Source organism: uncultured Nostoc sp., assembly GCF_964247315.1.
Lineage (GTDB): Bacteria > Cyanobacteriota > Cyanobacteriia > Cyanobacteriales > Nostocaceae > Nostoc.
In genome coordinates this window covers 1-52,816 of the sequence record NZ_CAXTTT010000048.1, presented here as the reverse complement: position 1 = coordinate 52,816, position 52,816 = coordinate 1, and the positions used below count along the sequence as shown (strand labels likewise).

Below are 52,816 nucleotides of genomic sequence, written 5' to 3'. Positions count from 1 at the left end.
ACGAACTCACCTCTATTTACCACTTTGCCAACATTTAGATGCGTTTGCCCTGGGGGGGTGTGCGGTTTGACCTGGAAATGGACTTTTGGGAAGTAGCTGGAGGTCTGAATGGGATTTGTTATTACAACACCGACTTATTTGATGCACAGACAATCATCCGCATGATCGGGCATTTTCAGACTTTGTTAACGGGAATCCTGGAGAATCCACAGCAGCCACTTACTCATTTACCTCTGCTCACTGCAATACAAACCCATGAGTTGCTATTAGCTGGGCAAGGAAAAAAGACTACTTATCCTACCTCTAAATGTATCCACCACTTGTTTGAACAACAGGTGGAAAAAACTCCAAATGCTATAGCCTTGCAATACTCAGGGCAACAAATTAGCTATCGGGAATTGAACGAACGAGCTAATCAGCTTGCCGATTACCTGCTCATATTGGGTGTGCAACCAGAAGTGCTGGTGGGTATCTATGTCGAACGTTCCATTGAGATGATAGTTGGTTGGCTAGGAATTCTCAAAGCTGGTGGAGCTTACATTCCCATAGACCCAGTTTATCCTCAAGAACGAATAGCTTATATCTTGCAAGATACTCGGTTAACAATACTACTGACGCAACAAAAATTACTTTCAAAGCTTCCAGAACTGAAGGCAAAAGCCATTTGCTTAGATACCGATTGGGAGGAAATTAGCGATCGCAGTGTCTCCAATCCAATGACTGAAGTATCTCCAACTAACTTGGCTTATGTGATTTACACCTCCGGTTCTACAGGATCGCCGAAGGGAGTGGCGATCGCTCATGAATCGTTGGTGAATTTTGCCTCAATAGCAGTTCAGGAATACCGCATCAATCAGCAAGACCGGATTCTTCAGTTTGCTTCAGTTAGTTTTGATACATCTATAGAAGAAGTTTACCCGTGTTTAATCGCAGGTGGAACACTGGTACTGCGGACAGATGCAATGTTGAGTTCTAGCGATCGTTTTTGGCAGCAGTGCCGGGATTGGCAATTAACAGTGTTAAACTTGCCAACAGCCTACTGGCATAATCTAACCGTTGAATTGACACATTCAGACCCGATTATTCCTGAATCTCTCAAACTGGTAATTATTGGTGGTGAGCAGGCAGATCCAGAGAATTTGAGGCGTTGGCAAAGGAGTGTGGCGCACCTGCCCAATCCCCCAGAATTAATCAATACTTACGGACCGACAGAAGCAACCGTCGTGACTACCCTCTGGCGAGCAGCAAACTCAGATGCTGTAACAATGGAGTTACCCGAAGTACCAATTGGAAGACCGATTGACAATACTCAAGTTTATGTTCTAGATTCACATCTGCAATTAGTACCGATTGGTGTCCCTGGAGAACTTCATATTGGTGGTGCAGGTCTGGCGCGGGGTTATCTTAACCGCCCAGACTTAACCCAAGATAAATTTATCCCCAATAATCTATTCAAGAGTCAACAGATAGAAGGAAATCGCCTTTACAAAACAGGAGACTTAGTTCGCTATCGACCTGATGGTAATTTGGAATTTCTTGGTCGGATTGATAACCAAGTGAAAATTCGGGGCTTCCGCATTGAATTGGGAGAAATCGAAGCCGCGTTGAATCAATATCCCTTGGTGCAGGAAAGTATAGTCATTGCCAGAGAAACTGCTCCTAGTGACAAACGCCTTGTGGCTTATTTAGTCGTCAATCTCAAAGGTGAAACCATATCAGGGGAAATGAACCAATGGGAAAACGAACAGATTAGTACTTGGCAAAAAGTCTACGAACAAAATGATAGTCTGTCAGCAGCATCTGATGACTTAACCTTCAATATCATTGGTTGGGACAATAGTTATACTGGCAAACCTATTCCAGCATCAGAAATGCGCGAGTGGGTAAATAACACAGTACACAGAATTCTAGCTTTTTCTCCTCAACGAGTATTGGAAATTGGTTGTGGTACAGGACTGCTGCTATGCCGCATTGCACCCCACTGCGATGAGTATTGGGGAATTGATTATTCTCAACCAGTACTCCAGCATATTGAGCAAATTAAACAAGTGGTTCCGGGTTTAGAACGGGTAAAATTGCTGTACAAGCTTGCTGATGACTTTGAGGAAATTCTCAATCACCAATTTGACACTGTAATTATTAACTCAGTGGTGCAGTATTTCCCCAGTGCAGACTATCTCCTGCGGGTTCTTAAAGGAGCGATGACAGCAATTGGCGATCGCGGCACTATCTTTATCGGTGATGTCCGCAGCTTACCGTTACTGGATGCTTACCACGCCTTAGTTCAGTTATCTAGAGCTTCTAAGGAACTAACTGTTGAGCAATGGCAGCAGAAGGTACATCAAAGTGTGCCAGCAGAAGAGGAATTGGTTATCGCTCCTGCTTTCTTTTTAGCTCTACAGCAACACTTTCCTCAAATAACTCAGGTAGAAATTCAACTCAAGCGTGGTCACTATCACAATGAGCTAACCCAATTCCGTTACGATGTCACACTGCATTTAGGTAAATCAGCATTAACAACTGCAATCTCCTGGTTAGACTGGCAACTAGACAACCTAACTTTAGCAAAGATACATCAAAGGTTGTTGCAGGAGCAGCCAGAAATGTTAGGAATCCGGCATATTCCTAATAGCCGCGTGCAGCACTCAGTACAATTGCGTGAATGGTTACAAAATCCCCCCGCCGTTAAGACAGTAGGACAACTACAACAGCAACTGATGCAATTACCAGCAGCAGGTGTCGATCCTGAGCAGTTTTGGGAACTGAGCGAACAAGTTGCTTATACTATGCACGTAAGTTGGTGGAATGCTAGCCAGGACGGTTGTTATGATGTTGTGTTTTCTCGCAGCGAGGTAACAAAGCCAAATTGGGATACCCAAATCACTTCCAAGCCCTGGAATTACTATACAAACAATCCCCTGCGGGGCAAGTTAGTTCAGAAGCTGGTACCCCAAGTACGCGAATTTATCCAACAGAAACTACCCAATTACATGATGCCCCAGGCATTTTTAATCCTTGATGCCTTGCCACTCACACCTAATGGTAAAGTAGACCGTCGCGCTCTTCCCAGCCCCAACTCAGTTGTGAGAACATCTTCGTTGGAAATGCCACAAACCCAGGCAGAACAACTCATTGCTGATGTTTGGCAAAAAAACCTGCAAATAGAAAAAGTTGCCCTGGATGATAATTTCTTTGACTTGGGTGGAAATTCCTTGCGATTAGTCCAGGTGCGGGAGCAACTGCAAACTATCTTTACTAAAGAATTATCAATAATAGAGATGTTTCAGTATCCAACGGTGAGGGCATTGGGGCAATATTTAAACGGACAGGTATCACCAAAAGCAGATACTGAGAAATTAGCTCCAGAGCGATCGCAAATTCGCAGCAATCAAGTTTCTCGGAACCCACAAAGGAATATCAGACAACAGTATCGATCGCAGAAAAAAGGGTAATTCGATTTTGGATATTTTATCAGAATACGGTTTAATTAAGGCTTAACTCTTTGTCAAATTCAATTTTTTTAACGAACCGCAAAGGACGCAAAGAGCGCAAAGGAAGAGAAGGAAGAAATGCTTAACTGAACTGTATTGGATTTTATCAATCAAAAATTTAAGATTTCAATTTTTTTTTAAATAATTTAAGAGTAGAGATGATGAATTTTTCTCCAGATGAAATTTCAGAATCAGATATCGCCATCATTGCCATGTCTGGGCGTTTTCCAGGTGCGAAAAATATAGATGCATTTTGGGAAAATTTGCGAGATGGTATCGAAACTATTTCTTGGTTATCTGAGCAAGAATTGCTGATGAATGGAGTTCAGCCAGAACTGTTGCAAAACCGCAACTATGTTAGGGCTAGTGCTGTACTTGATGACATTGAGTTATTTGATGCTAATTTCTTTGGCATTAATCCGAAAGAGGCTGAAATACTTGATCCGCAACAACGCCTTTTTTTGGAATGTGCTTGGGAAACTGTAGAACAAGCTGGTTATAACCCTCAAACTTACACTGGGTCAATCGGAGTTTATGCTGGACTGATTGAGAGCCGTTATCTACTCAAAAATCTTTACCCCAATCAGGAACTCAACCAGTCAGTCAGTACTTATCAATTATCACTGGCAAATGAAAAAGATTTTCTGCCAACTAGGGTAGCCTACAAACTAAATCTTACCGGGCCCGCAGTCAATATTCAAACGGCTTGTTCAACTTCGTTAGTTGCAGTTCACGTGGCTTGCCAAAGCTTGGTTAATGGCGAGTGTGACATGGCTTTAGCTGGTGGTGTTGCGATCGCCGTTCCCCAGAAGATAGGTTATTTATATCAAGAGGAGATGATTGCATCCCCTGATGGTCACTGTCGCGCTTTTGATGCCAAAGCACAAGGAACTTTTCGGGGCAATGGTGTGGGTATTGTCATGCTGAAGCGTGCAAAAGATGCGATCGCTGATAGAGATTATATTCACGCCATCATTAAAGGTTCTGCCATTAATAACGATGGCACGAACAAGATCGGGTTTACAGCTCCTAGTGTTAAAGGTCAAGCAGATGTCATTGCTGAGGCGCAGGCGATCGCTGGTATAGATGTAGAAACCATCACCTATGTGGAAACTCATGGTACAGGTACAACCTTGGGCGATCCGATTGAAATCGCTGCTTTGACTCAAGCTTTTCGCCAAAATAGCCAGCGAAAAGGTTTTTGTGCGTTCGCGAAGCGTGCACATTGTGCAATCGGTTCCCTGAAAACAAATATGGGACATCTAGATACCGCAGCTGGTGTCGCAGGTTTAATCAAGACAGTTTTGGCGCTGAAGCATCAACAAATCCCTCCAAGTTTAAACTTTGAGACTCCCAATCCGAAAATTGATTTTGCCAACACTCCCTTCTATGTCAACACTCAGTTGGCTGAATGGAAAACTGATGGAATTAAGCGACGAGCTGGAGTTAGTTCTTTTGGCATTGGCGGAACAAACGCCCATGTTGTACTGGAAGAAGCGCCTATTTTAGAAAGCAGTTCACCAGAAACAAGACCAATACAGTTATTAGTCCTATCTGCGAAAACAAGTTCTGCCTTAGAAACAGCAACCAACAATCTCAACGCTTACCTGAAGCAACATCCTGAATTAAATTTAGCTGATGTGGCGTATACCCTAAGTATCGGTCGTCAAGCTTTTGAACATCGGCGGATTTTGGTGCGTTCCGAATCAGAACAGGTTTTTACAGGTCAGGCAAAATCTTCGTCACCTTCAGTTATTTTCATGTTTTCTGGTCAAGGTTCCCAATATGTGAACATGGCACGCGAAATCTATGAAACTGAAACCATTTTTCGTGAACAAGTTGATTACTGTGCAGAATTACTCCAACCAGAATTAGGGCTGAATTTACGTGATATTCTTTACCCCAGTCCTGAACAAACAAAAGCAGCCGCAGAGCAACTCCAACAAACAGCGATCGCCCAACCAGCCATCTTTACTATTGAGTACGCCCTAGCAAAACTCTGGGAATCCTGGGGAGTCAGTCCTCAAGGTTTCATTGGTCACAGTATTGGTGAATACGTCGCCGCTTGTTTAGCCGGGGTTTTCTCCCTTGAAGATGCCTTGTCTCTGGTAGCCATACGTGGACGCATGATGCAGCAACTACCCCCTGGAGCGATGCTGTCTGTGCCTCTATCTGCGACAGAAATTGAACCTTTCTTGAGCAGAGAAATTTGTTTAGCTGCTATTAACGAACCATCCCGTTGTGTAGTTTCCGGCACCAAGTCAGCAGTTACCGCCTTAGAAAATAAGTTGCTATCTCAAGGAATTGAATCTCGTTACTTGCACACTTCCCATGCATTCCATTCTCAGATGATGGAACCGATTTTGGAATTGTTTGCTAAAGCTGTGCAAAAAGTCACTTTAAATATGCCATGCATCCCCTATATTTCTAACCTCACAGGTACATGGATTACAGCAGAGCAGGCAACTAACCCCCACTATTGGAGTCAACATCTACGCTCTCCCGTGCAATTTTCCCGTGGGATTGATTTATTGTTGAAATCTGACCACCTGCTGCTAGAAGTGGGGCCGGGAAGGACATTAAGCACCTTTACCAAAAGGCATCTCAGTACAGCAGTATCTCAAGTTGTGCTAACATCTCTGCGTCATCTTCAAGAAGTCCGCTCAGATATGGATTTCTTGTTAACTACTTTAGGGCAACTGTGGTTAACGGGAGTTGAGATAGATTGGTTTGGTTTTTACGCAAACCAAAACTGCCATCGCTTGCCATTGCCAACCTATCCTTTCGAGCGCCAGCGTTATTGGATTGAGGCAATTACAAACAATCAAAACCATTTGCAGCCAATAACAACTATCCAAACACTTGATGAATCCTTATCGGCGAAAAAAACAGATATTGCCGACTGGTTTTATATTCCATCTTGGAAACGTTCTATTTTGCCTATATCAACAAAACAGGTAACAAAATGTTGGTTGTTTTTTGCTGATGAATCCGGTTTTGGAGAACAACTAGCTAACAGACTTGCAGAAACTGGGCAAAAAGTGATAATTGTCAAGCCTGGGGAATCCTTTCTTAAAAAAGGTGATGGAATTTATACCCTTAATCCTCAACAGCGCGATGATTACGATCGCCTTTTGATTGAACTTCAAGCTTTACAATTCATTCCTAACCAAGTGGTTCATTGTTGGAGTGTTGGAGAAACGCCTGTTACTGAATATCCTTTATGGGTGGAAGAAGCGCAAAATTCAGGTTTTATAGTCTGCTATATCTTGCTCAAGCATTAGGGCAAATAAACTTTACTGACGATTGCCAACTTACGGTTATTTCCAATAATATGTGGGAAATCGCCTCGGAAGGATGGTTATCTCCAGAAAAAGCTACCCTGATGGGGCCGATTAACGTTATTCCCCAGGAATACCCAAATATCAGTTGTCGTAGTATTGACATTGTACTACCGCCTGCACCTTGGCAAAAAGCTAAACTCCTCGATCAACTGTTAAAAGAATTACAGGCTGAGTCAGAAGATCGGGTAATTGCTTATCGGGGAAATTATCGTTGGATACGTACCTTTGAATCTGTTCCCTTGGAAACGCCTCAAGCCAGCACATTACCTTTAAAAACAGGCGGTGTCTATTTAATTACTGGTGGTATGGGTGGTATTGGCTTGTCCCTAGCTGAATACTTAGCCAAAACAGTACAAGCAAAACTAATTCTGATTGCACGTTCTGATTTTCCTGTCCGTTCTGAGTGGGAACAATGGCTGTTAACTCACCATGAGCAAGATGCTACCAGCCGAAAAATTCAAAAAATCCAAGAGATGGAAGTACTAGGGGCTGAGGTTTTGGTAATTACTGCTGATGTGGCGAATCAGGAACAGATGCACAAGGCGATCGCAAATTCCTTAACCCACTTTGGTGATATTCATGGTGCAATCCATGCTGCTGGTGTTCCGGGTGGGGGAATAATTCAACTTAAAAACCGATCGATGACGGAAGAGATTTTTGCACCGAAAATCAAAGGTACTCTTGTTTTAGATCGAGTGCTTCAGGATATCAAGTTAGATTGGCTGATTCTGTGTTCATCACTCAACTCTGTTCAAGCACTATTTGGACAAGTAGACTATTGTGCTGCCAATGCTTTTCTAGATGCCTTCGCTCACTATAAAACTAACCAAGGCACAAACACAATTGCCATTAACTGGGATGCTTGGCAGGAAGTGGGTATGGCAGCTAAGGCAGTGTCCCATACAGAGGATACCTCTGCTGCTGGTTCCACCACAAATGGCTTGAAGAACTTGTTACAAGGCAATGTGCAAAAATGGTTGTTACCTAGCGAAGGGGTTGATGTTTTTAGGCGAATTCTTAGTTATGGGCTGACTCAGGTGTTGGTTTCAACTGTCAATTTAGAAACATCAATTAAGCAGGAAAATAAATTTTCCCAAACAGTTGCTTTTCAAAATGATGCTACATCAGAAAAGACCAATGCGGGCGCTTATCCACGTCCTCAACTCAGCAATCCTTATGTTGCACCTCGTAATCCTTTAGAAGAAGCGATCGCTCAAGTATGGCAACAATTTTTAGGTATTGCAGCAGTTGGTGTAGGCGATCGCTTCCTAGATTTGGGGGGAGATTCCTTACTAGGAACACAAATTATTGCCCAACTCAGGGAACGTCTAGCAGTCAAATTGTCTTTGGCGAGTTTATTTGAAACCCCAACAGTAGCAGAGATGGCTGCTAGTTTAGTTAATAAAATTGGTAGAGATAAACACTTAATGAAAAATCCGGTTTTAGAGTCTAGCGATCGCGAGGAATTCATTTTATAAATTCTAACTTCTGACTCACAACCTTCGACTCTCGAATTCTTACCAATGAAAAATACTCAAGAATTTTTAACACACCTCAAACGTTTAGATATCTATATTTCTTTAGCAGATGGACATCTGCATTGTAATGCTCCCAAGGGAGCGCTGACACCAGAAATTAAAACAGAACTAGCTAACCACAAAGCAGATATTGTAGCTTGGTTGCAGCAAAATCAAATCCAACCGCTTCGTCCGGTTAAGCGAACAGAAAATCTACCTCTTTCCTCTGCTCAAGCTAGACTCTGGTTTCTAGAACAACTTGATGCAGGTAACACTACCTATAGTTTACCCAATCCTTATCAATTAACTGGTGAATTAAATATCACAGTGTTAGAGCAAGCAATTACTGAACTATTGCGGCGACACGAAGTTCTCAGAACTAACTTGCAAGCGGTGAATGGCGCACCAGTCCAAGTTATTCACTCTCCCCAAAAAGTAACACTACCAATTATTAACTTAGAAGGTTTAACTGCTGATGAACAAGCTATTGAAGTTAAGTTTCTCAGCAATAAAGATGCTAGTAAACCATTTGACTTAGCACACGATTCTTTGTTACGTCTCACCTTAGTACGTCTGAATGCCCAAACTCATATACTCCTGCTAAATATGCATCACATTATTTTTGATGCTTGGTCTATGGGGATCTTAATGCAAGAGTTATCTGTACTGTATGGTGCTTATTTGCAAAAACTGCCATCTCCTTTACCAAAGTTACCACTTCAATATATTGACTTTGCAGTTTGGGAAAGCCAGTCAGGGCAAACGCATCTAAATTACTCTTGATCACAACCAAGGTTAAGAACCAACGAAAAAATCAGCATTTATCGTTTGGTTTAGTTTCCCAAGCTCAAAGTGATCGCTTCAACCTGTGTCAATAAGCAACAATTAATGCGACTATTTGGGAGCTTATTGAAAATACAATCCTTTTGTTGACATGATGCGGCCGCCCTGGAAAGCCAGTGGCTTAAGAGTGAAAGATTTGAAGAAGAACTGAACTATTGGCGGCAAAAGCTAGCGGGAATTATACCAGAACTAACTTTGCCTATAGCGCGTTCAGCTTTGCTGCTGCCCCCTTTAGTTAACTTTACATCTGTAGCCATCAAAGAATATGGTATTCATCAGCAAGACCGGATTTTGCAGTTTGCTTCTATCAGTTTTGATACTGCTGCTGAAGAAATCTATCCCTGTCTAACTACTGGTGCAACTTTAGTATTGCGGACAGAAGATTTGTTAAGCTCTAGTCATCAATTTTGGCAATGTTGTCAAGATTGGCAATTAACAGTGCTAGACTTGCCAACAGCTTACTGGCATTACTTAACTGCTGACTTGCAAGCATCTGATTCCAGAATTCCCTCATGTTTGCGATTAGTGATTATTGGTGGAGAGCAAGCACTAACAGAGAATTTGAAAAGATGGTATCTGAGTTTAAAAAGCTCAAAAAACCCACCATTATTAGTCAATACTTATGGCCCTACAGAAGCCACCATTATCACTACCATTTATACTTTCCCAGACTCCACAGTAGAACCAGCACACTGGGAAGTCCCGATTGGGCGACCGATTGGGAATACTCAAGTTTATGTCCTAGATAAATATCTGCAATCTGTTCCGATTGGTATTCCTGGGGAATTGCATATTGCTGGTGTCTGTTTGGCTAAAGGCTACCTCAACCGTCCTGATTTAACCCAAGAAAAATTTATCTCCAATCCTTTCTCAAATAGCACCCAAGATGCCAAACTTTACAAAACTGGTGACTTAGTACGCTATCGATTAGATGGAAATTTAGAATTTATTGGTCGGATTGACAAACAGGTAAAAATTCGCGGTTTCCGAATTGAATTAGGAGAAATTGAAGCTGCGATCGCTCAACATCCTTTAATCTGCATGACGGCTGTTACTCTTCAAGAAGATCAGCCAGGAGACAAGCGCCTCATAGCTTATATTACTGCTGATGAAAATTTATCACCTAGCAGTATAGATGAATTTCTTCGCCAAAAGCTACCAAACTACATGATACCTACAACATGGATTAAACTAGATTCTTTACCTCTAACTTCTAACGGAAAAGTAGATTATCGCGCTCTCCCTAAACAAACAAAAAATATTAGTCAGGATAACGGTTTTGTCGCTCCCCGTAACGAACTAGAACGACAGATAGCACAAATTTGGGCAGAAGTGCTAAATGTGCCTGTGGTCGGGATTAAAAACAATTTTTTGGAACTAGGTGGTCATTCCCTTTTAGCCTTCGCTTTGATGAATAAAATTCAACAAAAATTCGGCAAAAATTTACCATCAAGGTTTATCCAGAGCCGGTATTCAATCTTTCTTTGCCTATAAAGATGAGATTGAGGGAGTGTTTCGGGAAAAAGCTAATGATTTGAAAAATACGGTAGAGATTGTCCAAAGAAACAATCAGTTTGTCGATTTAGCGAACTCAATTACAACACGAGTTGCCTTGAATTTCGTTGCCAATCCCTCAATTGCTGCTCTTAAACATGAAGCCTGTTATCAGAATGCTTCTTTACTCAACTTTCACACAATTCATGATGATTATTTTTCCTATCTTATGCTTCCCTCATTGACGAGAGATAAACCTGGCGTCTGTACGCTACATGATATGTGGAGTTTCACGGGACACTGTGCCTACAGTTACGACTGTTCAAAATGGCAAACTGGTTGTGGAAAATGTCCTTATCCGAATGCGTTACCTGCGATTGAACGAGATGCCACATCTCTAGAGTGGAAGTTAAAGAATTGGGCATATCAACACTCCAACTTAACGATTGTGGCTCCTAGTCGCTGGGTGGCTGAATGCGCTAAACAGAGTATGCTCAACTGTTTCCCCATTCATCACATTCCCTACGGAATTGATACAGTAGCCTATCAACCACTCGATCAACAGCAGTGTCAATCTGAACTGGGAATTCCCCAGCATAAAAAAGTTCTCATATTTGGAGCACAAGACTTGACCAATCGGCGTAAAGGTAGCGATCTATTGCTCAAAGCCCTTTCTCGCATACCTAAATCACTCAAAGCTGAAATCGTGTTGCTGACTTTTGGGGATGAAGCGAAGGCAATCTCAAATTTCGCAGAAATAGAAGTACTGCACCTTGGCTATATCAGCAGCGATCGCCTGAAAGCGGTTGCCTATTCTGCCGCCGATTTATTTCTGTTTCCAACCCGTGCTGATGTTTGCGGGTTAGTCGGTCTGGAGGCAGCAGCTTGTTGTACGCCGACAGTTGCTTTCAATGTTGGCGGCGTCCCAGATTATGTCCGTCCTGGTATCACTGGCTATTTAGCAAAACCTGAAGATACTGATGATTTCTGTAATGGGATTGTCCAACTATTAGAAGACGTTAATTTACGCGATCGGATGAGTCAAAATTGCCGCAAGGTTGCGGTTGAAGAGTACTCGTTAGAGGTGCAAGCCCAACGGTACATTCAGTTGTACCAGCAAATTCTTAACCTATAGGAGTAGAAATAACCAAACTAGCACTTTACCATATTAACTTTGCCGGGTAAACTCATTTTTATACTCATTCTCTTTTCTTTTTCTCTGCAAGCTAATTAAAAATTTATACATTTATTCATAGGTTAGTGTTTTGGTGGATTGGTAGCTTTTGAAATGGCTCAATTGTTGTGATCGCAAAATCAAAAAACTGCCTTTTTACTAAAAATTGAACACTCTAAATACAGAATAACCAAATATGTTCAATAACAACAGCACAACTCAATCTATCTTCTATCCACGATTTCGAGATTCAGAACCATTAGTTGCATCAAAATATTATACTGAAAAGTATAACTGTGACTTGGCAATACCTAGTTATATCGGAATAGGAAGTTGTATATGTTATACACCATTAATTGAAGCATTATCTTTAAACAAAGGACGACTCATAAAATTATTGACTGCTCCTTTAAACTACAATGAAAAGGCTCAAGAAAAAGGCTATTCAATCTGGGATAACAACCCATATATTGAGACAATTATTAATGCCGATGAGATAGACCCGAACATCATGGTAGAACTGACCATCGAGTCAGATAATTTTTGTCAAAGCCGTCATATCATAGAAAATATCTGTTTTGCTCATGGATTGCGTCCTCGTCAATTAAGGGGTTCTTTGTTTTTATCTCACGAAGAAATGCAGTGGGGATTAAAGACCCTTGCTCACCTCAAACGTCCCGTTGTTTGTATCTGTCCTTATGGAACTTCATCGAGTACTAAAGACTCACCTTGGCACTTAGATAATTGGCTGGAATTAGTCGATTTATTGAAAAATCAAGTAAGTTTTTTACATATTGGCAATAATGACTTTGAGCAAAAGACGTTTTCTATCTTTACACCAAAAACAACCATTAGACAAGCAATGGCTCTGATTTGGGCAAGTGACTTATATGTAGGATTTGATACTGGCCCTTCTCATATTGCCACTGCATTTCAGAAACCAACACTGGTTTTATGGGATGCTGTGAGAAAAGCTTCTTTAGAAGAAGAGAAACAGGAAGGATTTAGTATTGCTCATCTGCGTCGATGGTCTTATCCTCAAAATCAGAATTTAGTTATTCTTGGTGAGAAAAAGAACGAAGTCCTTGAAGACTGCTTGGAATTCATTCTTGAACAACTCAACTCCTTTAATCGACTCAGTAAACTAATCACAAATTGATAAAACTAAGTACAACATTTTATTAATTCGTAGCGAATTCTCTGCGCTCCTTTGCGTTTCCCTTTGCGAACCTTTGCGTTTAAATTTCAACCCTCAATTCGCCACGATTTTACGCAAAGCTGGAAAAATTGAGTAGCTGGCGTTGAGTAGCAGTGCCACGATCAACAGGCTTCTTGGACGGAAACTTGGAACGAGTTTTTTTAACTAATCGAGGATTGCTCCTGTGTTGTCGAGGTGGAATTTTTTCATCTAAAATCTCCATAAACAACCATCAGCAAAAAAAGGGAGTTCTCAATTTACTTGTTTTTGGCCTTAACTGAAAAGTATTGATATCTAAATAGCTATTTAACTATTAAAAATAAGTATTGCCAAAAATTTACAAATAGTGAGCGACTACTTTTAGATAAAGTCAACAATTACGAAGAAATATTTCGTTTTTTATATCGATTTGTGTCAGATAGACGATAAAATGCCCACTGGGCAAGCGTTTTCTGATAAAAAACACATATTGTGTAAATATCACAAGTTACCTGTGGCTAATGATGCCGCTAGGAACTTCCTTCAGAGAACACGCATCAAAGGAGCCGAAGAAGCATGTTCACACACGTCAAGTCCACCATTAGACACATTGCGCCTGATAACTTACGCGGACGTAGTTTAATCAAGGTGGTCTATGTCGTGCTTGAGTCCCAGTACCAGAGTGCTTTGTCGCAAGCAGTTCGCACAATTAACGCGAACAATCCCAACTTGGCGATTGAAATCAGCGGGTACTTGATTGAGGAACTCCGCGACCCAGAGAATTACGAAGAGTTCAAACGAGAAATTGAGAGCGCGAATATCTTCATCGCTTCCCTCATTTTCATCGAAGACTTAGCACAGAAAGTAGTAGCAGCAGTAGAACCACACCGCGATCGCTTGGACGTTTCCGTTGTCTTTCCCTCGATGCCAGAAGTCATGCGCCTAAGTAAAATGGGCAGCTTTTCCCTGGCACAGTTGGGTCAGTCAAAAAGTGCGATCGCCCAATTCATGCGGAAACGCAAAGAAAAATCCGGTGCGGGATTCCAAGATGGAATGCTGAAGCTTTTGCGAACCCTGCCGCAAGTGCTGAAATTTTTACCGATGGACAAGGCACAGGATGCCCGAAATTTCATGCTCAGTTTTCAGTATTGGCTAGGTGGTTCTCCAGAAAATCTGGAAAACTTCTTGCTGATGCTAGCTGATAAATATGTATTTAAAGGTTTAGAAAAACAGAATTTTGCACCTTCTACATACGAACAGCCGGTGGTTTATCCCGATCTAGGGATTTGGCACCCTTTGGCTGGCAGTATGTTTGAAGATGTCAGAGAGTACCTGAATTGGTATACAGCTCGTAAGGATATTTCTAGCGATCTAAAAGATCCCCTAGCTCCTTGTGTCGGGTTAGTATTGCAACGCACTCACCTAGTTACAGGGGATGATGCCCATTATGTAGCAATGGTGCAGGAGTTGGAAGCACTAGGCGCACGGGTACTACCTGTGTTTGCTGGTGGTTTGGACTTCTCCAAGCCTGTAGATGCATACTTTTATGAACCAAATACCAACATCCAGTTGGTAGATGCAGTGATATCGCTGACTGGTTTTGCTTTAGTGGGTGGCCCAGCCAGACAAGATCATCCCAAGGCAATCGAGTCACTCAAACGCTTAAACCGTCCTTACATGGTGGCGTTACCCTTAGTATTCCAAACCACAGAAGAGTGGATGGATAGCGATTTAGGGTTACATCCCATTCAAGTAGCTTTGCAAATTGCAATTCCTGAATTGGATGGGGCAATTGAGCCGATAATTTTATCCGGTAGGGATGGGACTACCGGCAAAGCGATCGCCCTGCGCGATCGGGTTGAAGCTGTAGCCGAACGCGCCTTAAAATGGGCAAATCTACGCCGCAAGCCGAAGCTTGATAAAAAAGTCGCGATTACCGTTTTCAGCTTTCCGCCAGATAAAGGCAACGTGGGAACCGCCGCCTATTTGGATGTATTCGGCTCCATCTATGAGGTAATGAAAGCCCTCAAAAATAACGGTTACGACTTACCAGAACTGCCAGAATCAGCCGAAGCGTTGATGCAAGAAGTCATCCATGACGCACAGGCGCAGTACAACAGCCCAGAACTGAACATTGCTTACAAAATGTCGGTTCCTGAGTATGAGGCGCTGACACCTTACTCTCACCGCCTAGAAGAAAACTGGGGCCCGCCTCCCGGACATCTCAACAGCGACGGGCAAAACTTGCTGATTTACGGTAAACAATTCGGTAACGTCTTCATCGGTGTCCAACCTACATTTGGTTACGAAGGCGATCCAATGCGGTTGTTGTTCTCTCGTTCAGCTAGTCCTCACCACGGTTTTGCTGCCTACTACACTTACCTAGAGCAAGTTTGGAAAGCTGATGCTGTACTGCACTTTGGTACACACGGTTCCTTGGAATTCATGCCAGGTAAACAGATGGGGATGTCTGGCGACTGTTATCCAGATAACTTGATTGGCTCAATTCCCAACTTGTATTACTACGCAGCTAATAATCCGAGTGAGGCGACAATTGCCAAACGTCGGAGTTATGCCGAAACAATTTCTTACTTGACACCGCCGGCAGAAAATGCTGGGTTGTATAAAGGTTTGAAAGAACTCAGCGAATTAATTGCTTCTTACCAAACCTTGAAAGATAGTGGACGCGGCATTCCCATTGTCAATAGCATCATGGATAAATGCCGGATCGTGAATCTGGATAAGGATATCAATCTTCCAGATACCGATGCCAGAGACATGAGTGCCGACGATCGCGATAATATTGTTGGCAACGTCTACCGCAAGTTGATGGAAATCGAGTCTAGGTTGTTGCCTTGTGGTTTGCACGTCATTGGTAAACCACCAAGTGCAGAAGAAGCGATCGCAACTCTCGTCAATATTGCCAGCTTGGATCGTCAAGAAGAAGAACTTCAAGGCTTACCGGGAATTATCGCTAACAGCATTGGGCGTAACATTGACGATATTTACCAAAATAATGACCGAGGTATTTTAGCAGATGTCCAGTTATTGCAAGATATCACCTTGGCAACCCGTGCAGCAGTTACTGCCCTTGTGCAAGAGCAAATCGATGCGGAAGGACGAGTTTCTTTCGTTTCCCGATTGAATTTCTTCAACATGGGCAAAAAAGAGCCTTGGGTAGAAGCATTGCATAAAGCAGGTTATCCCAAAGTTGACACAGCTACACTCAAACCCTTATTTGAGTATTTGGAATTCTGTCTGCAACAAGTTTGTGCCGACAACGAACTAGGAGCATTACTCAGAGGTTTAGAAGGCGAGTACATCCTACCTGGCCCTGGTGGTGATCCCATCCGCAACCCGGATGTCTTGCCCACGGGTAAGAATATCCATGCTCTAGATCCCCAATCAATCCCAACAACAGCAGCAGTACAATCAGCCAAAATCGTCGTAGATAGGCTTTTGGTGCGTAACAAGTCTGAAAACGATGGAAAATGGCCCGAAACCATCGCCTGCGTCCTTTGGGGAACCGATAACATCAAAACTTACGGCGAATCCCTGGCACAAATTATGTGGATGGTGGGCGTGCGTCCAGTTCCTGATGCCTTGGGACGGGTGAACAAGTTGGAATTGATATCTTTAGAAGAGTTGGGACGCCCCAGAATTGATGTAGTAATCAACTGTTCTGGTGTATTCCGCGACTTGTTCATCAACCAAATGAACCTGCTAGACCAAGGCGTGAAAATGGCAGCTGAGGCAGATGAACCCTTAGAAATGAACTTTGTTCGCAAACACGCTTTGCAACAAGCTGAGGAAATGGGGGTTAATCTGCGTCAAGCAGCGACGCGCGTCTTCTCCAACGCTTCTGGTTCTTACTCGTCAAATATCAACTTGGCAGTAGAAAACAGCACTTGGGATAGCGAAGCCGAGTTGCAGGAAATGTATCTCAATCGCAAATCTTTCGCCTTCAATTCCGATAACCCCGGAATCATGGATGAATCTCGGCAGATTTTTGAAAGCACATTGAAAACTGCTGATGCAACTTTCCAAAATTTGGATTCTTCCGAGATTAGCTTAACGGATGTTTCTCATTACTTTGATTCCGATCCCACAAAGCTTGTGGCAAATCTGCGGGGTGATGGTAAAAAACCAGCATCTTATATTGCAGATACAACCACAGCTAATGCTCAAGTGCGGACATTAACAGAAACCGTGCGCTTAGATGCGCGTACTAAATTGTTAAATCCCAAATGGTATGAGGGAATGCTGAATCACGGTTATGAAGGTGTGCGCGAACTCTCCAAGCGATTGGTAAACACAATGGGTTGGAGTGCAACAGCCGGCGCTGTCGATAACTGGATTTACGAGGATACTAACGAAACCTTCATCAAAGATGAAGAAATGCAGAAACGATTAATGAACCTGAATCCCCATTCTTTCCGCAAGGTTGTATCAACTTTGTTGGAAGTGAATGGACGCGGTTATTGGGAGACTAGCGAGGATAATTTAGATCGCCTACGCGAGTTGTACCAAGAAGTTGAAGACCGGATTGAAGGGATAGAGTAGGTTTACATGGGCAGGCGTTATGCCTGCCTTAACAATGAGATAAGGTTAACAAATGAAATATAAATGATTCAAACATTTCAAAATAAAGCATTAGAAAATTTGTTTAGAGAAAACTTTAATAAAGGAGTTCCTGCAAACTTAGAAAAGAAAATTAGAATCAGACTTGAAGTTATAGATTCAGCGTTAATTATAGAAGATATTAGATTACCGGGTTATGATTTGCATGAATTAAAAGGAGACAAAAAAGGAACTTGGTCAATAAAAATATCAGCAAACTGGCGTATAACTTTTACATTTGAAAATGGTGATGCTTATGATGTCAATCTTGAAGATTATCATTAACTCCTGTGTTAATATGATATTGATTGGCTAGACAATGCTAAGTAAAGTTGAGCAAATTCTTAAATAAAAAGTATTAATTATGGATAATTGGCAAGATATTACTGATAATAGATTAGTAAGACCAATACATCCTGGCGAAGTAATTGCAGATATTTTAGATGATTTAGATATTAATACCGCAAAGTTTGCAGAAATTTTAGGAGTATCTAATCAAACAATCCAAGAAATTATTAATGGTCAAAGACCAATTACAGTAGATATAGCAATACGTCTTGGTAAAGCTTTAGGAAATGGGCCAAGACTTTGGCTTAATCTTCAGCAAAAAGTTGAGCTTTGGGATGCTTTGCAAAGCCATAAAGAAGAATATGAGCAAGTCATGACATTGGTTTAGAAGAAATTGTGAAGAATCTTAGATGGCCGACGTGATTTGTACCAAGAGGTTAAAGACCGGATTGAAGGAATAGAATAGTCCTTATAGGGCAAGCAAAATGCCTACCTTAACATTTCATATCAAGTCCGGCTAATTAGTTATGATTTCCGAATCTATGCAGAAACCCAAAAACCCTTCCCCTCTGCCCCTCTGCCACCCTGCTCCTCTGCTGCCTTAATGATAAGTCTTTAACCGGACATGATATCAATCTAAATTGATAAAAATTTATAATCTAATTGAATAAATATAAATGCTCAAACAAACTATTGAAAAATTATTATATGAATATCCAATAGTAAACCAAGAAAAATTCAAAAACCATAATTTCCCAAGATATTTAAAAAATGATGTTCCAAAGTTGTTAGATAATTCTCTAAACCTGCCTGAAATATATAGTATACAAGCTTCAGCAGGAAATGGATCATGGGCAAATATCCCTTGGATAGCTGTTTTTAATAAGCTGGTCACAGAAAGTGTGAGATTTGGATTTTTCCTTGTCTATTTGTTTCAGGCAGATTGTTCTGGTGTTTATCTATCTTTGAATCAAGGTACAGCATCTTTGAAAAAAAGTTATGGACTTGGAGGTGCAAAAGATATATTACAAGAAAGAGCAAAAACTTTTAGGAAAATTATATCGACCGACATAATAAATATTCTGAAAATATTGATCTTAAGCTTGAAGCAATTCCCAAAGAAACTACCGCTCGAAGATTAGGTCAAGCATACCATTCTGGTAATATACTAGCTGTTTATTATCCAAAAACAAGTTTGCCAGACTCAGATAAACTAGTCAAAGATTTATTATTTTTTATCAAAATTTATGAAGAATTAATCGAAAACCAACCTTTAGATACTCAGGATATTGAATTAGATTCTGAAAAAGTTTGGTTTGAAGATTTAACAAAGTATAAAATCCATAAAAGAGTAGAAATAAATCAAGCTTTGTGTAATAGAGCTAAAGAAATACATGGATATATATGCAAAGCTTGCGGTTTTGATTTTGAGATGAAATATGGCAATATAGGTAAGAATTACATAGAAGCTCATCATCTAGTACCGATTGCAACTCTAGAAAAAACGAAAGTTCAGCTAAACCCTTCAACTGACTTTACTGTTTTATGTTCTAATTGTCACCGTATAATACACAGAATAAAACCTATACCAACACTAGAAGAGTTTAAAGATATAATCAAAATTGATTAGTCAAGGCAGAAATTGAATCAGATCGTCCAACTCCTAAACTGAAACAGCGTTTAATACCTGCTTGATTGATAATACTAAGGCGATCACACACTGTTACACAACAGACAATTGCCTTGTTTTTGAGATTTTCTGCAAAGCGATCGCGCTAATCTTCCACACAAGCGATCGCTTTGTATCATGCCATCATAAAATAAGTAGCTTCTTGGCTTTATACTCTAATTCTGCTTATGAACGCCTTAACAATCAATCTCAAACCAGTATTAGAACTGACAGATGAACAATTTTTTAATCTATGTCAGGCAAACCGTGACTTGAAATTTGAACGCACTGCAACGGGAGAATTAATTATCATGCCACCCACTGGGGGAGAAACCGGAAATCGCAATGGTAGATTAAATCAACAGTTATTTAATTGGTCAGATCAAGATGGCACTGGTATTGCCTTTGATTCCTCCACAGGTTTTAAACTTCCCAATGGCGCAGACCGTTCACCTGATGCTTCTTGGCTGAGACTGGAACGCTGGAATGCACTAACTGGCGAACAACAAACAAAATTTATACCGCTTTGTCCTGATTTTGTCGTTGAGTTACTTTCGCCAAGTGATAGTTTGAAAGTTGCTCAAGAAAAGATGAGAGAATACATAGATAATGGTGTGCGTTTGGGTTGGTTAATTAATCGTAAATCCCAGCAAGTGGGGATTTATCGGCAAGGACAAGAAGTTGAGGTGTTGGAATCGCCTGTTACTTTGTCAGGAGAAGATGTTTTACAGGGGTTTATTTTAAATATTGAAGCGATTTGGTAACTGAATAACAAAACAAGAGTCATGACATTTATTTTTGAGGTTTTTTGCAAGGCGATCGCACTCACTCTTTGACAACAGACAATTGCCTTGTTTTTGAGATTTTCTGCAAAGCGATCGCTTACTCTTCTACAACAAGCGATCGCTTTATTTTTGAGGTTTTCTACAAAGCGATCGCACATTCTTCCACAACAGGCGATGTCTACTAAAGGCGTAGACATCGCTTATTAGGAATGTAGGGATAAGCGATCGCTTTTATATTTTTAATGATATCATATTATGATATCATTGAAATAATGGTTATACTCAACTTAACTAAAAAATGGCTGTAATTGTATTGATTAAATGGCTCTTAACAACAAACAACGTCAGATTTTAGAGTTAATTTTTACAAATCCTGTACCATCTAATATTCTTTGGAAAGATATTGAAAGTTTATTCATAGCTTTAGGTGCTGATATGACTCAAGGTAGAGGTTCGCGGGTTCGTGTGAAATTAAATGATGTGAAAGCTGTTTTTCACGAACCGCATCCTCAAAATGAGACAGATAAAGGAGCAGTCAAATCTGTTAGAGAATTTTTGATTAAGGTAGGAATTGAAATATGATGACTTATAAAGGATACACAGCTAGTGTAGAAGTAGATGTAGAGGCGGGAATAATTTTTGGTCAAGTCCTAGATATTAATGATGTGATTACCTTTAAGGCAAAAACTGTAGATGAAGCGCGTCAAGAATTCCAAATTTCTGTTGATGATTATCTTGCTTTTTGTGAAGAACTAGGAGAGGAGCCTGATAAACCATTCTCTGGTAAACTTCCATTCCGCACAACTCCAGAACACCACCGCAAAATATTTATTGCTGCTAAAAAGGCTGGCAAAAGCATAAATGCTTGGATGGATGAAATCTTAACTGTTGCTGCCGATAAAGTAATCAATACTTAGAGTCAACCATTCCAAATATATTTTTTGCTAAAGTGCATTCGCCTTTGGCATTTTTATGGGAATATTCAAGTTTAAATTTTTCTATTTCTCTGGATTCTAAGTCAAATATACATAGACAGATTGCATTTCTTTATTTTACAAATAAACGTAGACAGGCTTGATATCTGTTTGTTTTTCAGAATAACTATTGCGATCGCACTCACTCTTCCATACAGGCGATGTCACTCGACTTGCCCGGAGCTTTCGGAGTCTCCGGCTTTGCACTACGCGTCTACGCTTTGTTTTTGAGGTTTTCTGAAAGGCGATCGCACACTGTTACACAACAGACAATTGCCTTGTTTTTGAGGTTTTCTGCAAAGCGTAGGCGTAGCCCGTCGTAGACATCGCTCTGTTGAGCAGCAAAACATATACAGCGTTCAATTAGGATGGACAAAATCTTGTCCGCTATATTTAAGGTGTACCAGTTGCTTCCTCACTCCAAGTTAATCAGTATGGATATCACAGCTACTTTGAACGAAATCGCAACTCTCAGTGTTGAAGATAGAATCCGTATTGTACAGGCAATTTGGGATACTATCGCTGCGGAGCAAGTTTACCCTGATTTAACCGATGCACAAAAGCAAGAACTCGATCGTCGAACTTCTGACTATAATTCAAATCCAAATAATGTACTGACTTGGGAGGAAATCAAAGCATCAATTAAGAGGCAGCAATGAATTATGTCCTGGTATTTCGCCCAGAGGTTCGAGAAGAACTCAATGATGCACACAGTTGGTACGAGAGTCAGAAACTCGGTCTGGGTGACGAGTTTTTAGACTGTGTAGACGAAACGGTGAATCGAATTTCTCAGATGCCAGAATCCTATGTAATTGTCTACGGTGATATTCGACGAGCAATAGTGTAGTGATTTCCCTATGCTATATACTATCGGATTGTGTCGAGTCGAGTAATAGTGACGGCAATTTTTCATGGTCGCAGAGATCCAAAATCTTGGCAGACGCGAACCTAACACTATAATTACGAGCAATGTCACTCGACTTGCCGCTACACGTCTACGCTTTGTTTTAGAGGTTTTCTGCAAGGCGATGTCACTCGACTTGCCGCTACGCATCTACGCTTTGTTTCTGAGATTTTCTGTAAAGCGTAGGCGTAGCCCGTCGTAGACATCGCTCCTTTTTCACAACAGGCGATGTCACTCGACTTGCCGCTGTGCGTCTACGCTTTATTTTTGAGGTTTTTGCAAGGTGATCGCTCTTTTGTTAACTATCCCTCTTCTGTCACTTTCCGGGAGGGCGATCGCTAGAAGCCTGATGAGGCAATCAATACAAGCTATACTATTAGAAAAAAATTGGTCTTGGATTTGTTATTAGAAAAGAATCGTGCGATGCCTGCGGCGGGCTACGCCTACGCTTGCTATACAAAAGCTCTAGAATTCAGAAATGGCAAATGTTTCCGGAGACTGACAGAAGAGGGATAAAAAAACCAAAAATCCAAATAATTAAATTGTGCCAAGTATTAGCAAGTTATGTTGCTGATAATCGGCACAATTAGGATCTGAATATTTTGTAACTTTAAGCAAGGAAACCCGCAAAAAATTCCAGGGTTTCTTTCAGTGCTTTGATGAAAATATCAATTTCTTCGCGGGTGTTGTAGAAAGATAGACTTGCTCGTGCGGTTGCAGCAAGACCTAAGTAACGGTGTAATGGTTGAGTACAGTGGTGTCCAGAACGGATAGCAACGCCTTCTTGATCTAATAATGTAGATAAGTCGTTAGCGTGGACTTCCCCGGCTGTGAATGACGCAAGAGCGGCTCTACCTTCACCTTTCGCATTTGGTTTGGGGCCGTAAATTCTAATTTGGGGAATTTGCTCTAATTGTTGGAACAAATAAGCTGTTAATTCTGCTTCGTAGGCGTGGATTTTATCCATGCCGATACTGCTAAGATAATCTATCGCAGCCCCAAGTGCGATCGCTTCCCCAATTGCAGGTGTACCAGCTTCAAATTTATGCGGTAATTCTGCATAGGTGGAATGGTCTAAAAACACCTCTGCAATCATCTCACCACCGCCAAAAAATGGTGGCATTGATTCTAGCAATTTTAACTTGCCATACAGAAATCCTATCCCAGTTGGGGCGCACATTTTGTGACCAGATGCTACCAACCAATCACAATCTATCTGCTGCACATCGACAGGGAAATGGGGTACGCTTTGGCAAGCATCAACTAAGAATTTAGCACCGTAGCTGTGAGCGATCGCACCAATTTCTTTCACTGGGTTAATGCAACCCAAAGCATTAGAAATATGCACCACTGACACCAACTTTGTTTTGTCAGAAATCAGTTTTTTAAACTGTTCTAAATCAAAAGTTTCTTCTGGTGTTAATTCTACAAATTTCAGTACTGCACCCGTTTTTTGCGCCACCAATTGCCAAGGCACAATATTACTGTGGTGTTCCATCACCGAAAGAATAATCTCATCTTCCGGCTGCAAATTATTCATTCCCCAACTATAAGCTACTAGGTTAATCGCCTCACTTGCATTGCGGGTGTAGACGATTTCCTGACGCGATGCAGCATTAATGAATTTGGCAACTTTATCTCTAGCACCTTCATAAGCATCAGTAGCTTTAGCACTCAGGATATGAGCACCGCGATGCACGTTAGCATTATATTGCTCGTAGTAATCCCGTAGGGTATTTAATACAAACAAAGGCTTTTGCGATGTCGCAGCATTATCGAGATAAACTAAAGGTTTATCGTTAACTTCCTGATGCAATATCGGGAAGTCAGCGCGAACTTTATCGGCAAGGGTTTTGGTAGGGGTTAAAGTCATTGGTAGATTAGTTATTAGTCATTAGTCATTAGTCATTGGTCAGGGACTTAAGATTATTGACTGTGTTTAACAGGATTTCTCGTAGAGAAGGAACTGGTATTTGGTTGATGACTTCAGCAGCGAAGGCGTTAATTAACAACTTCCGAGCATCATTTTCATCAATTCCCCGACTTTGCAGATAGAATATTTCATCATCTTCTAATTGGCTAACGGTAGCACCGTGAGCGCATTTGACATTATCTGCTGTAATTTCTAATTGTGGTTTGGTATCAACTCTGGCTTTCGATGATAGTAGCAAATTGCGATTCAACTGGGCTGCATTTGTCAACTGCGCTGGTTTGGGTACAAGAACTTTACCATTGAACACCGCATGAGCGCGATCGCCTACAATACATTTATGCAATTGATCGCTTGTACCGTGAGGATAATTTAGTGCGATCGCACTGTGAGTATCCCCTAACTGCTTACCAGAAATCACCGTCAAAGCATTGAGAGTAGTTTCTGTCTGCTCACCAGTTTGCAAAATTTCTAAATTATGCCGCGACAACTTCGCACCTAAATTTATGGCATGACTTGTATATCGACTATCACGAGCTTGCGAGACAAATGTTTTACCAATATGAAAAGCCTCTGCACTTTCTCGCTGAATTCGCGTATGGTTAACCTGGGCATTTTCCTCAATCCAGATTTCTGTAACTGCGTTAGTAAAGTGAACTACTTCCCCAAGTTCTATTTGATCTGGATCTTCTATGTTTGTTGGTTGATAGAGATAATCTTCAATGAGCGTAACACTACTACCAGATTCAGCCACTACTAAAGAACGAGGTTGTGATAGTATCGGTGAATTACCAGGAATAGACAGGAATAGTAAATGAATTGGCGTTTCTACGACAACATTTTTTCCCACCCATACTACAGATGCATTTGTGAAAGCAGCAGTATTCAACGCAGTGAAGACTTCTTGCGTACCCTGTTCTTGGACTGAATAATAATTCTGTAGGCGAGAGCGATATTCTAAAGGAAATCCAGCTAAATCTTCCACCCATATACCTTCTGGCAAATCTGCAACAGATGACAGATCCGGCGCAAAAACTCCGTTGACAAACACCAACCTACTATCAACAGCTTCTGGTAAAGTCAGTTGTGTGATATCAAATTTTATAGACCAAAACTCTCGTGTCTCTACATTGAATTTTACTTGCCGTAGAGACGACAAATCAGTAAATCGCCATTCTTCCTCACGAGTAGTGGGGATAGTTGAGTGACGGACAAAATTAGCAGCGCGATCGCGCACTTCTTGTAACCAAGCAAATGTTTCTGGCTGAGGAACTTCCTCGAAAATCAATCCCTGAAATTGATTTAACAACTCACTCAGGTAAGGATCTCCATTTACCAAGGTGTTGGAAGCCTGACTTTGAGATACTTGAATACTCATTACACACCCACCTCAGCAGCTGCAAATTCTGCTAGCACCCAATCATAACCGCCAGACTCCAATTTTAATGCCAGTTCCTTACCACCACTGGTGATAATCTGCCCCTGTGCCATCACATGCACAAAATCAGGCACAATATAATCGAGTAAGCGTTGATAGTGAGTAATCAAAATTGTGGCATTTTCTGGACTTGCCAATTGATTTACCCCATTAGCCACAATTCTGAGCGCGTCAATATCCAAACCTGAATCTGTCTCATCCAAAATTCCCAACTTTGGTTCTAGCAGCGCCATTTGCAGAATTTCATTCCGCTTCTTCTCGCCACCAGAAAACCCTTCATTCAAACTCCGACTGAGAAAACTGGGATTCATTTTTACCACATCCAGCTTTTCCTCAATCAAATCGTCAAAATCAAAAGCGTCTATTTCCTCTAAACCTTGCGCCTTGCGGCGAGAATTGTACGCCACCCGCAAGAAATCTAAATTGCTCACACCCGGAATTTCTAACGGATACTGAAACGCTAAAAATACACCACTTCTGGCTCGTTCTTCCGGTTCCAATTCCAGTAAATTTTGCCCCTGGAAAATCACCTCACCGCCAGTCACCTGATATGCTGGATGCCCAGCCAACACTTTAGAAAAAGTACTCTTACCAGAACCATTCGGCCCCATAATCGCATGAATTTCACCTGATCGCACCTCAAGATTCACACCTTTCAAAATTGGTGTCCCATCAACATTAGCCGTCAGATCCCTTACTGACAGCACAATTTCACTATTTTCAATAATCATGTTGTCTCTCTTCTTTTTTAGTTCGTAGTAGCGGCTTTAGCGCTTTTCTCCAGCGCTAAAGTGCTGACTACAAGCGTTAATCTTTTCAGTTCGTAGCGATTTTCCAGCACTATGCTGAGTACAAGCGCTATCCAACACTGCCTTCCAACTTCAAACTCAACAACTTATCAGCTTCCACAGCAAACTCCATCGGTAGCTGATTGAAAACATCCTTACAGAAGCCGCTAATCATCATCGAAATAGCATCTTCTGAAGAAATACCCCGTTGAGCGAAGTAAAATAACTGATCTTCCCCAATCTTGGAAGTAGAAGCTTCATGCTCCACCTTGCCAGTGTTATTTTGCACCTGGATATAAGGGAAAGTGTTTGCATGGGCATTATCCCCAATCAGCATCGAGTCACACTGGGAATAATTTCTTGCCCCTTTTGCCGTCGGGTTAACTTTCACCAAACCCCGGTAGCTATTGCTGGATTTACCTGCGGAGATTCCTTTTGAAATTATTGTACTGCGAGTATTCTTACCTACGTGAATCATCTTACTGCCAGTATCGGCTTGCTGCATGTGATTTGTCAGCGCCACCGAGTAAAACTCACCCACAGAGTTATCACCCACCAACACACAGCTGGGATATTTCCAAGTAATTGCCGAACCTGTTTCTACTTGAGTCCAGGAAATCTTGGAATTTACGCCCTGACACAAACCGCGCTTGGTGACAAAGTTGTAAATACCGCCTTTACCATTGGCATCGCCAGCGTACCAGTTTTGGACGGTGGAGTATTTAATTTCGGCGTTATCTAGGGCGACGAGTTCCACAACGGCGGCGTGCAGCTGGTTACTGTCATACATTGGTGCAGTGCAACCTTCGAGGTAAGAAACATAACTACCTTCTTCGGCGACAATCAAAGTCCGCTCAAATTGTCCCGTATCACCTGAGTTGATGCGGAAGTAGGTAGACAGTTCCATTGGGCATTTCACGCCTTTAGGAATGTAGACAAAGGAACCATCACTAAATACGGCGGCGTTCAAGGCAGCAAAATAGTTGTCAGCGATAGGAACAACGCTACCCAGGTATTTTTTGATTAATTCTGGGTGTTCTTGCAACGCTTCCGAAAACGAGCAGAAAATAACGCCATCTTCCGCTAGCTTCTCTTTAAATGTGGTGGCGACAGAGACGCTATCGAAAATCGCATCGACGGCGACGTTTGCCAGTCGCTTCTGTTCAGATAGGGAAATGCCTAACTTCTCAAAGGTTTCTAAAAGGGTTGGATCGACTTCATCCAAGCTGTTTAGTTTTTCTTTCTTGCGTTTCGGCGCTGAGTAATAAATGATATCCTGATAATTTATTGGCGGATACTTGACGTTTGGCCAAGTTGGTTCAGTCATTTTTTGCCACTGGCGATAAGCCTTGAGGCGAAAGTCCAGCATGAACTGCGGCTCGTTCTTTTTAGAGGAGATCAAGCGAACAACGTCCTCGTCTAGTCCACGCGGAATAGTGTCGGCTTCAATATCGGTGACAAAGCCGTACTTGTAGGGTTGGTTGACTAAGGTTTTGACAGTGGCACTCATCAGTAATAATCTCTCTTGTTCAGAACTCTTTTAGGATGGGAGGCGGACTGTGGCTAACCGATTCCCATATCACGTTACGGAATGGTTACACGGCTGCTAGAATAATAGTGGATAATAAAACAACAGCTATGTTGTTTAACTTATCTTCATTTTACGCTAAATTAACAACAACAATGTTGTCAAAGTCAAATTTTCAAAGAAATTTTTGGGACGTTCGCTGAACGTCTTGCATCAACTATAAGATGGCGACTACCCACCAGTCCTCAACCAAGCAAGATATCCTAGAATATCTGCACAAACACGAAAAAGCAACGGCTTTGGAGCTAGCTGAACTTTTAGACGTTACCCCTCAAGCGATTCGTCGCCATCTCAAAGATTTGGAGACGGAAGGGCTAGTTTTGTATTCGACATCAGCGCAGGCGGCGGGGATGGGGCGTCCGCAGCACCTTTATCAACTGAGTCGCCAGGGACGCGATCGCTTGCACCGAACAATGAGCGATCGCTTTGGTGATGGCCATGGAAATTTTGCGGTTTCGCTGCTAGACACCTTAGCCGAAACGGTAGGACACGAGCAATTCAAATGGATTTTACAGAAACAGTGGGAGCGCAAAGCACTAGAATACCGCGATCGCGTAGGTAGCGGTTCACTGCGGGAACGTGTAGCCAACTTAGTCGAGTTGAGAAAAGCGGAAGGCTTCATGGCGGAGTATCACCCTGTTGATGCGAATGACTGCTTTGAGAGCGATCGCTTTATCTTAATGGAGCATAACTGCGCTATTTCCAACGTTGCCGAGTCTTTCCCCAGCATCTGTGGTCATGAATTAGAAATGTTTGCAGCCGTCTTACCTGATTGTACCGTAAAACGCACCCACTGGATTATTGATGGCGAACACCGTTGTGGCTATTTAGTACAAGTTCGCCATTAGTCATTTGTCCTTTTTTTAATAACTAATGTCCAATACCTAACTAACTTTGAGATAGTATTTTATTTTTTCATTTATGGACGTACCACCACAGCAACCATCAGCACAATTTTTAACTCTAGAAGAGTCAGCAAAAGTAGATGCTGCCTTGTTGTCTTCCCCAGAAAAGTTTTTAACAAGATTGACAATTTCATCACTGAAGCTTTTAAAGCATATTGCTCAAGAGTACGGTGTTGATATTGAAAATTTGACAGCACAGCAAGTAATTGCCTGGTTTGAAAAAGATGGCAAAATTCGACGTGAGCAGGGAATTGAAAGTTCATATCTGAAATGGTGATTTGCAGTAGTAAAATTTTCGTTGCATTTACTTAGAAAAAATAACCATAAAAATATCGCACTTTTAAAAAACAGAAATGTTTCTTAGAAGCGCGATATTCACAGACAAGCAATTTTGCTTAAAGTCTAATATTGGAGCGAGAACCTTTTAAGTACTTCGCAACATAAAGCATAGTATTAATTGTCGGTTGATGACCTCGATCCACTAGGACAAATATTTTGGTAACAGCAGAATTAATTGGACGCTACAAACGCCAACCTTAAATAATAAACAAAAAACACCTTTTTTAAGGTGCTTTTATTTAAAAATAAATAACATTTGATTTTTCAAATAATTATTTAAGGAGTGTAAGTGTTAGTCCGAGGAGTACGAGCGCCAGTTACGGCTCCAATCATTGAGGCTATTAAACCCAATAAAGAACCAAACACAAACCACCACAATCCCGAACGTATATTAGCTGCCGTTTCACGAGCTTGTTGGGCACTGATGTTTGCTTGTGGTACATTAACACCACCTTGCTGTTGTACCTGGTTTATGACTTCTCCGGCGTTAGAAGCAGCAACACCAAAAGCACCAGATACTCCACTTGCTAAAAGCCATGAGCTAACTGCCAAAGTCGTTGCCCAAAGAATTGCGCCGTTAAGAAGAGCTGTATTACGGTTCATCGGCCCACAAGCACGGGCTGTAACCCAACCACCAGTAAATAGGGAAATTAGTAAAGCGATAGTTGACCAAAGCCCCGCATTACCCGCAGCGTTAGGAGCAATTGTTCTGGGTGCACCTGAACCTGCAACTGTGCCTGCCGCAACCGCAGCAATGATAGAACTCAAAATTAATTGTGTAGCCAAAGAAACCAACAAACCAGCAATAATTGGCCCCCAGCGAACACGATCGTGATATTCAGCTACTCTACCAGCTACCCCAGTATCAGTAGATATAACCTCATTGCCTGTTCGATTTACGTATGACATCGCTTATGTTCTCCAGTGCTGTTTCAGCAAAGTTCCTTGCTCGGGTATATTCATCTTTATGCTTCAAATTAAATAACTAAATGTTCTGCTTTAATCTCTATCAATAGAAAGATTTAATAGGTATATCTTTAGCTATAAAAAAAACAAACTTTATTTAACAATTTTTAATATAATTTAGTATTTAGTTATGGATTATTTTCTAAATTTTCCATATAAAAATTATTAATCTAAAATACAACTATTACCTAGTTATCAAAAAGTAGCTTTAACTATGTATGCAATTAGGTAATGATTGTCAAAAGTAAAAATCATCAAAAACTAACGCATCCTCACAGCAGTGCCTGTAGCAGTAATCAGCAAAAGCACTCCTGACTGGTCAATATTTATTGTGCCAGTATCAATTTCAATCCCAATTACAGCATTTGCTCCTAAACGTTGTGCGCGTTGTTCTAATTCTTCTAGTGCCTTGCGTTGACCCTGCTCAAATAGACGCTCATAGCTAGCAGTGCGTCCACCGATAATATCTCGAATACTAGCCAAAAAATCCCGCAAGAAATTGCTGCCGTAGACTACTTCTGCTGTCACAATGCCTAAATATGACTCAATCACGGCTCCTTGAATTACATCAGTGGTAGTTATAATCATAAATTAATCTCCTATATGGGATATATCTTGATAATTATTAAAGTATTTTGATAAATACTTTAGTAAGTATAACTATTATTATAGAATATAGGTTTGATAAACATCTTCTTACACAATTTTAGATTGCACTTTGGATTTTAGTATTGCCTTAAACAGATTAATGGAGCATTTTCCAGTTTAGATTTATCTTACCTTTGAATGAGCAAAAAAGGATGTACATACCTGGATGATACTTCTCAAACGGTACTATCAAGGATTAAAAATGTCAGAAAACTTGGATACAGAGTCAGCAAATTCTTAAATTAAATAAAAATAGGAATAAATGTCAAAGGCTATAAGCTTGCTGCATCAGAATCTAGGATTAAGTCAGATGCCTGTTGAGTTTTTTTGAGTAGCACGTATAACTACTGATTAAAACATGTGTTGTATTGCTGTACTGGTTTATATGTATGGTATCTTCACCTGCTCTTGCATCGCTGACACTTCATCCTTCAGTAAAAACTCTGTTATGTAGGGTTAAATGTAAAGGAAAGGAGAATGAACTATTAACATCTTAATCAATACGAAGAAATACAGTTTTCAAAAGTCCATATTTTTGTTTTAATGTACAAGAAAAAAGTCCTCTAAAATTTCAGGAAATTTACTGTGTACAAGCCAACATCATTCGTGTTTAGTGTGGTGTTACTAGGATGTTTTACTTTCACCATACCTTCAGTAGCTCAGGCTCAGGTATTAGTGGCGCAGGGCAAAAACCCAGAGTTAAAGCAATTACTGGAGGAAGGACGGAGATTAGTGAATGCTGGTGATTATGGTGGTGCGATCGCTGTTTATCAGCAAGCAGCTAGTATAGATCGCAAGAATGCTAAAATTCATTCAGGTATTGGGTATTTATACGCTCAACAGGGAAATTACCAGGCAGCATTAACAGCTTATCGTCGGGCGATCGCTATCAACCCTAACAATAGTGATTTTTACTACGCTGTGGGTTACATTAAAGCCAATTTGGGCGACACACGTGGGGCAAAGGAAGGTTATCGTCGTGCCATACAGCTGAACCGTAACAACGTCAACGCCTATTTAGGATTGGCTGTGACGCAATCGCGTATGGGAGACTATAATGCTGCTACCTGGGCATACCAACAAGCAATCGACTTGGATAAAAACAACGCCCAGACTTATGAGTTGATGGGTTCGATGTATAAACAGCGACGACAAGCCAAACAAGCAAACAGTTTGCTTCAAAAAGCCCGTGACTTGTACAAGCGCCGCAATGACTCAGATGGCGTAGAAAGGGTAGAAGTCATGCTGCGGCAGTTAGGAGGATGAGGTTAATCTAACTGGCGTCCCGTTAATTCCACAAAAATATCTTCCAGATTAGAGGGACGCACCATCATTCCGGTTTTATCGGGCTGTTCATTCAAGTAAATATTTGCTGCTTCCAAGGATGGGAAAAACAGATATTCCCAATTACGAGCGCTATCACTTCCCACATTAGACACACCTAATTGTTTCATCACCAAACCTTCACCGTGAGCAGAACGCAGCTGTTGTAAAGTTCCCAAAGAAATCAGCTTACCCCTATCCATAATACCGATGCGTCCTGGCTTGGTAGAACCAAAAGCATCGCACAAAAATTCGACCTCATCCATATAATGGGTTGTCAGTAGCATCGTCATCCCTTGTTTATTTAAATCCCGAATAATTTCCCAGAGGCGTCGCCTAGTCTGGGGGTCTAGTCCTACCGTTGGTTCATCCAAAAACAAAATTTGCGGTTGATGCAATAAAGCTCTCGCAATCTGCAACCGTCGTTTCATACCCCCAGACAGGGTTTTTACCAAATCACCCCGTCTTTCTGCTAGCTCAACATATTCTAGCCATTGATTAATCAACTTTTGTCGCTGCGGATTACTAATGTGATGTAGTCTCCCGTGCAGTTCCATATTTTCCCAGACGGTTAAATCGTTATCTACACTGACTTGTTGTAAGACTACACCAATACTCTGTTTTGCTAACGTTGCTTGGCTAGTAACATCATACCCACCTACTTCTATGCGTCCTTGGGACGGTTTGGTCAGTGTAGTCAGCATCCGAATTGTGGTTGATTTACCCGCACCGTTCGGGCCAAGTAGAGCAAATATCTCCCCCGCTTCAATTTGGAATGACAGGTCATTGACTACAGGTACATTGTTGTAAAACTTGTAGACGTTTTCTAAAAAGACAGCAGCAGTCATGGATAAATTTGCTCACACTAGTTCCTAATTAACACTACCATTCTGATTACATCAAACTAAATATATTTTATTAACCCTTAGATAACTCAATCTTTACTTGTTGACATAACAACGTGTGGTAAACACTTATCCTGTAATACTTTAGTTTAAGGTTGCTATTATTTAGTATGGAATCTCATCACCCATTGAAGCTAAACCGGCGTCAGTTTTTGCTACGTTCAGCTATTACTGCCGGTGGAATTGTTTCCACAAATCTTGTAGCTAAATCACCAGTTTTTGGCAAAGCACCTGCAATCATCACCTCTGATAAAATGCGTCCTGGCATACCTTATGGTGTAGCTAGCGGAGATATATCTAACGATAGCATTGTCATCTGGAGTCGGAGCGATCGCCCCACCAAAATGATTGTAGAATATTCTACCAGCGAATCTTTTCGCAATGTGCAGCGCATTGTGGGGCCTAATGCTTTAAAAAATAGCGACTTTACAGCACGACTTTATCTGAAGAATTTACCACCAAACCAAAAATTATTTTATCGGGTGATTTTCCAAGATTTAGATTATCAACGCACTTACAGCGCTCCTTTTTATGGTACTTTCCGAACTCCCCCCAAATCTGGACAAGATATATTCTTTGTTTGGGGTGGCGACACTGCCGGTCAAGGATGGGGGATTAATCCCGATTTTGGTGGGATGAAAATTTACGAAACTATGCGTCAACTTCATCCCGACTTTTTCATCCATTCGGGCGATAATATTTATGCTGATGGCCCGATTCAATCAGAAGTAACTTTAGACGACGGCACTATTTGGAAAAACATCACTACACCAGAAAAATCCAAAGTAGCAGAAACTCTCACAGAATTTCGTGGCAACTATATTTACAATTTGCTAGATAAAAATATCAAGCGTTTCAATGCTGAAGTTCCGATATTGGCACAGTGGGACGACCACGAAACAAGAAACAATTGGTATCCTGGGCAAATTATCCTCAACGATGACCGTTATACAGTTAAGGATGTTAACTTGCTAGCCGAAAGGGCAAGACAAGCATTTTTAGAATATCTGCCTATTGGATATGAAAGCAATAATCCAGAGCAAGCGAAAATTTATCGCTCTTTCAACTATGGCCCATTATTAGACATTTTCATGCTAGATGAGCGCACCTACCGGGGGCCAAATAGTCCTAATAATCAGTCATTACCAAGTAAAGAAACAGATTTTTTGAGCAGAAAACAAGTGCAATGGTTGAAAAGGCAATTGCTGTCATCAAAAGCAACATGGAAAGTGATTGCTAGTGATATGCCTTTGGGGCTGATAGTTCGAGACGGTAGCACAGATTTTGAAGCTTGGGCGAATGGAGATGGCCCACCATTAGGAAGAGAACTAGAACTTGCCGATTTACTACGATTTATCAAAAACAAAAATATCCAGAATGTTGTTTGGTTAACTGCTGATGTACATTACGCAGCAGCCCACTATTACAACCCCGCTAAAGCACAATTTACCGACTTCAAGCCTTTTTGGGAGTTCGTCGCCGGGCCGCTTAACTCTGGTACATTTGGGCCTAACCAATTGGAAAATACCTTTGGCCCACAATTAATATTTCAAAGCCTTCCTCCAGATACAAAAGCAAATCGACCGCCAAGTGAAGGTTTGCAATTCTTTGGAGGAGTTAAAATTGATGGAAATACAAAGGTGATGACGGTAACATTGCGTAACTTGGCTGGAAAGGCTATTTATAGTGTAGATTTACCGCCAGAAAAATAAATCCTCAAAAGCATAGTGAGATGTAGCCAGTTAGATAGAGTAATTACGCAATTTTTTACTTTGTCTGCTGGCATTGTTGTTTTTGGTGAGATGTTGAAGGATGAAAAACTTGTGCGATGCCTGCGGCGGGCTTTGCCTACGCCACTGTTAGGAGCTAAATTTAAGTAGGTAGAGTTTTGGAGTAACCACAGTTAGAAGCAATACTAAATCTAACTTTGCAAACTATGCAAATGAGTTTAACTGCATCAATAGCAGTCAGCGATATTTCTCCTAGAGTGAAGAGAAAGTAATTAAAAAGGGTTTTAGAAATTTGGTTATCTCTCAGACTGCTGCTTAGAGTTGCAGGCTACTGTTTAGAGAACTAAAACATTATTTGTATAATAAAATACTAATCACTAATGACTCCCCTTGATGGGGAGTTATTTGATATCAGTTAGCTAGCTAAAATGAAATTGGTACATTTTTAAATGCGGCTGTATCTGGCACAAAAATGTCCAATTTATTGATCCCATCGGGAACTCTTAGCCAGATATAAGCATCTGCGGAGGCTTGTGGACGTACTGGGAACAAAGAAACGCTTCCTGTTGAGCGATTAAGAGCAACTCCTTTGTAGGTTACGCTAGTGTCAGGATTGCGGGCTGTTGTACTAGCAACCGATATAATATCGCTACCAACAACTCCGTCTGTAGCAAGGCGACGAATACGCATTTGTACATTTACTACATCACGGTTTCCAGTTTCTGGATCTTTAATGCGTTTTGCTGAAAGTAACTCAACTTCTGCCTTTTTGCCAAAAGCAGGCTGCACAAATTGACCAGGGCTAATTGCTGAAGTTGTTGCACTGACTGGAGATGGTGAGACTGTTGCTTGTGGAGAAGTTGTAGCTGTAGGATTTGTCACTTGAGTGGGAATGCTGCTACTGACTGTATTAGTAGCATTTAGTGTCTCCCGTAACGTGAAAACTTCATAAGCTACATAGCCGCTACATCCCAAAGCCAAAGTAGAGAGTAATACAGCTACACCAGATAAAAATGTACTCACACCGTTGCCTCGATTTCGTGTTTCTGTATATGCAGGTTGACTTAGGTTTCTATTTTGTAATCCCATAAATTATGTTTGTGCGTAGGCGCAGCCCGTCGTAGACATCGCCTATGTATGAAACATGTGAACATCTTCCCTATACTAATTAAGTAACTTTACTGAGCCAATTCTTCTCTCTCCGGAAAAAATTGTTTGCAAAGTAAAAATATCTGTCTTTGGGATAAAGAAAATTGGTGAGACTTAAGACTTTCAATCAACCACTGGGTGTTTTATTAATATTTTTGACTAGCCAGATAGGATTTAGTTCTAGAATTGCAAAAGCACAAACCCCAGTTGCACCAACAACTACCACAAAATCAATTTGCTCTAGCCAACTGGGAACAGCGATAGATGCTGTAATCAATCGTCCCTTATTTAGTAGGGGGCGCTGGGGAATTTTGATACAACCCCTGTCAACGGGGCCAACTCTTTACAGTCGAGATGCTCAAAAATATTTTACTCCTGCGTCTAACCTCAAATTGCTGACAACAGCAGCTGCATTGCAGAAATTGGGTGCTAATTTTCGGATTCGCACCTCTATTTATCAGAATGGTAATGGTGTTTTACGTGTTGTCGGTAGGGGAGATCCTAGCTTAAGTGATACTCAACTGCAAATATTAGCACAGCAGTTAAAACAGAAAGGTATTACCCAAATTCAGCGATTGATAGCTGATGATAGTTATATTCAAGGTGATATTGTTAATCCCACCTGGCAATGGGAAGATGTGCAGTCAAGTGATGGCGCACCAGTCAGCAGCTTTATTTTGAATCAAAATATTTTTAGCTTCAAACTTGTACCACAAGCTGTAGGTAAATCTTTGCAAGTCGTGTGGATCGATCCTGGCGAAGCTAAACAGTGGCGGATAATTAATCAGTCAGTAACCGTTCCCCAAAATCAACCAAGCTATGTCAATGTTACCCGTGAATTGTCAGGAACAGTATTACAAATTCAAGGACAACTGACAACGAATTCTGAACCCTCTTTAATAGATTTGCCTGTAGTCGCTCCTAATTATTACTTCTTACGGCGCTTCCGTACTGCTTTGGCAACAGAAAAAATTACTTTAGGACAAACATTAGTAGTAAATGGTGGTGTGAATCAAGAAGAAATAGCATTTGTAGAGTCGCCACCTTTAGCGGAATTATTAATGGAAACTCTTCAGAATAGTAATAATCTTTATGCTGAAGCACTGCTGAGAGCGTTAGCTGTGAAAAAAATCAGACTAAAAAATCAGACTAGTGCTGATGTCGGTTTAGAAGTTGTCAAAGCAAGTTTAACTAAATTGGGGGTCGATCCAGCAAATTATATTTTAGTGGATGGTTCAGGTTTATCACGGCGTAACTTAGTGACACCAGAAGCTTTTGTACAAATTTTGCGGGGAATGGCAAAAACTCCAGCAGCATATATATATCGCGCATCTTTACCCGTGGCTGGTAAAAGTGGAACTCTGAAAGGCCGCTTTCAAGATACACCTGCTGAGGGCATTGTGCAAGCAAAAACAGGTACATTAACGGGTGTAGTTTCTCTATCTGGATATCTGAATGCGCCGAAATATGAGCCGCTAGTTTTTAGTATTATCGTCAATCAGTCCGATCAGTCTGCAACAGTTATACGGCAGGCAATTGATGAGGTTGTTGTGTTGTTGACACAGTTGCAGCATTGTTAATATGATACTTTTCACTCCTAACTTGTTTCATGCCAGCCAAAATCTTACCACCGCCCTTAAAACCTGGAGACTTATTACGAGTAATTGCCCCTAGTGGTGCTTTGCGAGAATTCGAGGAATTTGAACGAAGTCTAGAAATTTGGCGATCGCGTGGTTATCGATTACAAGTCAGTCCCCAGATAGATGACAAATGGGGTTATCTAGCTGGAACAGACGAAAACCGCCGTCAACAGCTAGCAGCAGCATGGCAAGATCCTGATTGTCGTGGTATTCTCTGTGCCAGAGGTGGTTTTGGCAGCACCCGCATTTTAGAAAATTGGAATTGGCCAACCTTAGGGCTTCCCAAGTGGCTGATAGGCTTTTCTGATATCACAGTTTTATTATGGAGCCTTTATACAGCAGGGATTTCCGGCGTTCACGGCCCTGTAATGACAACTTTGGCAGATGAGCCAGATTGGTCAATTAAGCGATTATTTGATTGGGTAGAAGGTGGTTCTTTCTCCCCTCTCAAAGGTTGCGGTTGGGGTGGTGGTGTGGTTACTGGTACTTTGTTACCAGGGAATCTCACGGTGGCTACTCACCTTTTGGGTACACCAATTCTGCCACATCTTGATGGTGTAATTCTGGCCTTGGAAGATGTTACGGAAGCACCTTATCGGATTGACAGGATGCTGACACAGTGGCGTTTAAGCGGTGCTTTGTCTCAAGTCTGCGGTATTGCGTTGGGCGGTTTTACTCGCTGTGAAGCGCCACCAACTATATCTAGTTTTAGTGTAGAAGAAGTATTGCGCGATCGCTTGGGCGATTTGGATATTCCGATTGTTTCTGATTTGCCTTTTGGCCATGATAATCCCAATGCAGCCTTACCAGTGGGTGTAGAGGTAACTTTAGATGGGGATGCGGGAATATTAGCGATGCCTACGGCGGCAAGCTACGCACCATAGTTGAGCGCAGATATTGATTAGTACTATATCAGTTTTTCAGGATTTTTTGAAACCATTGTTCTACGCGATCGCCCATAGCTTCTAAAGAGTATAAAGTTTCTGCTTGCTGGCGACAAGCTTGGCGGTCAATTTCATCCAAATGCTTAATCGCTTCTACTAAACCTTGAACACTATCTGGTTCCACCAAAAAACCAGTTTTGCCTTCTTGGACAATTTCTCTTAAACCACCCCGACGGTAAGCAATCAAAGGCACTCCACAAGCAAGTGCCTCTATTGCTACATTTCCAAATGCTTCTACCCAACGAGGAGTTACTAAAAGAGATCGGCATTGACCTAACTCCTTTTGTAGCTCAACCGTTGGTAAAAATCCTACATATTCGATGGGAGCATTAGGGTATTCTTGACAAATTTTCTCCCAGTAAGATATATCCTGTTTCAAACCGAATATTTTCAGTGTAATACCAGTGATTTCTGCTGCTGCTACTGCATCTTCTAGTCCTTTTTCAGGAGCTATTCTACCTACCCACACCAAGCTGTGAGTTGGTTTGGGACAAAATTTATAAATAGATAAATCCAAACCATTCAGCAGACAAATACACCGTTGTGCGAATGTAAAAGTAGCTGCCTGTGTTTGACTGTGAACACCGATAGTATTCGGAAAATTGATTGCTACCTGTTCAATAATCTCATCCATAACATCTGTTAAAGAACCCATACTGATCAGATGTGCGATGGGAAAGTTAAAAAAGGGTGTTAGATACAATGGCAGCCAATCATAAGCAAAATTCACAATTAAATCATAATCTGCTTGCACTTGACGAGCATAATCCCACATATTTGCTAAAACAGAATTTTTATACAGGAAAATCGGATCGCTACGACTCTGATTTTGCGCTGGTATCTGTATTAGTTCTCCAGGAATTTCTTTAATAGGTAATGAATTGCTAATAGACCCTTGTGGTGCAACAATTTTTAATTTATGTCCTCGCCGTAGCATCTCTGTAGCAATATTAAATAGCGTTAACTCTACTCCACCTCCCAATCCTGAACCTAGCGCACCCATTGGAGTAGACATAAATAATAATTTATGGTACATTTTTGTCCTTAATGTATTTTCATAAACATCATTTTTTCACCTAAACAACGTACTTGTTGGGTTTTGGTATGGATTCACCCAAAAGACATGAAGTCGAATTTAACTCTGCTTCTGATAGCAACGGGTTGTAATCAGGTAAGGGTGAAAAACCTCTAAGAAGTAACTTTGAAGTGTATGGAAAAATGTTTCTACTACTTTAGGATCGTCTAAATGAAAAGGGTATTCTTGATTAAAACCTTTAAAGAAATACCAATTCACTATCATCTTACCATCAGAGTTCAAAGCTTGATAAAATTGTAATAACTGCTGGCTAGGATCTAACAAATGTTCTAAAACATCAAAGCACAAAATCGTATCAAATTTATCTTTTGCAGGCACTTCAAGAGCGAAAACTATTTTTTTGTTCAGTCCCATTTTCTCAGCTCGATACTGAACAAAATTACGATTTATCGGATTAATATCATAATAAATTACTTGCTCAACTTGTGGGCAAAGAGCAGCGCCAAGGGCATGAGTTCCGATTCCCCCACCAAAATCTAACACTCTACCTTGGGCATAATCTGCAATCAACCGCAACATATCTCCAATATACTCATGACTTGATAGATGCCAAGCCCCCAATTCAAACAAGTAAAGTTCTCCTACTTTATCACGATAGAAAGCACTTGCTTCTTGCCAGTTAAAATCTTTGTGTCCTAAGTTTTTTATTTCTTCTTGTTCTGCTGCTAACTTTGTCTCTATGGTTTCTGGATCTAAGTGTAAAAAATCTTGTAGATGATGCTTGAAGTGAAATGAATTTTCCAAAAAGCTACTTAAGAAAGAGGGCGTGGTAGAATTTACCATAAAAGTTATGTCACCAAGAAAATACACGTATTAGATTATACAATAAATATTTACCAGTTTAACTTATTAGCACTCGTTACTCTAAGCCGAGGCACTATTTTGGTGAAGTGATAGATGCCCAACAAATCTAAAAATTGACATGAAAGTTACCCTTTTCCAATCCATAATTCCGAATTTTTCCCGCCAGTTAACCAGTTCTGTTTGGCGGCTTTCGCTGATGGGAATTATTCTGAGTATATTTTTGATATTTTTATATGGTTGTCAGGGGACAGTTGAGAAGAATGATGGAGTAATTCATCTGAGTCTATGGCAATCAATCAATCCCCCTACTAATCGGGATGTGTTTAACAAACTAGTAGATAAATTTAATCAGACTCATACTGATATTCAGGTAGAATCTATCTTCATAGGTCAACCCCAATTGCCAAAAATATTAACAGCAGTTGTGGGCAATGCACCTCCAGATATTCTGTCATTCGACCCTCAATTGACAGGTCAGTTTATCGAACTAGGGGCAATTCAACCTTTAGACAAATGGCTAGATAAATCGCCGTTGAAGTCGGAAATTAGCCCCAACCTATGGGAAGAATTAAAATTAGACGGTCATCTTTGGTCAATCCCCCTCTACACGAGCAATTTAGGCGTTTTTTACCGACCTAAACTTTTCCAAGCTGCGGGAATTACGCAAATTCCTAAGACTTGGGAAGAGTTAAGGGAAGTCGCCAAAAAATTAACCATAGACAGCAATGGTGATAATCGACCTGAACAGTACGGAATGTTACTGCCTTTAGGAAAGGAAGAATGGACTGTCTTTAGTTGGTTCCCCTTTTTATTGAGCGCTGGTGGAGAAGTTGTTACCAATAACCGTCCGAATTTGACGAATGCAGGAGCGATCGCAGCCTTACAATTTTGGCAAGACTTATTAAAAGATGGTTCAGCAACACTTTCTTCCCCAGAGCGAGGTTATGAAGAAGACGCTTTTATTGCAGGTCGCGTTGCTATGCAGATCACAGGCCCTTGGACTTATATAATAAAATCCAATGTTGACTTTAACGTATTTCCGATACCTACAAATATGAAGCCTGCGACAGTGACAGCTACTGGAAATATGTATTTGATGAAGACTACACCAGCAAGAGAGCAAGCTGCACTCAAATTTTTAGAATATGTTTTGAGTGAAGAATTCCAAACAGAATGGAGTATGGGAACTGGTTTTTTACCAGTTAACCTTAAAGCTACTAAAAGTGAAGCTTATCAACAATTCATCAACCAAAAACCTTTGTTAAAAATGTTTGTAGAACAAATGCCTCTGGCTGGCGCTCGACCGATTATTGCTGGATATAACCGTCTTTCTGACAGTCTTGGTCGAGCTATAGAAGCTACATTGCTAGGAGAGTCTGCGGAAAAAGCGCTCAAGATATCACAAGAGCGTTTAGAGCTAATTTGGGATGACAAATAAATAGGACTGGGTATTGGGTACTAGGAATTGGGGAACTGGTTGTATCCTCTGAGGTGCAGTGACTTGAGTACATAATTAACTACTAGCATTGGTAATAATTCCTACAAGCACTCGCACTAATTCTTCCAAACCTTCTGGAACGCGATAAAGTTTGATATCTTGCATGACCCGTTTATCTTGCCGATAAAATATTCCAAATCGCCAATCTTCTCCATTTGTTACAGCACCATACAAAGTTGGTGTTTGCGAATCTGTCCATTGGTCGAGTGCTATCAATTCAATTGCAAGTTGAGTAAACTCCCGGCTTAAATCGGATTGCTTGGCTTCAACTACTAACAGTGAATTTGAAGATGAAATATAGTAATCAAAACTTCCTTTGAGTTGTTCGCTAACATTAATCGGATACTCAATGTTTAGTTGAGTTTGCGTTTGGTCGCAAATTTCCAACAAAATAGGAGCAATTAAAACTTCACGTTTTGCAGCTTGACTGATCGGATTTACGCGGATGATATTGCGCCGTAAGTAACGCTGTAAAAATTCTAAATAGTCAATTACACCTGAATATTGTGGTAGTTGTAGTGATGCGCGTTCGTAACTACATCCTAGTTCTGCCAAGATATCTGCTGGGGCATAGGGTAATTCAAAATACTTACTAAATGTATAACTTTGACCGAGTTGGAGAATGGGCGGACGAGTCATAAATATAAAGGTTATGGAATATATCGATAAAAGTTAGGAAGAAACTCCAGTTTTGGGATGTAAATTTCTTTTCAATGTACACAAACCAATTGCTGGTATGGCTCCCAAAATAACTGCTGTTAGTCCTTGTCCACTCCAATATAGTATGGGAGTACGGTAAGTTTCTGGAATCAAATTTTGCATAATAAAAAGCAACCAAACCAAAATAGTGATCCAGAAGAAAGAGATTGAGGGTAAAAAATTCCACCACCAAATGTCTGCTGTATATCGTCTCAATACCAGCCATTGGCAAATCCCTAGCCAAATTCCAGAGATTATATATGCGATCGCAGACAAAAATCCAAAAATCAAACTATCTTCAGAAGATGATGAGGCAATGGTTGAAATGTAGTTAATCCAGGCTGTAGAAACGCCATTGGCAATCAGCCAACCTACACTAGTAGCAAATAGCCACTGCAAACTCAGTAAATATCTGTAAACAGCAAGGCTCTGGTCGGCAGCAAAAATCACAGCAAATACAACATTACTGAGACTTCTAACCAAAATGCTCCATGTTTGTGATTGGATAGCAACGTTAGGTGAGAGACTTTGGAGAACTATTTTCTCTAAAGCGATACTAGCAACACCACCCACAACCCATCCGATGAGAGTCATTAAGGTAAACTGAATAAAAAACCTCTGTCGCTGTGATCGCGGAATCAAATACTTTCCTGGGTTAGGCTTGTTATTAGCAGATGCAAGATTATCGGGACTGTTAGAGTCAGTTTGCATAAGAAGTTAGGGGAGTGACGCAATAGGGAGATCAGGGAGATCACGGAGCAGGGAAAGAATAACTAATGCCCAATGCCCAATTCTCAATTAAATATTGATTCTTGTTTTACCCTATTTCTCAATCACTAGTCCCTATTTTCCATTCCCTACTCGCCACTCGCCACTTGCCCAAGGCGAGGATAGTATGTCAATAATAGCAGTCTATTCTCAATAGATTCAGAATTAATCTCATTAATTTATCTTTATTCCTAAAGATTTAGAGGTAGTCCATCGTAAACATCGCTTTGAGTCTTGGAAACTAAACCAAACCAGAAATGGTGATTTTTCTGTTGGTTCTTAACCTTAGTTGCGATCAAGAGTAATTTAGATATGTTTGTTCTGCCCACTACAATTGCACAATAACCTTCACTTAATCTTTAAAAACATTTTAGTATATACACCGTATCTTTTGTGACTTATAAAAGTCAAAATAGGATTACAAAGGATTAAGACAAACTTACATCTTTGAGATTGTGATATCCAACAACAGTCATATAGAAAAAATAATCATTGTGATGTTTTTCTAGGTTTTTGGAATAATGAAACCAGTTTTTCATAGCTAAGTTTCAAGAAAAGTTCAGTCCTAATTATCTTTGTGTTCTTCAATGTTTATTACTAGAATGCTGCAAAAATTATCATTGGCTTTAATCGGAACAACTATTGCGATCGTGAGTGCAAATCCAGCTAGTGCCGTAACTCTGAAAGTCAACAGTGGACAGTTTTCTAGCTACGCTGATGCCAAAACTGTCACCTTTGATGATGGTACAGCAAACGATCCCAATGGATTTGTTACTTACTCTAATATTACTAGTAACATTGTTCAAGGTAGTGTAGGTGGTCAATACGCCTCACCTTATGGAGATAATACCAAATTTCTCACAATTTCTCCAAAAGGTAGTAATGTTGCAGGCGACAGTGGTTTTGTCAATATTGCCTTCAAACAAGCTGTTAATTACTTCGGTTTTTATGCAGGTTCATTAGATAGTTACAACTATATTGACATTTACAAAGGTGATCAGAAGTTAAATAGTTTTAGCGGTGCAGATGTACCAACTGCTACCGCTGATGGTAATCAGACATCCTCTCAATCTAATTTGTTTATCAATCTTGTAGCAAATACAGGAGAAACATTTGACCGAGTTGTGATGCGCTCAGATGGTGTTGCCTTTGAAACAGATAACCACGCCTATAGACTAGCCAAGAGCGTTCCCGAATCTAGTGCGATGTTAGGTGTGTTAGCAATAGGTGCTTGTGGTATGACTTCACTTTTCAAACGCTCACAACATAAAGCGACAGTGAAAGGATAAATTGATCGCGATATCGGTTGAAAATCCTTAAGGATGTGTCTCTACGTCAAGCGTAGAGACACATTTGTTATTTGTCATGCAGTTTTCCTCATGCGTTCCCTTGATGTATAAGTCAGAGGTGCATTTCTACGTGGGACTCAAAGCGATGATTTCATCGGATAAGCCAAAAAAGAATAATTTGTGGCACTTGGTGGCATTAATTACTGTAGTCAACCCAACCGAGCGCTTATATCCAGTAATCAAAATATTATAAAATAATATTACTTTATGCCCTGCTACTCACCTTTTGCTAACAACCTGCTGGAAAAGCGTAATCCCAGAATGATAAGCTAAACAGTGGCATAAATAGGATGAAGTAATAAATGGGTGTTTCTTTAACAACTCCTCATCTCTTACGGGCTGCTCGTGGTGAAGTAGTAGATCGTCCCCCTGTATGGATGATGCGACAAGCGGGACGATATATGAAAGCATATCGAGACTTAAGAGAGAAGTATCCTTCGTTTCGCGATCGCTCCGAAATTCCAGAAGTAGCAATTGAAGTTTCCTTGCAACCGTGGAGAGCTTTTCAACCAGACGGAGTAATTTTATTTTCTGATATTGTCACCCCATTACCTGGTTTGGGCATTGACATGGATATTGCCGAAGGTAAAGGGCCAATCATTCACTCGCCCCTCCGCACTCAAGAACAAATCGAGCGTCTGCATCCTTTAGAACCAGAAGCAGCTCTACCATTTATCAAAACAATATTGCAAGCGCTACGCTCGGAAGTAGGCGATAAATCAACGGTGTTGGGCTTTGTGGGTGCGCCGTGGACATTAGCTGCTTACGCAGTGGAAGGAAAAGGTTCTAAAACCTACTCCATTATCAAAAATCTGGCATTTTCAGATCCGACGATATTGCATCAATTGTTAGCTAAATTCGCAGATGCGATCGCCATCTATGCCCGCTATCAAATTGACTGTGGCGCTCAAGTTGTGCAAATGTTCGATTCTTGGGCGGGTCAATTGAGTCCTCAAGATTATGATACTTTTGCTCTCCCATATCAGCAGAGAGTTTTCCAGCAAGTCAAGCAAACCCATCCTGATACACCTTTGATTTTACTAGTTAGCGGTAGTGCAGGTGTGTTGGAAAGAATGGGACAATCTGGCGCTGATATAGTCAGTGTAGACTGGGCTGTAGATATGGCAGACGCAAGAGCCAGATTGGGTAAGCAAGTGAAAGTTCAAGGAAATCTTGATCCAGGCGTGCTATTCGGCTCTAAACAGTTTATCCGCGATCGCATTCTCGATACCGTTCGCAAAGCTGGTAATTGGGGTCATATTCTCAATCTCGGTCACGGTGTCTTACCAGAAACTCCCGAAGAAAATGTCGCTTTCTTCTTTGAAACTGCAAAGGAATTGAATCTTGCAGGAGTTAAGAGTTAGGAGTTATGGGTTATGAGTTAAGAGTTAGGAGTTATGAGTTATGAAGTTATTAGTTGTGAGGTGCAGAGTTATTTTTAACTCCTCGCTTCTAACTCATAACTTTATTTTTAACTCCTGATTCGGAACTTTTAACTTTATTTTTAATTCTTCACTTTTAACTCCTAAATTTTGAAAAATTCTTTATGAACCAGAAACGGATTTTAGTGACTGGTGCAAGTGGTTGTGTAGGTCATTATTTAACAGAAGCCTTAATTAAAGAAACAGATTGCGAACTGTATTTACTCGTTAGGAACCCAAGCAAACTGCAAGTTGATACCAAGGTACGTTCAGGCATCAACGTTTTACAAGGTGATATGCAAAATATTCACCAGTTTGCTGATTTGCTATCCACAATTGATACAGCGGTACTCACAGCCACAGCTTGGGGTGGTGATCAGACATTTGATATTAATGTCGTCAAGACTATAGAGTTACTTGAACTGCTAGATCCAGAACGTTGCCAACAGGTGATTTATTTTTCGACAGCTAGCGTTTTGGATCGCTACAATCAACCATTAAAAGAAGCTGGGGAAATTGGGACAGATTACATCCGTTCTAAATATGAGTGCTTAGAGAAAAAAGAAAAATTAGCGATCGCACCCAAAATTACCACAGTATTTCCGACTTTAGTATTGGGCGGTGATGCCAATAAACCCTATTCTCCTGTCACATCTGGTATTACAGAAGTGACGAAATATATTAATTTGATTCGCTTTTTGGAAGCAGATGGCAGTTTTCACTTTATCCACGCACGAGATATTGCCACTGTCGTGCGAAATTTAATCGATCGTCCTCCCAAAAGCGATCGACCACGTTGGCTTGTTTTAGGTCAAGCACCGTTAACTGCTAATCAAGCAGTGAAACAAGTTTGTGCTTATCTGGGCAAAAAGATTTACTTTCGCATCCCCATATCTATAGCATTGGCTAATTTGATTATTGTTCTGTTCCGCATTCGGATGGCCGCTTGGGATCGATTTTGTATGAACTATCGGCATTTTACTTATGAAAAATTCATCAATCCCGATAGTTTCGGCTTGCCAAATTATTGTGCAACCATGAGTGATGTTTTGAAAATTAGCGGTGTTGAAAAGGCTAAAAATTGATTATAATATCTGGCTTTTGACAGCATTGGAAAAATATTAGCAGAAAATTATCCTAATTTTGTAGAGAGCCTCTGGGGTTTTCTCCATTAGGGACTGGCGTCATTGAGTATGAGTGAAGGATGGAAAATTATCTCTTTCCTCTCTGCTCCCCAGTCCTTCGATTTGAGTGAAAAATATCAATGGGAAAATAAAACAACTTTAGTAAAAAGTCAATAGCTCTTAATTTTAGTTAGAGTAGTGTAACAACAAAGTGTGAGGATCGATACTAAATGCGAATACTGTTAGTGTATCCAATATTTCCCAAAACCTTTTGGTCTTATGAAAAAATCTTGGAGTTAGTCGATCGAAAGGTTTTATTACCACCTCTGGGTTTAGTAACAGTAGCCGCGATTCTGCCCCAAGAATGGGAATTCAAACTGGTCGATCGCAACATCCGCCCCGCAACAGAAGCAGAATGGGCATGGGCAGATGTGGTAATCCTCTCGGCGATGATTGTCCAGAAGCAAGATTTACTTGAGCAAATTCAGGAAGCAAAAAAACGTGGCAAGTTAGTCGCAGTTGGTGGCCCTTACCCCACCTCTGTACCTCACGAAGTTGAAAATGTTGGCGCAGATTTTCTAATTCTGGATGAAGGAGAAATCACGCTACCCATGTTTATTGAGGCAATAAAAAGGGGAGACACATCTGGGACTTTCCGCGCCATAGAAAAACCTGATGTCACAAGCACACCAATACCCCGCTTTGATTTATTAGAATTGAACGCTTATGACATGATGTCGGTACAGTTTTCGCGTGGGTGTCCTTTCCAGTGCGAATTTTGCGACATAATTGTTCTCTACGGGCGCAAACCGCGCACCAAAACCCCAGCCCAACTGTTAGCAGAGTTAGATTACCTCTATGAACTGGGTTGGCGGCGGGGTGTGTTCATGGTAGATGACAACTTTATTGGCAACAAGCGGAATGTGAAATTGTTGCTCAAAGAGTTAAAAGTCTGGATGGCGGAACACAAATATCCCTTCCGATTTGACACGGAAGCTTCAATTGACTTGGCGCAAGATGCAGAAATGTTGGAGCTGATGGTTGAGTGTGGTTTCTCAGCGGTGTTTTTAGGAATCGAAACACCGGATGAAGATAGTTTGCAAATGACCAAGAAGTTTCAAAATACTCGTAGTTCTCTAACTGAGGCAGTGCAAACCATCATTAAAGCGGGATTGCGCCCAATGGCTGGATTTATTATCGGCTTTGATGGCGAAAAAGTAGGCGCAGGCGATCGCATTGTCCGCTTTGCTGAACAAGCAGCAATTCCCTCAACTACCTTTGCTATGTTGCAAGCGTTACCCAATACTGCGCTTTGGCATCGCCTGAAAAAAGAAGGGCGACTGCGGGAAAATCAAGATGGCAACATCAACCAAACAACATTGATGAACTTTCTGCCCACCCGTCCCCTGGAAGAACTTGCTAGGGAATATGTTGAAGCGTTCTGTAGTTTATACGACCCAGTACAGTACTTAGATCGCACTTACCGCTGTTTCTTGATGATGGGTTTACCAAGTTGGAAAGCGCCAGCGAAAATGCCAGAGTGGTTAGTTGTAAAAGCGTTGCTGATTGTAATTTTGCGACAAGGCATCAAACGGGAAACCCGCTGGAAATTCTGGCATCATTTGTTCAGCATTCTCAAGCGTAACCCCGGAGTTATTGAACATTACATTTCTGCTTGCGCCCACAACGAGCATTTTTTAGAGTATCGCCAAATTGTCCGCGATCAAATTGAAAGTCAGCTAGCTGATTATTTAGCACAAGGCGCAGAAAAGCCTTATGTTCTAGTGAAAGAAAAAGCTGAGGAAAAAGCGGAAGCGGTAGTTAGTTAAGGTTGGTAATGGGTAATAGTAAATAAATTACTTATTACCCGTTCTCAATTAAAATTATACAAATTCAATTAATAGTCATTGTCAGCTACACAAATGCCTTTACATTTAATACCGTTGGTAACGGTGCGTTGACAATGAGAACATAAAATTTTTTCATTTTCTGTTTCTTGATTTATCTTTAAACTAGTACTTGCCTGTAATTTTTCTTTTTCAGTCTGGATTTTTAGAGTCATAGTTAAAAGCTGTTTAATTACTTAGAACTTTTATCAAATATTGTGTCAATGTAAACGCATCTACACCCAATTCGGTACGCTCTTGGGCGGCTATTATACCTGCTTGGGAATGCCACCAAGCAGCAGTTGCTACAATATCTTCTACGGGAATCTGTTTAGTTGCTGCTTGCGCCAACAATCCACCTAGCAGCCCAGTTAACACGTCGCCGCTACCGCCACGTGCCAAAGCAGGTGTGCTTTCAGGAACAATCCAAACAGCACCTTGAGGGTTGGCGATCGCAGTTCTCGCCCCTTTCAACAATACTATCGCCTCACTTTGCGCGGCTGCTTCCCTTACTGCTTGCACCCTGTCATGTTTGGCATCAGGGACATCAGGAAACAATCGCTCAAATTCGCCAGTGTGGGGTGTGAGTACGGTTACTGCTTGGCGTTTTTTTAGCGTGGCGATCGCTCCCATTTGTGCCAGGATATTTAAGCCATCGGCATCGAGAAGCAAAGGGCGATCGCTTTCTATGACTTGTTGCACAATAGGCGTAGCATCTCGTGTTAAACCGGGGCCACAAGCGATCGCATTAAAGGAACTCAGATCGGTGTTTTCTGGTAGTTGTAGGTGGGCAATGGCTCCACTTTCCGTCTCTGGACAACCGACGATTAGTGCTTCTGGCAAGTGTGACACCAAAAGAGATTTCAGGGATTCGGGTACGGCAATCGAAAGCATCCCGACACCACTAGCCCTAGCACCCAAACCAGTTAAAATTGCCCCACCTGCATAGCGCCGCGAACCGCAAATCAGCAGTAAATGTCCTTCCTTATATTTGTGAGTAACTGCTGGACGGGGTAAAGGTAAAGTAGCAAGTGCCTTTGCTCGTGTAATAAGTTTAATTTTAGGTGCATCTTTGAGAACAGCTTCCACATCAGCCAAAGGAATATCGAAATCGATTAACTCAGCTTTACCAAGATATTCCAACGCTCGATCTTGGAAGAAAGCTAGTTTCCATAAACCTAAGCAAAATGTGTGAGTGGCGCGAATGGCAGTTCCCAATACTTCGCCTGTGTCGGTGTGTAAACCTGAAGGTAAATCGATACTATAAATCGGTACAGACAATTCATTTAGCTGATTAATTGCAGAGGCGATGGGATCGGTCAGGTTTCTTTCTAAACCAAATCCAAACAAGCCATCAATCAACAAATCAGAATCTGGCAGTTGCTCAATTGTTTGATAAATTGGAATGCCCAAACTCTCGGCATACTGCAAGTGCTGCGAAGTTAATTCCTTAAGTTTAGAAAAAGGAGAATAAATCCAAACCTCATACCCGCAAAAGTGTAATTCACGGGCTACGACTAAAGCATCACCGCCATTATGACCGGGGCCGACAAGAATTCCCACACGAGATCCCCTTAACAAAGGAGTGTTTGAAAGAATCTCTGGAATGCGACGAGCAATTAATCCCGCCACCTTTTCCATCAAAGCAACTACAGGCATTCCCGCTGCAAAGATCCGCTTTTCAATATCGCGCATCTGCCCAGCAGTCACTACCACTTGCGAAAATTGTTCTTGTCTATCTTGCATTAGTCCTGAGTGGTAAGTTATGAGTTTCAGGCTAACTGAAAGTTTAGCAAAATTGACTCATATTCCACCCAAAAAAGTTACAAACCAATTTCCACATCTTCAAGGATGCCGAGTGCGTCTAGTCCGTACTCCTCAAACAGGGCAGGGCTGTTTCATTCCATTTCAAACAGGATTTGTCAAGATGGTTAGCGAGAAAATTCTAAGTAAAAGTAGTGATTAAATGTTCATTTCATGACTGAGAGATCAGTAAAATAGTTCATTTTCTCGGCACGCTGGTAACAGAATAACCAATTTTTAATTGCTAGAACCCTTGATTTTTAAAGCTCTTTGGGGAATGAAACAGCCCTGCTCAAACAGGGGGGGCAACTCAGTGACAGCAGTGTTATCAAACTACTGTAATCGCGAGGTCATACCAATTTTAAAAAAGAATGCGACAATTCGTAACAATGTGACTAATGTGCCTGTGAAATGCTTATAAGGTTTCAAAATAGTTAATCATCGTAAATTTCCAAAAGGGCTGAAAAAGCTTTCTTCTCCTACTCTTCACTTCCTTTTTCAAGCTAGCGATCAAAAAGTATTGCTATCACTTTGGCTGAAAGCTAGATACCATTAGATTCGGCGTGTTTACTGTTCGGGAGTGCCAAAATGTCTAAACAGCTGGGTCAAAAAATTGCCCCTACACCAATATCAAATGATATTAATGTAGTGGATTTGATCGATCAATACTTCACCGCTTACAACTCAGCGCGGTTGCGGGAAATCTGCCAACTACTGAGTCGCGATGTCCTAACAGAAGGTGTCACGGTGGGAGTTAGCCTCTCTGGTGCGATGACGCCAGCAGGATTTGGGGTTTCAGCACTTGCACCCTTAATTCGCAACGGCTTTATTGATTGGATGATTAGCACTGGTGCAAATCTTTACCACGATATGCACTATGGTTTGGGTTTTGAACTCTTTGCTGGTAATCCGTTTTTGGATGATGTGAAACTGCGTCAAGAAGGCACGATCCGCATTTATGACATTATCTTTGGTTACGATGTGCTGCTAGAAACTGATGCGTTCATCCGCAAGATTCTGCAAGGAGAAGCGTTTCAAAAGCGGATGGGAACGGCTGAATTTCACTATTTACTAGGTAAATATGTCCGAGAAGTAGAAAAGCAATTGGGTGTGCAGCATTCCTGCTTGCTAGCTACAGCTTATGAATATGGCGTACCGATTTATACGTCTTCTCCAGGAGATAGCTCAATTGGGATGAACGTAGCGGCTTTAGCATTGGAAGGTTCGCAGTTGGTGATAGATCCATCAATTGACGTGAATGAGACAGCAGCGATCGCATATAATGCCCGTGAATCTGGAGGTAAAAGTGCGGCTGTAATTCTTGGTGGCGGTAGTCCTAAAAACTTTTTGCTACAAACCCAACCGCAACTTCACGAAGTCTTAGGGTTGGAAGAACGAGGACACGATTACTTTGTGCAGTTTACCGATGCACGTCCAGATACAGGCGGTTTATCTGGAGCAACCCCATCGGAAGCTGTCAGTTGGGGTAAGATTGACCCCCATGAGTTACCTAACACAATCGTTTGTTATACCGATAACACTATCGCTCTACCACTGGTGACAGCGTATGTGTTAAACAAATGCCAGCCTCGTCCCCTGAAGCGCGTGTATGACAGGCGAGAAGCCATTTTAGAGAAACTGCAAAAAGACTATCTAGCAGCCAAAACCCAACCATCGGATCGGATTCCAGCAGCAGTTGCTGAAAGTGCTTCACAGCAAACAGCAACTTATCCCTGTGGTCGGCTGATTCCGAATACTCACTAAGGGAATAGGCAGGGGAGCAGGGGAGCAGGGG

Annotated in this window: 45 protein-coding genes; 30 read left to right on the top strand and 15 right to left on the bottom strand. The window is 41.2% G+C overall.

Annotation, left to right across the window (positions count from 1 at the left end; genetic code table 11):
• Positions 1-38: 38 nt before the first annotated feature.
• The 16 genes from ACFE93_RS16005 (at position 39) to ACFE93_RS15930 (ending at position 21,319) form a co-directional block, all read left to right on the top strand.
• Complete coding sequence (locus tag ACFE93_RS16005; protein WP_375474225.1) at positions 39-3,452, top strand: amino acid adenylation domain-containing protein; 3,414 nt, start codon at positions 39-41, stop codon at positions 3,450-3,452.
• A gap of 200 nt (positions 3,453-3,652) precedes the next feature.
• Entirely contained in the window at positions 3,653-6,775 is a 3,123-nt protein-coding gene (locus tag ACFE93_RS16000) for a type I polyketide synthase (protein WP_375474228.1), read from the top strand.
• Positions 6,715-8,313, top strand: a complete 1,599-nt coding sequence (locus tag ACFE93_RS15995; RefSeq protein ID WP_375474224.1) for an SDR family NAD(P)-dependent oxidoreductase — start codon at positions 6,715-6,717, stop codon at positions 8,311-8,313. The genes ACFE93_RS16000 and ACFE93_RS15995 overlap by 61 nt, the downstream gene beginning before the upstream one ends.
• 45 nt (positions 8,314-8,358) lie before the next feature.
• Positions 8,359-9,135: a condensation domain-containing protein gene (locus ACFE93_RS15990; RefSeq protein ID WP_375474223.1), complete on the top strand. Its 777-nt coding sequence runs from the start codon at positions 8,359-8,361 to the stop codon at positions 9,133-9,135.
• Positions 9,136-9,390: 255 nt separating this feature from the next.
• Positions 9,391-10,689: an AMP-binding protein gene (locus ACFE93_RS15985; RefSeq protein ID WP_375474222.1), complete on the top strand. Its 1,299-nt coding sequence runs from the start codon at positions 9,391-9,393 to the stop codon at positions 10,687-10,689.
• A gap of 16 nt (positions 10,690-10,705) precedes the next feature.
• Positions 10,706-11,824 carry a glycosyltransferase gene (locus tag ACFE93_RS15980; RefSeq protein WP_375474221.1) on the top strand — a complete coding sequence of 373 codons (1,119 nt, stop codon included), beginning with the start codon at positions 10,706-10,708 and terminating at the stop codon, positions 11,822-11,824.
• 235 nt (positions 11,825-12,059) lie between these two features.
• On the top strand, positions 12,060-13,022 hold the full coding sequence (locus tag ACFE93_RS15975) for a glycosyltransferase family 9 protein (protein WP_375474220.1): 963 nt from the start codon (positions 12,060-12,062) through the stop codon (positions 13,020-13,022).
• A 594-nt stretch (positions 13,023-13,616) separates the two neighbouring features.
• Positions 13,617-17,603, top strand: a complete 3,987-nt coding sequence (locus tag ACFE93_RS15970; protein WP_375474219.1) for a magnesium chelatase subunit H — start codon at positions 13,617-13,619, stop codon at positions 17,601-17,603.
• Positions 17,604-17,666: 63 nt separating this feature from the next.
• Positions 17,667-17,945 carry a type II toxin-antitoxin system RelE/ParE family toxin gene (locus ACFE93_RS15965; protein ID WP_375474218.1) on the top strand — a complete coding sequence of 93 codons (279 nt, stop codon included), beginning with the start codon at positions 17,667-17,669 and terminating at the stop codon, positions 17,943-17,945.
• A 79-nt stretch (positions 17,946-18,024) separates the two neighbouring features.
• A complete protein-coding gene (locus ACFE93_RS15960) occupies positions 18,025-18,336 on the top strand; it encodes a HigA family addiction module antitoxin (RefSeq protein ID WP_375474217.1) in 312 nt (103 codons plus the stop codon).
• A gap of 289 nt (positions 18,337-18,625) precedes the next feature.
• On the top strand, positions 18,626-19,090 hold the full coding sequence (locus ACFE93_RS15955) for an MrcB family domain-containing protein (RefSeq protein WP_375474216.1): 465 nt from the start codon (positions 18,626-18,628) through the stop codon (positions 19,088-19,090).
• Positions 19,009-19,578, top strand: coding sequence for an MrcB family domain-containing protein (locus ACFE93_RS15950; protein WP_375474227.1), 570 nt, complete (start codon positions 19,009-19,011; stop codon positions 19,576-19,578). The genes ACFE93_RS15955 and ACFE93_RS15950 overlap by 82 nt, the downstream gene beginning before the upstream one ends.
• A gap of 227 nt (positions 19,579-19,805) precedes the next feature.
• A complete protein-coding gene (locus ACFE93_RS15945) occupies positions 19,806-20,381 on the top strand; it encodes a Uma2 family endonuclease (protein WP_375474215.1) in 576 nt (191 codons plus the stop codon).
• 93 nt (positions 20,382-20,474) lie between these two features.
• Positions 20,475-20,609: a hypothetical protein gene (locus ACFE93_RS15940; RefSeq protein WP_375474214.1), complete on the top strand. Its 135-nt coding sequence runs from the start codon at positions 20,475-20,477 to the stop codon at positions 20,607-20,609.
• A 114-nt stretch (positions 20,610-20,723) separates the two neighbouring features.
• The gene (locus tag ACFE93_RS15935; RefSeq protein ID WP_375474213.1) at positions 20,724-20,984 is read left to right on the top strand and encodes a type II toxin-antitoxin system HicA family toxin; all 261 of its coding nucleotides are present in this window, start codon (positions 20,724-20,726) and stop codon (positions 20,982-20,984) included.
• The gene (locus ACFE93_RS15930) at positions 20,984-21,319 is read left to right on the top strand and encodes a type II toxin-antitoxin system HicB family antitoxin (protein ID WP_322731775.1); all 336 of its coding nucleotides are present in this window, start codon (positions 20,984-20,986) and stop codon (positions 21,317-21,319) included. Before ACFE93_RS15935 ends, ACFE93_RS15930 begins: the two co-directional genes overlap by 1 nt.
• A gap of 271 nt (positions 21,320-21,590) precedes the next feature.
• Here ACFE93_RS15930 and ACFE93_RS15925 read toward each other — a convergent pair whose 3' ends face one another.
• Positions 21,591-21,752: a hypothetical protein gene (locus ACFE93_RS15925; RefSeq protein WP_375474212.1), complete on the bottom strand. Its 162-nt coding sequence runs from the start codon at positions 21,750-21,752 to the stop codon at positions 21,591-21,593.
• A gap of 4 nt (positions 21,753-21,756) precedes the next feature.
• On the opposite strand from ACFE93_RS15925, the gene ACFE93_RS15920 reads away from it, so the two are divergent.
• Together ACFE93_RS15920 and ACFE93_RS15915 are read left to right on the top strand one after the other, a co-directional pair.
• Positions 21,757-22,035: an addiction module protein gene (locus ACFE93_RS15920; RefSeq protein WP_375474211.1), complete on the top strand. Its 279-nt coding sequence runs from the start codon at positions 21,757-21,759 to the stop codon at positions 22,033-22,035.
• Positions 22,032-22,223 (top strand): hypothetical protein, encoded by a 192-nt coding sequence (locus ACFE93_RS15915; RefSeq protein ID WP_375474210.1) that lies wholly within the window; start codon positions 22,032-22,034, stop codon positions 22,221-22,223. Before ACFE93_RS15920 ends, ACFE93_RS15915 begins: the two co-directional genes overlap by 4 nt.
• A 667-nt stretch (positions 22,224-22,890) precedes the next feature.
• Here the strand turns inward: ACFE93_RS15915 and ACFE93_RS15910 are convergent.
• The 4 genes from ACFE93_RS15910 to sufB form a co-directional block, all read right to left on the bottom strand.
• Positions 22,891-24,153 carry a cysteine desulfurase gene (locus ACFE93_RS15910; RefSeq protein WP_375474209.1) on the bottom strand — a complete coding sequence of 421 codons (1,263 nt, stop codon included), beginning with the start codon at positions 24,151-24,153 and terminating at the stop codon, positions 22,891-22,893.
• Positions 24,154-24,181: 28 nt separating this feature from the next.
• Positions 24,182-25,588, bottom strand: a complete 1,407-nt coding sequence (gene sufD, locus ACFE93_RS15905; protein ID WP_375474208.1) for a Fe-S cluster assembly protein SufD — start codon at positions 25,586-25,588, stop codon at positions 24,182-24,184.
• On the bottom strand, positions 25,588-26,379 hold the full coding sequence (gene sufC, locus ACFE93_RS15900; RefSeq protein ID WP_375474207.1) for a Fe-S cluster assembly ATPase SufC: 792 nt from the start codon (positions 26,377-26,379) through the stop codon (positions 25,588-25,590). The genes sufD and sufC overlap by 1 nt, the downstream gene beginning before the upstream one ends.
• Before the next feature lie 127 nt (positions 26,380-26,506).
• The gene (sufB, locus tag ACFE93_RS15895; RefSeq protein ID WP_375474206.1) at positions 26,507-27,946 is read right to left on the bottom strand and encodes a Fe-S cluster assembly protein SufB; all 1,440 of its coding nucleotides are present in this window, start codon (positions 27,944-27,946) and stop codon (positions 26,507-26,509) included.
• A 242-nt stretch (positions 27,947-28,188) separates the two neighbouring features.
• On the opposite strand from sufB, the gene sufR reads away from it, so the two are divergent.
• Together sufR and ACFE93_RS15885 are read left to right on the top strand one after the other, a co-directional pair.
• The gene (gene sufR, locus ACFE93_RS15890) at positions 28,189-28,872 is read left to right on the top strand and encodes an iron-sulfur cluster biosynthesis transcriptional regulator SufR (protein ID WP_375474205.1); all 684 of its coding nucleotides are present in this window, start codon (positions 28,189-28,191) and stop codon (positions 28,870-28,872) included.
• Between the two features lie 73 nt (positions 28,873-28,945).
• Positions 28,946-29,206 carry a hypothetical protein gene (locus tag ACFE93_RS15885; RefSeq protein WP_375474204.1) on the top strand — a complete coding sequence of 87 codons (261 nt, stop codon included), beginning with the start codon at positions 28,946-28,948 and terminating at the stop codon, positions 29,204-29,206.
• 338 nt (positions 29,207-29,544) lie between these two features.
• On the opposite strand, the gene ACFE93_RS15880 is transcribed toward ACFE93_RS15885, so the two are convergent.
• Positions 29,545-30,177, bottom strand: a complete 633-nt coding sequence (locus tag ACFE93_RS15880; protein ID WP_375474203.1) for a hypothetical protein — start codon at positions 30,175-30,177, stop codon at positions 29,545-29,547.
• Positions 30,178-30,495: 318 nt separating this feature from the next.
• Positions 30,496-30,822, bottom strand: coding sequence for a YbjQ family protein (locus tag ACFE93_RS15875; RefSeq protein WP_375474202.1), 327 nt, complete (start codon positions 30,820-30,822; stop codon positions 30,496-30,498).
• A 645-nt stretch (positions 30,823-31,467) separates the two neighbouring features.
• Here ACFE93_RS15875 and ACFE93_RS15870 point away from each other — a divergent pair.
• On the top strand, positions 31,468-32,148 hold the full coding sequence (locus tag ACFE93_RS15870) for a tetratricopeptide repeat protein (protein ID WP_375474201.1): 681 nt from the start codon (positions 31,468-31,470) through the stop codon (positions 32,146-32,148).
• A gap of 2 nt (positions 32,149-32,150) precedes the next feature.
• Here ACFE93_RS15870 and ACFE93_RS15865 read toward each other — a convergent pair whose 3' ends face one another.
• A complete protein-coding gene (locus ACFE93_RS15865; protein ID WP_375474200.1) occupies positions 32,151-33,053 on the bottom strand; it encodes an ABC transporter ATP-binding protein in 903 nt (300 codons plus the stop codon).
• A gap of 167 nt (positions 33,054-33,220) precedes the next feature.
• Here ACFE93_RS15865 and ACFE93_RS15860 point away from each other — a divergent pair, with 167 nt between their 5' ends.
• Positions 33,221-34,822, top strand: coding sequence for an alkaline phosphatase D family protein (locus tag ACFE93_RS15860; protein WP_375474199.1), 1,602 nt, complete (start codon positions 33,221-33,223; stop codon positions 34,820-34,822).
• A 441-nt stretch (positions 34,823-35,263) separates the two neighbouring features.
• Here the strand turns inward: ACFE93_RS15860 and ACFE93_RS15855 are convergent, their stop codons facing one another.
• The gene (locus ACFE93_RS15855; RefSeq protein ID WP_375474226.1) at positions 35,264-35,863 is read right to left on the bottom strand and encodes a hypothetical protein; all 600 of its coding nucleotides are present in this window, start codon (positions 35,861-35,863) and stop codon (positions 35,264-35,266) included.
• 230 nt (positions 35,864-36,093) lie between these two features.
• On the opposite strand from ACFE93_RS15855, the gene dacB reads away from it, so the two are divergent.
• Both dacB and ACFE93_RS15845 read left to right on the top strand, forming a co-directional pair.
• Positions 36,094-37,569: a D-alanyl-D-alanine carboxypeptidase/D-alanyl-D-alanine-endopeptidase gene (gene dacB / locus ACFE93_RS15850; RefSeq protein ID WP_375474198.1), complete on the top strand. Its 1,476-nt coding sequence runs from the start codon at positions 36,094-36,096 to the stop codon at positions 37,567-37,569.
• Positions 37,570-37,598: 29 nt separating this feature from the next.
• The gene (locus tag ACFE93_RS15845; protein ID WP_375474197.1) at positions 37,599-38,513 is read left to right on the top strand and encodes an LD-carboxypeptidase; all 915 of its coding nucleotides are present in this window, start codon (positions 37,599-37,601) and stop codon (positions 38,511-38,513) included.
• Between the two features lie 28 nt (positions 38,514-38,541).
• Here ACFE93_RS15845 and ACFE93_RS15840 read toward each other — a convergent pair whose 3' ends face one another.
• Positions 38,542-39,609 (bottom strand): glycosyltransferase family 4 protein, encoded by a 1,068-nt coding sequence (locus ACFE93_RS15840; protein ID WP_375474196.1) that lies wholly within the window; start codon positions 39,607-39,609, stop codon positions 38,542-38,544.
• Positions 39,610-39,708: 99 nt separating this feature from the next.
• Positions 39,709-40,452, bottom strand: a complete 744-nt coding sequence (locus tag ACFE93_RS15835; RefSeq protein ID WP_375474195.1) for a class I SAM-dependent methyltransferase — start codon at positions 40,450-40,452, stop codon at positions 39,709-39,711.
• Between the two features lie 139 nt (positions 40,453-40,591).
• Here ACFE93_RS15835 and ACFE93_RS15830 point away from each other — a divergent pair, with 139 nt between their 5' ends.
• Positions 40,592-41,911 carry an ABC transporter substrate-binding protein gene (locus ACFE93_RS15830; RefSeq protein ID WP_375474194.1) on the top strand — a complete coding sequence of 440 codons (1,320 nt, stop codon included), beginning with the start codon at positions 40,592-40,594 and terminating at the stop codon, positions 41,909-41,911.
• A gap of 75 nt (positions 41,912-41,986) precedes the next feature.
• On the opposite strand, the gene ACFE93_RS15825 is transcribed toward ACFE93_RS15830, so the two are convergent.
• A complete protein-coding gene (locus ACFE93_RS15825; protein ID WP_375474193.1) occupies positions 41,987-42,610 on the bottom strand; it encodes a hypothetical protein in 624 nt (207 codons plus the stop codon).
• 33 nt (positions 42,611-42,643) lie between these two features.
• Positions 42,644-43,381, bottom strand: coding sequence for a hypothetical protein (locus tag ACFE93_RS15820; RefSeq protein WP_375474192.1), 738 nt, complete (start codon positions 43,379-43,381; stop codon positions 42,644-42,646).
• Positions 43,382-44,025: 644 nt separating this feature from the next.
• On the opposite strand from ACFE93_RS15820, the gene ACFE93_RS15815 reads away from it, so the two are divergent.
• The 4 genes from ACFE93_RS15815 (at position 44,026) to ACFE93_RS15800 (ending at position 49,161) form a co-directional block, all read left to right on the top strand.
• Positions 44,026-44,727, top strand: a complete 702-nt coding sequence (locus tag ACFE93_RS15815; protein ID WP_375474191.1) for a PEP-CTERM sorting domain-containing protein — start codon at positions 44,026-44,028, stop codon at positions 44,725-44,727.
• A gap of 362 nt (positions 44,728-45,089) precedes the next feature.
• Positions 45,090-46,151: a uroporphyrinogen decarboxylase gene (gene hemE, locus ACFE93_RS15810; protein ID WP_375474190.1), complete on the top strand. Its 1,062-nt coding sequence runs from the start codon at positions 45,090-45,092 to the stop codon at positions 46,149-46,151.
• Between the two features lie 182 nt (positions 46,152-46,333).
• Positions 46,334-47,293 (top strand): NAD-dependent epimerase/dehydratase family protein, encoded by a 960-nt coding sequence (locus tag ACFE93_RS15805; protein ID WP_375474189.1) that lies wholly within the window; start codon positions 46,334-46,336, stop codon positions 47,291-47,293.
• A 269-nt stretch (positions 47,294-47,562) separates the two neighbouring features.
• Entirely contained in the window at positions 47,563-49,161 is a 1,599-nt protein-coding gene (locus ACFE93_RS15800) for a B12-binding domain-containing radical SAM protein (protein ID WP_375474188.1), read from the top strand.
• 68 nt (positions 49,162-49,229) lie between these two features.
• Here ACFE93_RS15800 and ACFE93_RS15795 read toward each other — a convergent pair whose 3' ends face one another.
• Positions 49,230-49,394 carry a hypothetical protein gene (locus tag ACFE93_RS15795; RefSeq protein ID WP_375474187.1) on the bottom strand — a complete coding sequence of 55 codons (165 nt, stop codon included), beginning with the start codon at positions 49,392-49,394 and terminating at the stop codon, positions 49,230-49,232.
• A 13-nt stretch (positions 49,395-49,407) separates the two neighbouring features.
• Positions 49,408-50,964 (bottom strand): NAD(P)H-hydrate dehydratase, encoded by a 1,557-nt coding sequence (locus ACFE93_RS15790; protein ID WP_375474186.1) that lies wholly within the window; start codon positions 50,962-50,964, stop codon positions 49,408-49,410.
• Between the two features lie 645 nt (positions 50,965-51,609).
• Between ACFE93_RS15790 and speY the strand changes: the two genes are divergently transcribed.
• Positions 51,610-52,785, top strand: a complete 1,176-nt coding sequence (gene speY / locus ACFE93_RS15785) for a deoxyhypusine synthase (RefSeq protein ID WP_375474185.1) — start codon at positions 51,610-51,612, stop codon at positions 52,783-52,785.
• The last annotated feature ends 31 nt before the right edge of the window (positions 52,786-52,816 follow it).

Bases quoted from the DNA above. Each gene is read 5' to 3' on its own strand.
- ACFE93_RS15840 (WP_375474196.1), bottom strand. From the start codon at position 39,609: ATGTACCATAAATTATTATTTATGTCTACTCCAATGGGTGCGCTAGGT.
- ACFE93_RS15945 (WP_375474215.1), top strand. From the start codon at position 19,806: ATGAACGCCTTAACAATCAATCTCAAACCAGTATTAGAACTGACAGAT.
- ACFE93_RS15960 (WP_375474217.1), top strand. From the start codon at position 18,025: ATGGATAATTGGCAAGATATTACTGATAATAGATTAGTAAGACCAATA.
- ACFE93_RS15820 (WP_375474192.1), bottom strand. From the start codon at position 43,381: ATGCAAACTGACTCTAACAGTCCCGATAATCTTGCATCTGCTAATAAC.
- ACFE93_RS15805 (WP_375474189.1), top strand. From the start codon at position 46,334: ATGAACCAGAAACGGATTTTAGTGACTGGTGCAAGTGGTTGTGTAGGT.
- ACFE93_RS15800 (WP_375474188.1), top strand. From the start codon at position 47,563: ATGCGAATACTGTTAGTGTATCCAATATTTCCCAAAACCTTTTGGTCT.
- ACFE93_RS15830 (WP_375474194.1), top strand. From the start codon at position 40,592: ATGAAAGTTACCCTTTTCCAATCCATAATTCCGAATTTTTCCCGCCAG.
- hemE (WP_375474190.1), top strand. From the start codon at position 45,090: ATGGGTGTTTCTTTAACAACTCCTCATCTCTTACGGGCTGCTCGTGGT.
- ACFE93_RS15835 (WP_375474195.1), bottom strand. From the start codon at position 40,452: ATGGTAAATTCTACCACGCCCTCTTTCTTAAGTAGCTTTTTGGAAAAT.
- ACFE93_RS15910 (WP_375474209.1), bottom strand. From the start codon at position 24,153: ATGACTTTAACCCCTACCAAAACCCTTGCCGATAAAGTTCGCGCTGAC.
- ACFE93_RS15880 (WP_375474203.1), bottom strand. From the start codon at position 30,177: ATGTCATACGTAAATCGAACAGGCAATGAGGTTATATCTACTGATACT.
- ACFE93_RS15915 (WP_375474210.1), top strand. From the start codon at position 22,032: ATGAATTATGTCCTGGTATTTCGCCCAGAGGTTCGAGAAGAACTCAAT.
- ACFE93_RS15795 (WP_375474187.1), bottom strand. From the start codon at position 49,394: ATGACTCTAAAAATCCAGACTGAAAAAGAAAAATTACAGGCAAGTACT.
- ACFE93_RS15865 (WP_375474200.1), bottom strand. From the start codon at position 33,053: ATGACTGCTGCTGTCTTTTTAGAAAACGTCTACAAGTTTTACAACAAT.
- sufD (WP_375474208.1), bottom strand. From the start codon at position 25,588: ATGAGTATTCAAGTATCTCAAAGTCAGGCTTCCAACACCTTGGTAAAT.
- ACFE93_RS15970 (WP_375474219.1), top strand. From the start codon at position 13,617: ATGTTCACACACGTCAAGTCCACCATTAGACACATTGCGCCTGATAAC.
- ACFE93_RS15955 (WP_375474216.1), top strand. From the start codon at position 18,626: ATGCTCAAACAAACTATTGAAAAATTATTATATGAATATCCAATAGTA.
- ACFE93_RS15790 (WP_375474186.1), bottom strand. From the start codon at position 50,964: ATGCAAGATAGACAAGAACAATTTTCGCAAGTGGTAGTGACTGCTGGG.
- sufR (WP_375474205.1), top strand. From the start codon at position 28,189: ATGGCGACTACCCACCAGTCCTCAACCAAGCAAGATATCCTAGAATAT.
- sufC (WP_375474207.1), bottom strand. From the start codon at position 26,379: ATGATTATTGAAAATAGTGAAATTGTGCTGTCAGTAAGGGATCTGACG.
- sufB (WP_375474206.1), bottom strand. From the start codon at position 27,946: ATGAGTGCCACTGTCAAAACCTTAGTCAACCAACCCTACAAGTACGGC.
- ACFE93_RS15825 (WP_375474193.1), bottom strand. From the start codon at position 42,610: ATGACTCGTCCGCCCATTCTCCAACTCGGTCAAAGTTATACATTTAGT.
- ACFE93_RS15935 (WP_375474213.1), top strand. From the start codon at position 20,724: ATGGCTCTTAACAACAAACAACGTCAGATTTTAGAGTTAATTTTTACA.
- ACFE93_RS15995 (WP_375474224.1), top strand. From the start codon at position 6,715: ATGGGTGGAAGAAGCGCAAAATTCAGGTTTTATAGTCTGCTATATCTT.
- ACFE93_RS15845 (WP_375474197.1), top strand. From the start codon at position 37,599: ATGCCAGCCAAAATCTTACCACCGCCCTTAAAACCTGGAGACTTATTA.
- speY (WP_375474185.1), top strand. From the start codon at position 51,610: ATGTCTAAACAGCTGGGTCAAAAAATTGCCCCTACACCAATATCAAAT.
- ACFE93_RS15885 (WP_375474204.1), top strand. From the start codon at position 28,946: ATGGACGTACCACCACAGCAACCATCAGCACAATTTTTAACTCTAGAA.
- ACFE93_RS16000 (WP_375474228.1), top strand. From the start codon at position 3,653: ATGAATTTTTCTCCAGATGAAATTTCAGAATCAGATATCGCCATCATT.
- ACFE93_RS15965 (WP_375474218.1), top strand. From the start codon at position 17,667: ATGATTCAAACATTTCAAAATAAAGCATTAGAAAATTTGTTTAGAGAA.
- ACFE93_RS16005 (WP_375474225.1), top strand. From the start codon at position 39: ATGCGTTTGCCCTGGGGGGGTGTGCGGTTTGACCTGGAAATGGACTTT.
- ACFE93_RS15815 (WP_375474191.1), top strand. From the start codon at position 44,026: ATGTTTATTACTAGAATGCTGCAAAAATTATCATTGGCTTTAATCGGA.
- ACFE93_RS15875 (WP_375474202.1), bottom strand. From the start codon at position 30,822: ATGATTATAACTACCACTGATGTAATTCAAGGAGCCGTGATTGAGTCA.
- ACFE93_RS15930 (WP_322731775.1), top strand. From the start codon at position 20,984: ATGACTTATAAAGGATACACAGCTAGTGTAGAAGTAGATGTAGAGGCG.
- ACFE93_RS15860 (WP_375474199.1), top strand. From the start codon at position 33,221: ATGGAATCTCATCACCCATTGAAGCTAAACCGGCGTCAGTTTTTGCTA.
- ACFE93_RS15990 (WP_375474223.1), top strand. From the start codon at position 8,359: ATGAAAAATACTCAAGAATTTTTAACACACCTCAAACGTTTAGATATC.
- ACFE93_RS15975 (WP_375474220.1), top strand. From the start codon at position 12,060: ATGTTCAATAACAACAGCACAACTCAATCTATCTTCTATCCACGATTT.